Source organism: Cupriavidus sp. OTU4054, from assembly GCF_038440175.1.
GTDB lineage: Bacteria > Pseudomonadota > Gammaproteobacteria > Burkholderiales > Burkholderiaceae > Cupriavidus > Cupriavidus pauculus_D.
Window position 1 is genome coordinate 1 of the sequence record NZ_JASATF010000012.1, and the last position, 57,671, is coordinate 57,671.

Sequence of the window (57,671 nt, forward strand, 5' to 3'; positions counted from 1 at the left end):
CCTACAAACGCCGTGGCGTAAAGCCCGCGTTGAACGGGGAGCTTGGTGGCCGAGGGGCGCGGCGTAACCGCGGCCGCGCCCCTGAAGCCTCCGGACCGGTGTCGCTGAACTACGCGATGGAAGGAGGGGGCAGCGTGAAAATCCCGCGCGCCGTATCAACGGGCGCGCAGCGCGTCCACGATGTTCATGCGGGCGGCGCGCAGTGCCGGAAGGAAGCCGCCGATCAGGCCCATGGCCATCGAGAACAGCAGTGTGCGCACGACGACGGATGGGGTCAGCAGAAAGCGGAACGACAGGTCGGCAAAGGTCTGGAAGTTGGTCGTGGAGAACGACGCGAACTGCATCAGCGCCGCGCCCATCAGGCCCGCGATGCCGCCAACGAGCCCCAGCAGGATCGCCTCGATCAGGAATGCCACCAGCACGTTCGCGCGCTTGAAGCCGAGTGCGCGCAGCGTGCCGATCTCGGCCACACGGTTGGCCACCGATGCATACATCGTGATCATGGCGCCGATCATCGCGGCGATCGAAAAGATGGTGGTCAGCGTGACGCCGAGGATATTGATGAACGTGGAGAGCGCACGCGACTGGTCGCTGTAGAACGTTTGCTCGCGCTTGGCCTCGTTGGCGAGGCGCGGATCGACGTCCACATCGGCGCGAAAGCGTTCGAACTGGTCGCCGCGCGCAAGGCGCACGATCATCGCCGAATAGTTGGTCCGCCGGAACGACTGCATCAGCTGATCCACATCGCCCCACACCTCGGAATCGAAGCCGCTGCCTCCCGCATCGAAGTGGCCGACGACGGTCCAGTCGCGCTGGGCAAAGTGCAGGTGCTCGCCGATCTGCATGCCGCTGAAGCCCTTGGCGATCCCGCTGCCGACGACGATCTCGGACGAGCCCGGCCGGAACATCCTGCCGGCCGAGAGGCGGATCTGCGGACGCAGTTCCAGGCCTCTCGGCGACACGCCGCGGATGACGACGTTGGACGCCTTGTCCGAGCCGATCTTGTTCAGCGAGATCAGGACGATGGCTTCCTTCGACGACATCGGCCGGCCGTCCCCGCCGAGCGCCACGGCGGGATGCATCTCCATGATGCTGGCCTGATCGCGATAGATCGCGCTCTGGATCTCGGTCTCGGCGCCCTTGCGGATGACGACGACGTTGTCCGGTTCGCCCGTGGTGACGAGCGTCTGCTTGAGTCCGGCATCGAGCATCAGCATCGTGGCATAGACGAAGACCACGAGCGCGAGCCCGCCCGCCGTCAGCGCGGTGGTCAGCCGGCGCGCCCACAGGTTGCGTGCGATATAGCTGAAGGGAATCGCCATTGCCGTCGCCTTCGCCTCCGCCTTACCCGATGGCCCGCAGGCCCTCGACGATGCGCACGCGCGCGGCCTGTATCGCCGGCACGATGCCCGCGACGATCCCGACGACGAGTGCGCACAGCGCCTGCATCTGCATCGTTTCGCGCGATACGCTGAACACCGGCAGCACGCCTCCGACGGCCTGCTTGAACGCGGCCGCCAGCGGCGGTGTGGCCAGCATGCCGATGGCGCCGCCGACGATGCCCATCAGGATGGACTCGCCGAACACGATCAACGCGAGAAAGCCCGGGCCGAACCCCAGTGCCTTGAGCGTGGCGTACTCCACCGTGCGCTCGCGCGCGCTCATGGCCATCGCGTTGGCCATCACGGCCATGATGATGACGATGACCACATACGACACGAGCCGGATGGCCGCGATGATCTGGTTGGACATCGCGACGAAGCCGAGCTGGAAGGCCTGCTCGGTCTCCGTGAGCGTTTCGGCCAGCGAGTTCTTGAATACGGCGTCCACGTTGCGCGAGATCGTCGCGGCGTTGTCCGGATCGGCCACGCCGAGCACGAAGACACCGACCTGATCGACCTGGCGCGAGGCGCGCTTGCGTACGGTTTCGTTCAGGTAGTCCCAGTGGAAGAGCATCGTGCGCGTGATGGTGCTGGCGTCGCGCCCGTCGAAGATGCCGCGCACGATGAACTCCCATGTGCCGGGATAGATCGTGCCCTTGATCGGAATCACGTCGCCGACCTTGAAACCGAACTGGTCCGCGAGCTGGCGCCCCACGAGCGCGCCCTTGCGGTCGCGGTTGTAGTCGGTGCGTTGCGCCTCGGGCAGGATGAACTCGGGATACAGGTCGAGGTAGTTGTCCGATACCGCGAACTGCGCAAAGAAATTCTTGGGCTCGCGGTAGGTGCCGCCGAACCAGCTGGACCGCGCGATCAGCGTCACGCCGTCCACGCCGCGGATGCGGTTCTCGTAGCTCAGCGGCAGCGGAAAGACGAGCGAGATGGCGTTGCGCGTGATCAGGCGCGCGTTGGAGGCCGCGGAAGCCCCGGCATACCACGCGTCCACGACGGTCTGCAGCAGGCCGAACGCCAGCACCGCGATGACGAGCCCGAGCAGCGTCAGCGAGGTGCGCAGCTTGTGGCGCAGCAGATTCCGGGAGATCAGCTTGAGCACGTACATGTCGATGCCCGCCTAGCGGTGCCCCTCGCGATCGAGCTCGCCTCGACTCAACTCGCCTTTTTCCAGATGCACGAGCGATTTCGCGGCATTGGCCGCATGCGCGTCGTGCGTGACCATGATGATGGTCTTGCCGAGTTCGCCGTTCAGGCGCTGCATCATGGCCAGGATCTCGGTGGCGGATGCGCGGTCGAGGTCGCCCGTGGGCTCGTCCGCGACGATCAGCATCGGATCGGTGATCAGCGCGCGCGCGATCGCCACGCGCTGCTGCTGTCCACCCGACAGCTCGGACGGATAGTGGTCCATGCGATCGGCCAGGTTGACCATGCCCAGTACCATTTCCACGCGTTCCCGCCGCTCCGCGCGCGAAAGGCGCGTCATCATCAGCGGCAGCTCGACGTTCTCGAACGCGTTGAGCACCGGCATCAGGTTGTAGAACTGGAAGATAAAGCCCACATGGCCGGCGCGCCATTCGGCCAGCGCGGCTTCCGGCAGCTGCGAGATATCGAGCCCGGCCACGAGCAACTCGCCGCTATCGGGGCGATCGATGCCCGCGATCAGATTCAGCAGCGTGCTCTTGCCGGAGCCCGAAGGCCCCATCAGCGAGATGAAATCGCCCTCGGCGATCTCCAGCGTGATGTCGGTCAGCACGGGCACCGTCTGCGCGCCGCGCCGGTACGACTTGGCGACGTGGCGGATATCGACGAGCGGGGTGGCGGCGGGCGTGTTCATGAACCCTTCTTGGCCACGCTTACCCTGGCGCCGTCACCGAGCTTTTCGCCCGGAGCCAGCACCACGACATCGCCGGCCTTGACGCCCTGCACCGACACCAGATCGCCGATCTTCGCGCCGGCGGTGACCGGTACCTCGGCCGCCTTGCCGTCGCGGACCACGAACACCACCTGCCTGCCGTCGCGCGAAACCACGGCGCCGGGCTGCACGGCCGTCACGGGCTTGCGGTCCTCCGCGGGCGCGGCCTTCGACAGGAAGGCGATCTTGGCACTCATGTCGGGCAGCACGCGGGCGTCGCGATCGACGAAGCGCACCTTGACCAGCACCGTGGCCTTCGAGCGGTCCACGGTCGGCACGATGCGCGACACCTGTCCGGCAAAGCGCGTGTCGGGCAGCGCGTCGAGCAGCAGCTCGCACGGCTGGTTCAGCACGATCTTGGCGATATTGGATTCGGCCACGTCGGCCTCGACTTCGAGCGTATCCATGTCGGCGAGGGTGACCACCGCGCCCTTGGTGTCCGAGGCCTGCGAGAACGGCGTGATGTTGTCGCCGACGTTGGCCTGCTTGGTCAGCACCACGCCGTCGAACGGCGCGCGGATCACAGTCTGGTCGACGGCGACCTGCGCGGCCTGCGCGTTGGCTTCGGCGGAGGCGATCGATGCCACCGCGCTGCTCACGGAGGCCTTGGCCTTGTTGTAGCGTGCGAGGTCGGCATCGTACTGGGCCTGTGGGATGGCCTTCGGCTCCAGCAGCGTCTGCGACCGGCGCAGGCTGATCTCGGCATCGCGCAGCTCGGCCTGCTGCAGTTCGAGGTTGGCGCGCGCCACCTTGACCTGTGCCGCGGCTTGCGCCAGCGAGGCCGACACGTCCCGGCTTTCCAGCCGCGCGATGATCTCGTCCCGCTTGACGCGCGAGCCTTCCAGCACGCCGAGCCATTCGAGGCGCCCCTGCGCCTTGGAGGCGACCGCGGCCTTGCGTTGCGGCACGACATAGCCGGTGGCGTTGAGCAGCGTGTAGTTCTGCGTCGGATAGGCGGTGGTGACCGTCGCGGTCTCCACGGCCTGCGGGCCTGCCAGCCGCATGGCGACGCCCGCGAGCACCAGCAGCACGACGAGAATGGCCCCATAGCGGAACCACGGGCGCCTGCGGCGGGGCGCCGCGGCGGGTGCGCGGCGGTCGATTTTCAGTTTGGAGAGATCTTGATCAGCCAATTTCCGGGACCTGTTGCCGTTGCGGACGCGATCGGAGCGCGCGATCGGAAGCGATGGCGCGACGCCAAGTATAGCGTCCGCCGCATAAGGGCTCGGAGCGTCCGCCGCATGACGGCTCCGGCGCGCCCCCGCGCACGGCGGTCCACAGTCGACGACGCCGCGGATGACCGCGCAGCGCGGCGGCTGGCATACGCGCTTATTCGACGAGGCGATAGCCCATGCGATGCTTGATCGCGACGGAGGGTGCCGTCACCGCGTAGGCGCGCACCGCGGTCATGCCGAGCGAGGCGGCGCGTTGCACGAACGCATGGGACACGGCGGAACCGGCGCCATGCACGGCGCCCTCGGTATGGCGGTCCAGGACGCTGCGCGGCGCGCTGACAAGGAATCGGCTTTCCGCCACGCGTTCCCCGCTGGTCGGAATCGTGCCGAACAGTACCGCCACGGGCGAGCCCCGGAACGACGCGACAACGAATTGCGAACTCGCATCGGCTTCGCGCGTGGCCTCCTCGATGCCGTTGGCGATCGACGCGCCCGACATCGCCAGCACGAGGTTGGCCTGCGGGGTGGCCGCGGAGCAGGCTTGCGTGGCGGGCTCGCCGAGCGGCGCCACGCCGGCGCCGGCCGCATCGGTGACGGGCACCCCCGTCGCACCTTCCGCCGAGGCGGAGAACTCCCGCAGGTAGGCATCGCTCCAGTTCTGCATGAGCGCCCGGATGGACACCAGCAGTTCCGTGTCCTCCGCTCCCGCATGCATGAACGTAAACGGCTCGGGCGTGTCCTGGAACGCGCCCTGATGCCAGATGCGCGGATGGACCGTACGGGGCGTGTAGCCCGTCAGATCCAGCCAATAATCGCCCATCATCCCGCGCTGGGCGCGCGTGATGGCATCGGCGGAACCCGCGAGCGCGGCGCAACCGGGCGGCGCCGAGGTACCCGGCTGTTCGAGCGCGGCGAGCATGTCCATATTCCGGGCGAGCGAGTAGGCATGGAGCACATTGGCCTGATGGAAGGCCGCGATGGCGTCCCGGTACCGGCGATCCACATCGCCCGTCTGCTCCCGGACGGCGTGCACGAATTGCGCCGCGGGCGGTGTGCCCGCCACGCTGGCGGGCATCCGTCCATGATCGAGCGCGTCCCGGACGATGTTGCTGAATCGCTCGAGGTTCCAGCCATCGGGGAACAGGGTCTGGTAAAGCGAGACGATCAGCGTGGTGCGGCTCACGCAGGCGGACCAGTTCGGAATGCCCCGCATGGGCCGGGCGTTGAAGATCTGATACAGCGAGACGCGGCACACTCGCGCCGCGGCGCCCATCGCGAGCGGGTTGCCGGCATCGGCGAATGTGCGTACGAGCGTTGCCTCGGGGGCGCGCGCGGCGGGCGGCGCGGGGATCTGTGCCGGGCCATCGGTGCCTGCAGCGGTCGTGCGCGCGGGCTCGCAACCCCGCAGGAACGCGTTGCCGACGGCAAGGACCGGCACGCGCTGGCAGGTGGCGTCGCGTATCACGCGGTTGAGGGGATCCACGGCGTTGACCGTCAGATCCGCGCGTATCAGCGCGCGGGCACGATGCGCATTGCGAATCGACACCACTTCATCGCGCTCCGTGGGCCACGGCAGCGAGTGGATGAGCGTGGCGTCGAGATAGCCCCGGTCCGCACCGCTGCGGATCAACTGCACATCGAAGCCCTGGCCAGGACGGAATTCCATGGCCACGGTCAGGTAGCGTGCGCGGTGGTCGCTCGACAGCGCCGCCAGCTGGCGATACGGCCAGAACGTCGTGATGATGGCGCCCGTATGCATCAGTTGCAGGTAAAGACCGTTGCCGAACTCGACGACCGCCCTGGCCTCGGGATCGATACGGAATGTCATGCCAAGCTGTGGATGGCCATGCGAGATATCGGACCACATCCGGCCGAATTGCGCCGGCAGATCGTACGCATCGGCGTCGGGAATCGGGCAATCCGTACGGCACCGGATACTGACGCGAGCGACTTGCGCGGAGCGGATGGCATCGTCGATACCGAGTTTGCGAAGGCCCGCCTGATCGATGCTTCGGCGCAGCGTGGCGCTGCGACCTCTGGCGCCGGCCTCCGCATACACGCGCGCGCCAAGTCCCGGAGGCAGGCGGATCGACGAGGTCTTGCCGTCGAGCCGGGCAAACGACGGTTCCATCTCGCCCGGCGCGACGCACGACTGCTCCCCCTGAAAGCGGTCGTCGGCGTGAAAGCAGGCGACGGGCGCCAGCGCTGCGGACACGATCGACTGGGGCGCGATGCCCTCGGCAATCAGGGCGGCCTTGTCCATCGACTGTCCGACGCGCCAGAGGCGGCCCGTCAGGCGAGGGCGATCGGACAGGTACAGGGCATCGCCCGGACCCAGCGTAATGTGTTCGAAGGGGTAGAACGTACCCTGGAAGGCGCGTGCGTAGGTATGGAAGTCGATCTCGTCGTCGCTGCCAAGGCAGAGCTTCGGTGACGCGCCCGCCGTCATCGCAAAGAAGCACGCGCGCGCGCCGGCATCGGCAGAGATAGCCCCCGCCAGCAGGGCAAACAGCACAGCGACGCAGCGACGCGGGATTGGGCATGGCAAGGTCATTGCGAGGTTTTCGTCCCATCCGGTCAATCGATGGATCGGTCAATGGGTGGATCGGTCAATGGGTGGATCGGTCAATGGGTGGATCGATCAACGGTCAGTCGAGCAGGCGAAAGCCCACGCGTTGCTTGATGGCGACCGATGGTTCGGTGACGGCCAGCGCGCGCACCGCCGTCATGCTCCGGCTCAGCGCAAACTGAATGAACGCATGCGTCGCCGCGGAGCCCGCCCCGCGCACGGCGCCATCGGCATAGCGGTCGAGCACGTTCTGCGGCGCGCTCACGACGTAACGGCTTTCTGCCGTTTGAGAGCCGTCGGCCGGGATCTCTCCCAGCAGCACCGCCACCGGCTCGCCGCGGAACGACACCACGATGAAATGGTCCGACGGGCCGGGAGACAACGTCGCTTCCGCAATCCCCATGGCGATGGAGTTTCCGGACATCGCCAGTAGCCGGATGGATTCGGGGTCCGCCAGCGGACAGAGGGCCGGTGGCGGCGCCGGAAGCGGGGCGGCGCCAGCCACGTCGCGCGGCGGACCGCTGCCGGGATTGGCATCGGCCAGCAGCGTAGTGGCGGCCTCGAACGCGTACAGATAGGAGTTCCCCCAGCCATGCATCAGATAGCGGATGGACTCCATCAGCCCCGGCGTGTTCACGCCGCCCGCCTCGTAGGTGAACGACTCATGCGAGTTCTGGAACGCGCCGTTCCGCCAGACGCGCGGAATAACGGTGCGCGGCACATAGTCGCCAATCGCCACCTGATACCACCCCATCATGCCGTGCCGCATCGCGGAGATGGACGCGTCGAGGGCGACGCCCTGGGGACAGCCGTGTGGGCCGCCGCGCTCGGCCCGTTCGATCGCGAGTTCCATGTCCTGCGTCCGCGCGCGCGAGTAGGCGTGGATGACGTTGGCCTGATGAAACGCGGCAATGGCGTCATCGAGACGCCGGTCCGTGCCGCCTGTCTGTTCCTGCACCGCGGTCACGAACTGCTTTGCCAGTTCGGTGTCCTTGACCCCGGGCGTGATGCCTTGATGGAGCGCGTCCGTCACGATGTTGGTGAAGTCCCGGAGATTCCATCGGTCGCCGAACAGGGTCTGATATAGCGTGATGATCAACGTAGTGCGGCTGACACAGGCGGACCAGTCGGCAATGACCCGCATGGGGCGTCTGGCGTACAGCCGCTCCGGCATGACCTGGCAGACCCGTGACGCAGCGCCCATCGCCATGGGGTTTCCCGCGCCTGCGAATGTGCGGACGAGCACGGATTCGGACAGGCTTGGGAAACGGTTCGGCGGACTGGACAGCGGCGGCGCCGGCAGATGATCGAGCGGGCTGGCACATCCGAACAGGAACGCATGTCCGACGCCGAGCATGGGCTCGGTCCGGCAATGCGCGTCGCGCGCGACGCGGGCGTCGGACGCTGCCGTCTGCATGGAGATCAGCGTCTGCACGAGCGCCTTTGCGGGTGCGGCGTTGCGGATCGACAGCATCTCCGCGCGCCGGGATGGCCATGGGAGGGTGAGGATGGCCGAGGCATCGATAAAGCGCCGTTCCGCATCGCTGCGAATGACCTGAACATCGAAGGCGTGCGGGGCGCGGAACTCGAAGGCGATGGTGAGGTGCCGCACATCCTGACGGGTCGGCAGCAGCGCATGCCGCCGATAGGGCCAGAACGTGGTGACCATTGCTTCCGATTGCATGACTTGCAGGTAGAGCGAATCGCCGAACTCGACCAGTGCGCGGGCATCGGCGTCGACCCGCAGCGTCACCGCGAACTGCGGATTGCCCCGCGACAGGTTCCACCACCCGTCGCCGAACAGCGTCGGCAGATCGTAGGCATCCGTCTCGGGGATCGGGCACTCGGCATGACAGCGGATACTGGTGCGCGCCACCTGGGCGGCCCGGATCGTGCCCGCCATGCCCAGCCGTTGCAGCGCGGCAAGATCCTGATTGCGGCGCACGAAGGCGTTGCGCCCGCGGCCCCCCGACTCGGCATAGACGCGAACGCCGAGGCCCGAGGGCACACGGATGGAAGCCACCTTCCCATCCAGCTTGCCAAGCGTCGGCAGAATTTCTCCGGGCTGGGCGCAGGATTTCTCTCCGGCCAGGCTGTTGTCGCCAAAGAAGCAGGCCACCGGCGCAAGGCGAGCGGATGCCGTGGAGTATGGCGCGATGCCCAGCGCGGAGATCTCCGACAGGTCGAGCGATCGGTCGATTCTCCAGATGCGTCCCGCGAGCCGGGGCTTATCGGAGAGATAGAGCACGTCCCCGCGTGCCATCAGCAGGCGATCCACGGGGTAGAACTTGAGGCTGCGCGCCTGTGCGTAGGCGCGCAGGTCGATCTCGTCGTCGTCCTGCATGCAGAGATGGCTGGGCAGGAACGACGCATCGGTGAAGAGACACGTCTTGGCATGGGCAACGCACGGCAAGCCGAGCAACGTGGCGACAGACGCCGCGGCTAGCGAGCGTGCGGGGTGCCTGCGGGATCCGGAGAGGCGCGACAAGACGACTCCTGTGAGTGCCGCGGTGCGACATGCACCGTTGGTGTGCAACCACAGTAGGCATCGCCGTCGGGATCGGACATGGCCAACTTACGAAATATTGGCCCAAGACTTGCTGCACAATGCGGTTTCCCAAGACATCGTGCATGTCCCATACAGGAGAGTTTCGACGATGAGCGCAGCAACCCCCGTCTTCCATATGCTGGCCGGCGCGCCGGATCCCGTGGCGCCGTTCAGCCATGCCGTGGAGGCCAATGGCTTCGTGTTCGTGACGGGCCAGATGCCCTTCCTCGGCACGGGCCTGGATTCCGGTTACCCCGAAGGCATCGAGGCGCAGACCCATCAGGTCATGAAGAACCTGACCACGGTGCTCGAGGGTTGCAAGCTCGGCCTCGAAAACGTGGTACAGGTGCGCGTGTACCTGACCGATTTCGATCGCGACTACGACACCATGAACAGGACGTACGCGAGCTACTGGCCCGTCGGCCGCCGTCCCGCGCGCACGTGCATCGGCGTGACGGGCCTGGCCAAGGGCGCGCTGATCGAGATCGACATGGTAGCGGTGCGCCCGACGGGCGCCTGATCGTTCGTCCGCCGCCGTCCTTACTTGCGCGGTGCCGGCGCGTTCTCGACGAACGCCTCGATGCCGCGCAGCTTGCCGACCACCTCGGCGATGTTCGGCCATAGCGACAGCGGCAGTCCCGCACGCTCCGCATTGATTGCCTGCGGGAACAGGAACAGGTCACCGACGGTCGGCGTATCGCCTGCTACGAACGCTCCTGCATGCGATCCCGAACGGCGCGACGCCAGCAACGATTCCACGGCACCGAAGCCTTCCCGGATCCAGTGCCGGTTCCAGTCGCCGATCGCGTTCGCATCCAGACCCAGCGCGCCGAGCTGCGCAGCCACGCGCGGCGGCACCAGCGCGTGGATCTCCGCGGCGATCGCCAGCGCCACCGAGCGGGTGAACGCGCGCGCTTCCGCGTCGGCGGGCAGCAGCGGCGGTTGCGGGAACCGCTCGTCCAGATACTCGATGATCGACATCGACTGCGTGATCAGCGTGCCGTTCTCGGTCAGCAGCGCGGGTACCAGACCCTGCGGATTCAGCGCGAGGTAGTCGCGCTGGCGATTCTCGGCATCGGGGCCGAGGATCGACACGGGGAGGATCTGCGGCACGATGCCCTTGAGCGCCAGTGCGATGCGCACGCGCGACGTGGCCGAGGAAATTTCGTTGCTGTACAGCTTCATGACGTGCTCCGTTGTTGGGGGATGGGTCTGGGTCGTCCGATCGCAATTAGCCGAACGTGAACACGTAGGCCTGCGCGCCGGGGTCGAGGAATCGGATCTCGAACGTGTGCTCGCCGACATTGCCGGCCTGGCGCACGAGCTGGTACAGGCGCGTCGCCGTGACGGCGCCATTGCCGGCCGCGTCGGTATCGGCGCCATGGCTCGCGCCCGGCGCCTTGCCATCGACCGTGACGAGGAAGCGCACCGCCTTGCCGTCGGCAGCGGGCCCGAGCACGAGGTGCAGGTCGCGCGCGCGGAAGCGGAACACGACGCTGCCGTCGGCGCGGTTCACCGTCGCCTTGTCCGCGCTCACGGTCCAGTTGCCGTTCAGGCCCCAGTGGTTCAGGCGCGGGGTGTCCGCCTTGTAGTCGCGCGGCGCATCGGGCAGCAGCCGCCCGCCGAAGCCGCTTGCCTCGAAGTTCGACGCCTGCTGGTAGCCGAGGTAGGTCTCGCCGGAGCCGATGTTCCGCAGATCCGGTGCGGCCTGGGCGCCGCTGGCCTCCGGCGCGACCATGTCCGTCGGCACGTCGCGATTGCCGGCTTCCTTGAGCAGCGCCTGGATGACCTGTTCCGAGCGCGCGTAGTCGCCCTCGCCGAACTGGTGATGGCGGATCTGCCCCGCGGCATCCACGAAATAGGCGGCCGGCCAGTAGTTGTTGTCGAACGCGCGCCAGATGTTGTAGTCGCTATCGACCGCCACCGGGAACTGGATGCGGAAGTCCGCGAGCGCGCGGCGGATGTTCGCGGACTTCTTCTCGAACGCGAACTCGGGCGTGTGCACGGCGACGATCTGCAGGCCCGGATATTTCGCGGCCCAGGCGCGCAGGTACGGCAGTGTGCGGATGCAGTTGATGCACGAGTACGTCCAGAAATAGACCAGCGTGGGTTTGCCGCGCAGTTGTTCGCGCGTAAGCGGCGGCGAGTTCAGCCATTCGGTCGCCCCGTCGAGCGCGGGCATGCGGCCCTCGACCGGCAGGCCACTGCGGTAGTTCATGTTGCCGATGCCATCGCGCACCGTGCTGCCAGTGTCGTTGGCGGCGAGCAGCCTGCCCGGGGCCTCGCTGCGGGCGCCCGCGTGCAGGCCGTCGATCAGTGCCTGCTCCAGCCGGCTCGTGTTGTCGCCGCCCAGCCGGGCCAGCAGCCCCGTGTCCGCGCCGAAGCCGATGGCGATCACACCGGCAAGCACGCCCACCCCGAGCCCGCGGCGCAGGCCTTGCGCGGCACCGAGGGAGTTGCGCATCGCGGCGAACGCGCGGCCGCCGATGCCGAGCGCGACCGCGAGCGACGTGACCGCGCCGGCGGCGTAGGCCGCAAGCAGCAGCGTGGACTGGACGCTGGCACCGCGCAGTGCCGCACCGGTCAGCACGAGGCCGAGGATCGGACCCGCGCACGGCGCCCACAGCATGCCCGTGGCGACGCCGAGCACCAGCGAGCCGCCGACCGCGCGAGCGGTGGACGATGGCGTGGCGGCGGCATGGCGTTCGGCCAGCCGGTTGCCGAGCGCGACGAGCGGCGCGCTCAGCGCGTCCGCGAGCTTCGGCAGCAGCAGCGACAGCCCGAACACGGCGAGCACCACGAGCGCCGCGATGCGTCCATACTCGTTGAGGTGAACCACCCAGCCGCCGGCGACGGAGGCGAGCGACGCGACCGCCGCGAACGTGAGGGCCATGCCCGCGAGCATGGGCAGCGTGCCGGTGGCGAACGGCCGGCCGGCGCGGGAAAACACGAACGGCAGCACCGGCAGGATGCAAGGGCTCAGGATCGTCAGCGCGCCGCCGACGAAGGCAAGTATCAGCAAGGTCATGATCGGGACTCATCAGGCTGGGTATGCCGTCATGAGACCGCGCGGGGTTGTCTCCGATGTGTCGTCGCCGCGGGGCTACGTAAGGGACTGTGCGGAAAGCGCCTCCAGATACATTGCGATACACAACAATGACGATACAAACGAATACAATGCTGCACATGCAGGCGGGACGTGCTTCGCCGCGTTCTTTTATTGATTCCGCAAGGCAGAACCTATGGATGCGCATATCGACCACGTCCTGATCGTCGATGACGATCGGGAAATCCGGGAATTGGTCTCGACGTACCTCACCAAGAACGGACTGCGCGTCACGGTGGCGCCCGATGGCCGGCATATGCGGCAGTTTCTGGATACCAATGCCGTCGACATGATCGTGCTCGACGTCATGCTGCCCGGGGACGACGGGCTCGTCCTTTGCCGGGAGCTGCGCGCAGGCAAGCACAAGTCCACGCCGATCCTGATGCTGACCGCGCGCGACGACGAGACCGATCGCATCATCGGGCTGGAGATGGGCGCGGACGATTACCTCGCCAAGCCGTTTGCCGCACGCGAGCTGCTGGCGCGCATCAAGGCCGTGCTGCGCCGCACACGCATGCTGCCGCCCAACCTGCAAATCACCGAGGCCGGGCAACTGCTGGCATTCGGCGACTGGGAGCTCGATACCACCGCGCGCCATCTGATCGACAAGGAAGGCACGATCGTCGCGCTGAGCGGCGGCGAGTACCGGCTGCTGCGCGTATTCGTCGATCATCCGCAGCGCGTGCTCAATCGCGATCAGCTGCTGAACCTCACGCAGGGCCGCGAAGCCGAACTGTTCGAACGTTCGGTAGACCTGCTGGTCAGCCGGCTGCGCCAGCGCCTCAACGACGACGCGCGCGAACCGATGTATATCAAGACCGTCCGCAACGAGGGCTATGTGTTCTCGGTGCCCGTCGAGATCAAAGAAGCCCGTCAATGAGCCGCCCCATGAGCGCGCCGGCCACGGCAGCCGCCGGCAACCAGGCATCGCCACCCCGCAGGTGGCCGTGGCCGCGCTCGCTGGGCTCGCGGCTGTTCCTGATCCTGCTGGCCGGCCTGATCATCGCGCACGGCATGTCGTTCGCGGTGCTGTTCTACGAGCGGTACATGTCCGCGCGGCAGGTGATGCTCGGCACGCTGGAAACCGATATCGCCACCTCGCTGACCGTGTTCGACCGGCTGCCCGCGGCGGAACGGCCGCAATGGCTGCCGATCGTGAATCGCGGCAATTACCAATACATCCTCGGCCCCGGCCTTCCTGGCGTGCCCGCGCACGACCAGCGCAGCGCGGACATCGCGGCACGCATCACCGAGGCCAGTGGCGGCCGCTTTCCGGTCAAGGTGGAGTCGATCCCCAATGACGGCAAGCGCGTGCAGGCGCACCTGACGCTGAGCGACGGCAGCCCGCTGACGATCGACGTGCATCCGCGCATGACCCCGGTCGCGCAATGGCTGCCCTACGTGCTGGTGGCGCAGCTGGTATTGCTGATCCTGTGCTGCTGGTATGCGGTACGGCAGTCCATTCGCCCGCTCGTCGCGCTGGCCGATGCGGCCGATGCGCTCGATCCCAATGCCAAGGGGCCGCCGCTCAGCGAGCGCGGGCCCACGGAGGTGGCGCATGCGGCCACGGCATTCAACGCGATGCGTACCCGTATCGCCCGTTTCGTCGAGGAGCGCGTGCAGATTCTCGCCGCCATCTCTCACGACCTGCAAACGCCCATCACGCGCATGAAGCTGCGTGCCGAAATGGCCGAGGACTCGATCGAGAAGACCAAGCTCGTGCACGATCTGGCGGAGATCGAGCGGCTCGTGCAGGAAGGGCTCGCCTATGCGCGCACGACGCAGGGCGATGGGGAGAAAGCGTCGCGTATCGATATCGGCGCGTTCGTCGAGAGCCTGACCTACGATTACCAGGACACCGGCAAGGATGTGACCATCGTCGGCAACGTGGGCGGCGCGGTGGTCACGCGGCCGCACGCGCTGCGGCGCGTGATGACCAACCTGATCGACAATGCACTCAAGTTCGGCGGTGCCGCGGAACTGCTGGTGGCGCGCGACGGCGATGTGGTGACGATCCAGGTCATGGACCGTGGCAGCGGCATTCCCGAGGACAAGCTCGAGGCGGTCCTGCAGCCGTTCGTGCGGCTCGAGAATTCCCGCAGCCGCGAGACCGGCGGCACCGGCCTGGGCCTGGCGATCGCGCATCAGCTCGCGATTGCCATCGGCGGTTCGCTGCGCCTGCGCAACCGCGAGGGCGGCGGGCTCACCGCGGAGATCCGGCTGGCCTGAGATCCAGGCCGTATCCCGGCGGCGATGTATCGCATCTGTTTCATCGCCGCACGGATTTGAAAAGTTTCTTGTCGCGCGAACGCGCAGATACACAGTGATACATGGGCCCCTCCGGCCCCTCACATAATCCGGTTACCGCGCTGGATGGCGCATGATTGCCGCGCTGCGGAGCCGTGTTATGACCTTGCCCGACCATATCCTGATCGTCGACGACGATCGCGAGATCCGCGAACTCGTGGGGACCTACCTCGAGAACCAGGGCATGCGCGTCTCGCTCGCGGCCAATGGCCAGCAGATGCGCGCGGTGCTGGACAAGGCCGCCGTGGACCTCGTCGTGCTCGACCTGATGCTGCCCGGCGAGGACGGCCTGCAGCTGTGCCGTGACATGCGCGCCGGGGAGAAGCGGCATACCCCGATCCTGATGCTGACCGCGCGCAACGAGGAGACCGACCGCATCCTCGGGCTCGAGATGGGCGCGGACGACTACCTCGTCAAGCCGTTTGCCGCGCGCGAGCTCCTGGCGCGCATCCGCTCGGTGCTGCGCCGCACGCGCATGCTGCCGCCGAACCTGCAGGTGACGGAAGCGGCCACGGTGCTGTCGTTCGGCAACTGGCGGCTCGATACCACCGCGCGGCACCTGCTCGACGATACGGACGTGATCGTCTCGCTGAGCGGCGCCGAGTACCGGCTGCTGCGCACGTTCCTCGATCATCCGCAGCGTGTGCTCAACCGCGATCAGTTGCTCAACCTGACGCAGGGCCGCGACGCCGAACTGTTCGAGCGCTCGATCGACCTGATGGTCAGCCGTCTGCGGCAACGCCTGCGTGACGATGCGCGCGAGCCGCGCTATATCAAGACCGTCCGCAACGAAGGCTACGTGTTCTCTTCCGCGGTCGAAATCCGTGAGGCCCGCTCATGAACCTTGCTGCCCGTGCAGGCAAGCTGTGGCCGCGCACGCTGTTCGCGCGCCTGATGGTGATCCTCGTGGTCGGTCTCACGCTGGCGCAGGGCCTGTCCTTCGGGGTCGTGCTGATCGAGCGCATGCAGGCGGCCAACAAGCTCATGCTCGGCAACCTCGAGCTCGACGTAGCGGGATCGGTGGCCATTCTCGACCGCCTTCCGCCGGCGGAGCGGCCGATGTGGGTAGAACGGCTCAACCGCGGCAGCTATACGTACCTGCTCGATGCCGGCACCGCCGGCCCCGCGCTCGCGTCGCCAATGTCGCAGCGCGCGGCCACGGCGATCGTCGGCGTGCTCGAGCCGCGCTACAGGACCGCCGTCAACGCGGTGCCCGGCCCAGGCGAACATTTCCAGGTGCATCTGACGCTCGCCGACGGCAGCCCGCTGACGGTCGATGTCAAGCCGAGCGGCATCGTGCTATCGACGTGGCTGCCTGTGCTGTTCTGCGTGCAGCTCGCGATGATCGGTGCCTGCGCGTGGCTCGCGGTCCGTCTGGTCACACGGCCGCTCAAGCAACTGGCGGCGGCGGCGGAAAACCTTGGCCCCGATCTCAAGGGTGACCGGATTCCCGAGCAGGGGCCGGACGAAGTCGTGCACGCGGCCACGGCGTTCAACGCGATGCAGGCGCGCATTGCGGGATATCTGTCCGAGCGCATCCAGATTCTCGCGGCGATCTCGCACGACCTGCAGACGCCGATCACGCGCATGCGGCTGCGGCTGGATCTGATGGAGAACTGCGAAACGCGCGCGAAGCTGCATGGCGACCTGCGGGAGATGGAGCATCTGGTGCGCGAGGGCGTGACCTACGCGCGCACGCTGCATGGTGGCGCGGAAACGCCGGTACGCATCGATCCCGATGCATTGCTGGACAGCATCGCCTGCGATTATCGCGATGGCGGGCAGCCGATCGCCATCGACGGGCACCTCGACGCACCCGTCGTCACGCGGCCGCAGGCCTTGCGGCGCATCCTGACCAATCTGATCGACAACGCGCTGAAGTTCGGCAGCGACGTAAGCGTGGCTGTCGATCGCACGCAGGACGGGCAGCTCTCGATCGCCGTGCGCGATCGCGGACCCGGTATCCCCGACGCGGAGCTCGAGCGCGTGCTGCAGCCGTTCTATCGGCTCGAAGCGTCGCGCAACCGTGGCACGGGCGGCACGGGGCTCGGTCTTGCGATCGCGCAGCAGCTTGCGAATGCACTGGGCGGCAAGCTCGCGCTGGCCAACCGCACGGAAGGCGGCCTGGAGGCGCGGCTCACGCTGCCGGCCTGAGTTTGTACACGGATGTATCAGGCGATTCCGCTGATACGTCGGCTCACGAAATCGCCGCGATGTCGATACGGGCGCGATACGTCGGTGTCATTAAATAGCTTCCATGGCGACGACGCACTGACCGAGTCGCCGGACCCATCGACCGAATATCAAGGATACGCATCATGAACGCCAATTTCGCCAAGCAAGTTGTTCTCGCCGTCGCGCTCGCCGCTTCCGCCGTCGCCGCCCAGGCAGCCGTCTCCGGCACGCGCGACCCGTACACCGACGGTGCCCGCTCGGTCACGGAACAGCGCAGCCCGTACTACGACGGCGCCCGCACCGTGAGCGAGCCGCGCAGCCCGTACTCGGACGGCGCGCGCAACGTGGATCCGTACTACGACGGCGCCCGCGCCGCATCGGTCGGACTCGTCGCCGGCCAGGACCACACCGGCGTGTCCGCGCCCCCGGCACGCAGCGTCGATCCGTATCTCGACGGCGCCTACGCCTGAGCTTCAACCTTTTCCAATACAACGAGGAGCACATCATGACCCGCATCGACAAAGTTCTTTACACCGCCAAGGTCCACACCACGTCGGGTGGCCGCGATGGCGAAGCACGTAGCGACGATGGCCGTCTGGATATCAAGCTGTCGTCGCCGGGCACGTCCGGCGCCGGCACCAACCCCGAGCAGCTGTTTGCCGCGGGCTGGTCCGCCTGCTTTATCGGCGCGATCGGACTGGCCGCCGCGAAGCAGAAGATCAAGCTGCCCGAGGACCTGAACGTGCATACGGAAGTGGATCTGGGCAAGAACGGTGACGCCTATCTGCTGCAGGCCCGCCTGAACGTGCATATTCCGGGCGTGGAGCGGGAAGTCGCGCGCCTGCTCGTGGATACCGCGCACCAGACCTGCCCGTATTCGAAGGCCACGGCCGGCAATATCCACGTCGAGATCAATCTGGTCTGAGACGACCCGAGGCCTCGATGAACAACGCCCCCTTGCGGGGGCGTTGTCGTTTCATGAGCGCCGGGGTTTGCCGGAGATGCCTTCCCCCGCCTCCGGCGACAGCGTCGCGAACATCGGCAGCGAGGCGAGGACCACCACCGCGATGGCGAGGAATGCGCATGCGAAGTCGAAGCGGGTCGCATGCGTGCGCCCGCCCCACAGCATCGTGATCTGTAGCGATCCGGCGGAGATCGCCACGCCGACGGCCTTCATCATCTGCTGCGCGGTGCCCTGAAACGAGGTGGCGGCCGAGAGGCGCGGCTGTGGCACGTCGGCAAATGCCAGCGCCCCCATCGAGGCAAAGCTTAGCGAGCGCGACAGACCGCCCACGAGCAGCAGCACGAAGATCGCGGCGGCCGGCCATGCTGGCGACAGCGTCGTGCAGGCGAGCAGTACCGCACCAAACGACACGCTGCCGGCCATCAGCACGGTGCGCATCGACAGCCGTGCGAGCGCGAACCGCGTCATCGGGCGCATGCAGAACGAGCCCAGCGCGCTGGCCAGCGAAATCATGCCGCTGACCGAGGCACTGAGACCGAAGCCGATCTGCAGCGTCAGCGGCACGAGGAAGGGCAGCGCGCCGGCGCCCGCGCGGAACAGGCTGCCTGCGACGGTGGCGGCATGGAATGTCGGAATGCGCAGCAGCGAGAAATCGATGGCCGGATCGTCGCGGCGCTGGCAATGCCGGACCGTGAGCCAGAACAGCAGCAGGCCGACCACGATGGCGGCCACGGGCAGGACGTCGGGGAGCAGGCCGCGGCCGATCGTTTCCACGCCCAGCATCAGCGTGGTCAGCGACGCGCCGATCAGCGTCATGCCGACGAGATCGGGCGCGGGCGGATGCTCGGGCGCGGATGGCGGGATCAGCCATGCCGTCAATGCGAGGCCCACGATGCCAACCGGCACGTTGATCCAGAACACCGCGCGCCACGACAGCGCGTCGGTCAGGAAGCCGCCGACGGGCGGCCCCAGCACGGGACCCAGCAGCGCTGGCATCGTCAGCCAGGTGGTGGCCGTCAGCAAATCTTCGCGCCTGACGCCGCGGAACAGGATCAGCCGGCCCACCGGCACCATCATCGCGCCGCCGATGCCTTGCAGGATACGCGCGGCGATCAGCGTGGGCAGGCCATTCGCGAGCGCGCACAGCACCGAAGCGATCGTGAAGGTGGCGATGGCCACCATGAACACGCGGCGCGCGCCGAAGCGGTCGGCAATCCAGCCGCTGACCGGAATGAACGCGGTCAGGGCGATCAGGTAGGACGTAATGGCGCTGCTCAGGTGCACGGCGCTGACCTGCAGATCGCGTGCCATGCTGGGCAGCGCGGTGGCGACGACCGTGCTGTCGAGGTTCTGCATGAACAGCGCGCTGGCGACGACAGCGGCGGTGACGCGGAAATTGGTGGCGGTCGGCATCGCGAAATTATATCGGCCGACATTGCGTAATCCCCGCGCATGGGTTCCAATGTGCGCTCACCAGATGGAATTCCCCCGCAACGCATGGCACCCGAGTCTCCCGCATCCCGTCCGCCGATCCGCGCCCTGACACCGATCGAGGGCCGCGTGGTGGCCGTCTTGCTCGAGAAGCAGTACACGGTACCCGACACGTATCCGCTGACGCTGAATGCGTTGACGGCCGGCTGTAACCAGAAGACCGCGCGCTCGCCGGTGATGAGCGTCAGCGAGGACGAAGTGCTGACCGCGATCGATGGCCTGAAGTCGCTCAGCCTCGTGTTCGAAGGCAGCAGCAGCCGCGTGCCGCGCTTCGAGCAGAACCTCGGCCGCGTCATCGGCGTACCGAGCCAGTCGGCGGCTCTGCTCGTGACCATGCTGCTGCGCGGCCCGCAGACCGCGGCCGAATTGCGGCTCAACTCCGCGCGGCTCCATTCGTTTGCCGATATCTCGTCGGTAGAGGCCTTTCTCGACGAGCTCGCGGCCCACGAGCCGCCGTTCGTCGTCCGGTTGCCCCGCGCGCCGGGGGAGCGCGAAAGCCGCTGGATGCATCTGCTGTGCGGCGAGGTGGCGATTCCCGAGCAGGCTGCGGCCATGACGGGCGGGGCCGGTTCGTCGTCCGTCCCCCCGTCGGAGTTCGAGGCCCTGCGCATCAGCCACCTGGCGCTCACCGACAAGGTGGCCCGGCTCCAGGCGCTGGTGGAGGAAATGGCGGGTCAGCTTGGCATCGCCGTGCCGAAGGACGGCGAGTAGTCGGCGGCGGCGCGCGCCGGCGGGACGTTCGAGTACCGTAATCGGCATATTTTCCGTCCCTCCCTAAAGCTTCCTCTTCCCCGCACCGTTAACCCTCGCGCCCGCTCATTCCCCAAACAGGCGCGGATTTCCCTCCCTTTTCCTCCTAATGCCCGCCCCGCCGGGATTTGATAATTCACGCTAACGAAGGGCCGTCCGCGCGCTTCGTGTCTGACGTCGTAGGAGCGTGAGTGTCCGAGGAAAGCGATCTCGAGAAAACCGAACCCGCCACAGCCCGGCGCCTTGAAAAGGCGCGCGAAGAGGGCCAGGTGGTGCGTTCGCGCGAGCTCGGCACGTTCATGATGCTCATGACCGGCGTGGCCACGCTGTACCTGTTCGGCGGCACGCTCGGCCGTCAGCTCAACATGGCGATGCACGCCGGACTGGCGTTCGAGCCGGCAACCGCGTTCGATACCCATCGCATGCTCTCCCAGTTCGCCGTGATGGTCTGGGACTGCCTGCTCGTGTTCCTGCCGATCCTGCTGATTTTCGGCGCGGCCGCTCTCGTCGGGCCGCTGGCGCTGGGCGGCTGGCTGTTCTCGACCAAGTCTCTGGCTCCCGATTTCTCGCGCCTGTCGCCGCTCAAGGGCATCGGCCGCATGTTCTCGTCACAGTCGCTCGTGGAGCTCGCCAAGGCCATCGCCAAGTCGCTGCTGGTCGGCGGCGTGGCGTCGTGGATGCTGTGGCGCCGCCTGCCGGAGGCCATCGCGCTGATGAGCGCGCCGGTCAACGAGGCCCTGCTCCACATGGCCGAGCTCGTGCTCTACGTGTGCGCCGTGGTGGCCGGCTCGCTGCTGCTGGTCGCGGCCATCGACGTGCCCTGGCAGTTGTGGACCTTCTACAAGAAGCTGCGCATGACCAAGGAAGAGGTCAAGCAGGAAATGAAGGAAAGCGATGGCGACCCGCATATCAAGGCGCGTATTCGCCAGCAGCAACGCGCGATCGCGCGCCGCCGGATGATGGCCGAGGTGCCGAAGGCGGACGTGGTTGTGACCAACCCGACGCACTTTGCCGTGGCGCTCAAGTACGAGGAAGGCCGCATGAGCGCGCCTCGTGTCGTGGCAAAGGGCGCAGACGAAGTGGCTGCTCGCATTCGAGAGCTGGCCGCCGAGCATCGCGTGCCGATTCTGTCCGCGCCGCCGCTGGCGCGCGCGCTGCATCGGCATGTGGACATCGGCCGGGAAATCCCCTCGGGCCTTTACACCGCCGTGGCCGAGGTCCTGGCCTGGGTCTTTCAACTCAAGAACTGGCACTACACCAACGGTCCGCAGCCGGGCGGCCCGACGGAACTGTTTGTGCCCGATGAACTCGCCGTACCGGAAGCCCGCGCATGAACGCACTGACCAACTTATTCAACATGCCTGGCGTCCGATCGGGCGCGCAGATGAAGGCGCTGGCCGGACCGCTGCTGATCGTCATGATCCTCGGCATGATGATCCTGCCGCTGCCGGCCGTCGTGCTCGACCTGCTGTTCACCTTCAATATCGCGCTGTCGATCATGGTGCTGCTGGTGGGCATGTACACCCAGAAGGCGCTCGACTTTGCCGCGTTCCCGGCCGTGCTGCTGTTCACGACGCTGCTGCGCCTGTCGCTGAACGTCGCGTCCACGCGCGTGGTGCTGCTCGAGGGCCATACCGGGCCCGACGCGGCGGGCAAGGTCATCGAGGCGTTCGGCCACTTCCTGGTCGGTGGCAACTTCGCGGTCGGTATCGTGGTGTTCGCGATCCTCGTGGTGATCAACTTCATGGTGATTACCAAGGGTGCGGGCCGTATTGCCGAGGTGGGCGCGCGCTTCATGCTCGATGCGATGCCCGGCAAGCAGATGGCCATCGACGCCGACCTGAACGCGGGCCTGATCAACGAGGAAGGCGCGAAGAAGCGACGCGCCGAAGTGGCGCAGGAATCGGACTTCTACGGCGCGATGGACGGTGCCAGCAAGTTCGTGCGCGGCGATGCCGTGGCGGGCCTGCTGATCATGTTCATCAACATCGCCGCGGGCATGGTGGTGGGCATGGTGCAGCACGACCTGGACTTCTCCACCGCCGTGCGCAATTACACGCTGCTGACGATCGGTGACGGTCTGGTGGCGCAGATTCCGGCGCTGATCATCTCGACCGCGGCCGGTGTGATCGTGTCGCGCGTGTCGAACGAGCAGGACGTGGGCCAGCAGCTCACGGGCCAGCTGTTCTCGAACCCGCGCGTGATGTTCCTGACGGCCGGCATCATCGGCATGATGGGCATCATCCCGGGCATGCCGCATTTCGCCTTCCTGCTGCTGGCCGGTTCGCTCGCCTGGTTCGGGCGCTATACGATGCGCCGCGACGCCGCGGCCGCGCAGACGCAGATGAAGCGCGACGAGCGCGCGCCGACCGTCGCCCCGGAGACGACCGAAGCCACGTGGGACGACGTGACCCTGGTCGACCCGCTCGGCATGGAAGTGGGTTACCGCCTCATCACGCTGGTCGATCGCGCGCAGAACGGCGAACTGCTCGGCCGCATCAAGAGTATCCGCAAGAAGATCGCGCAGGACATCGGCTTCCTCGTGCCGGTGGTCCACATCCGCGACAACCTCGAACTCAAGCCGAACGCGTACCGCATCACGCTCAAGGGCGTGGAGATCGGCCAGGGCGAAGCCACGCCGGGCCAGTGGATGGCGATCAATCCGGGCCAGGTCACGGGCACGCTGCCCGGCGCCGCCACGCGGGACCCCGCGTTCGGCCTGCCGGCCGTGTGGATCGATGCCGGCCTGAAGGAACAGGCACAGGCCTACGGCTACACGGTGGTCGATGCCAGTACGGTCGTGGCCACGCACCTGAACCACCTGATCCAGCTCCACGCGTCCGAACTGCTCGGCCGCCAGGAAGTGCAGTCGCTGCTGGACCGCATCGCGAAGGACTCGCCGAAGCTGACCGAAGACCTCGTGCCGAAGACGATCTCGCTGACGGGCCTGCAGAAGGTGCTGCAGAACCTGCTGGACGAAGGGGTGCCGATTCGCGATATGCGCACGATTCTCGACGTGATTGCCGAACATGCGCCGAAGATCAGCGATCCGACCGAACTGACCGCGCTCGTGCGCATGGCACTGGGCCGCGCGATCACGCAACAGCTGTTCCCGAACAACGCCGACCTGCAGGTGATCAGCCTCGACGCGGGTCTCGAGCGTGTGCTGACGCAGGCGTTGTCGAACGGCGGCGGCATCGAGCCGGGACTGGCCGATGCGCTGCTGCAGCAGGCGCAGGGCGCCGTGATGCGCCAGGAGCAACTGGGGCTGGATCCGGTGCTGCTGGTGCCGTCGCCGCTGCGTCCGCTGATGGCGCGCTTCCTGCGCCGGACGCTGCCGCAACTGAAGGTGCTGTCGCATGCCGAAGTACCGGACAACCGCAATATCCGCATCACCGCGATGATCGGCGGCGCTGCCTGAGGAACCTACGAACATGAGCGTGGCAAAGTTTGTGGCGGCGAATGGCCGCGAAGCGATGCGCAAGGTGCGCGAGGCCATGGGCCCTGACGCCGTGGTGCTGTCCAACCGCACCGTCGAGGGCGGCGTGGAGATCGTCGCCATGCGCGATGCCGATCTCGGCGCGGTCTCCGCAACCGCCATCCAGTACGTCGATCCGACGCCGGTCGTGGCGCAGCCCGCCGCATCGCTGCTCGCCACCGCGCCGCAGGACGGCGCCGAGCTTGGCGATCTGCGTGGCGAGCTGGCGTCGATGCGCGCGATGCTCGAGCGTCAGTTCGCGGGTTTGTCGGGCGGCGCCCCGGGCGTATCAGGCGTATCCGCGGGCGATCCGCTGCGCGAATCGCTCTTCGAATGGCTGGTCAACGCGGGCTTCTCCGGCCAGCTGTCGCGCACGCTGCTCAGCAAGCTGCCCGTCGGCTACGATCGCCCGGCCGCGATGGGATGGATCCGCCAGGAACTCGCGCGCAAGGTACCGGTGCTGTCCGACGAGGACACGCTGTTCGCGCAGGGCGGCGTGCTTGCGCTGATCGGCCCGACCGGCGTCGGCAAGACCACGACGACGGCCAAGCTGGCCGCGCGCTTCGTGCTGCGCCATGGCCCCGAGCAGCTCGCGCTGCTGACCACCGATAGCTTCCGGATCGGCGCGCACGAGCAGCTGCGCATCTATGGCGACATTCTCGGCGTGCCCGTGCACGCGGTGAAGGATGCGGCCGACCTGCGCTTCGCGCTCAATGCGATGAAGGACAAGCACCTCGTGATCATCGACACGGTGGGCATGAGCCAGCGCGACCGCAGCCTGTCGGACCAGATCGCGATGCTGGCTGGCGTACAGGCCCCCCTCCAGCGCGTGCTGGTGCTCAACGGCGCGAGCCATGGCGACACGCTCAACGAGGTCGTGCACGCCTATCGTCACGATACCGCCCCGAACGCGGGTGCCGGCCTGGACGGCTGCATCATCAGCAAGCTCGACGAGGCCACGCACCTGGGCTCCGTACTCGACGTCGTGATTCGCCATCGCCTGCCGGTGTTCTATGCGTCGACGGGCCAGCGCGTGCCCGAGCACCTGGAACTCGCGCAGGGTGCGGCGCTCGTCGAGCGCGCGTTCCTGACGCCGCGCCGCGGCTCGCTGTTCGCGGATGCCGATGCCGCGCGCCGTCAGGCCGCCGCAGCCGTGGATGAAGCGCGCGCGCCCGCCGCCCCGCAGGGCGGTGCCGACGACATGCTGCGTTCTCTGACCGACAGCGCCAACGCGGTCGGCGTCTGCGTCGAGGAACTGAACGCCGCGCAATACGGATTCGAACTCGCGCGCTCGCTGTGGCAGCAGCGCGCGGTCGGTGGCCCGGCCCTGCGCCAGGCCGCGCAGCAGGTCCGCCTGACGATGTGCCGCGACGCCGCGCGCGCGTGCGAACGCTATGTGCTCGCCGTGACCGGCACCGCCACGCTGCCCACGCAGGGCCGCCGCGCGCCGCAACTGCTGCAGCAGACGCTGTGGCTCGCCGACCGTGACGGCATGCCGCTGGCCACCACGCTCGTGCCGTCGTCGCGTACGCGCCAGTCGCTTGCCGAGGCGGAAGCCGAAGCCGAAGCCGCCACCGTGCGCGCGACGCTGGCCGCCGCACGGACGGTCGTCAACCTGCATGCGTCGCTGCCGACGACGACCACGCTCGCGCGCTGGCAGCAGACCGGCGAACGCTGGGTGGCCGGCATGCGCAAGACCACGCGCGTGATCGCCAACGGCGTGGCCAACAAGCTCGACACCATCGCCGACACGCTGACGTTCCATGCGATTGGCGAACAGCCGTGGCGCGACCGCGATGCCGTGCAATGGCTGGGCCACTGCATGGTGCGCGTGCCGGAAGGCCAGGTACGTACCGCCGCGCGTGTGCGTACCGACGGTTCGGAAGCCGGCATCGAGGCCTGCCTCGTGGTGTCGCGTCTGGTCGATCGCGCTACCGGCGAGATGCTCGCCACCGAATATATGCTCTGCGACGCCGCACTGGCCGGTGACGCGGCGCGGGTCGCGCGCTGGTCGCGCTGGGCCGATGCGGCCGAGGAGCAGTTCCGTACGTTGCGCCACGCGGTGGAACATTTCGCGCAGGAAGCGGGCCAGGGTGGCGACGCCGCCGACGGCTCCGCATCCGATGCATCGACCTATGGTCACCTCGTTTCGATCCAGCTGGGCCTGACCACGCTGCGTCTGCAGCATACGCCGAGCCCGACCGCGCCCGCATTCCTGTCGCGTCTTGCCGGCCGCGCGCTCGCGCGCGTCAATGCCCCCGTGCAGGGTTCCGTGCTGAACGAAGGCATGGGCCGTCTGCTCGCGCTGCTCGACGTGCTGGAGAACTATCCGGGCCGTTCGATGGCGGCGACCGGCGCGCCCGCGAGCGAGCCTGTCGCGCAGTCGACTGCACTGGCCGCAACGCAGTTCGCCCGTTCGATGGATGCCGAATCGGCAGATGCCATGCAAATGGCATCGATGGGAGAGTAAGCCTTGTCCATCCTCGGTTCCGATCAGGCCGAAAGCCTGCGCCGCATGCTGGCACCGCGCGTGACGCGGCGCATCGCGGTCGTGGCCAGCGAACCCGGCGCGGGTGCGACAACGGTCGCGCTCGGCTTGTCGAACGCGCTCTCGCTCCAGGGCGAGCGTGTGCTGCTCGTCGATGAAGACCGGCACGGCGCGCGCGCCACGCGGCTGGCCGGGGCCACGCCCAACGCGTCGCTCGCCGACGTGCTTGCCGGACGTACGGCGCTGGCCGAAGCGCTGGGCACACGCCCCGCGAGCGGACTGGCCGTGTTGCCGGCGGGCAGCGTGGCGGCCGGCGTCGGGTTCGATGGCCGGGCACTGCCCGACGTGCGCACGGTAGTCATCGACGCGCGCGCCATGCAGGACGGTTCGCTGTCGCCGCTGGCGGGCGCGGCCCATAACTTCGTGATCGTGATGCGGCCCGATGCCACGTCGATCACGGCCGCTTATGCGTGCATCAAGCGGCTGCACCATCTTTACGCGTGCCGGCGCTTCCATCTGGTCGTCAACATGGCGACCAGCGAAGCAGCCGTCGCGGCAATCACCGGGAACCTGGCGCGCACGGCGGGCCAGTACCTCGGTGTGGAAGCGAGCAGTGCGGGCGCGTTGCCAGTCGATCCGCTGGTCATGCGCGGCCTGCACCTCGGACGCTGCGTGGTGGAGGCCTTTCCGGCCGCCGCGGCCACCACGGCGTTGCGTCGCATGGCCGGCGCCGTCAATGGCTGGCCCCTGCGCGCGGACGCGGCAGCATCGCGAAGCATGGCTGCCGCCATGCCCGCGTAAGTACGACAGCAGTCAACAAGCAGTCAACAAGCAGTCAAGAAAGAAGTCGACAAGAACAAGACCGACCAAAAGCCAGCCGGTACTTCGAACAACGAGGCGCCGGCAGAGTAACCAGCATTAACCGAGAGTTCCACCATGTACACGATTCAGGGAAAGCTCGAACAGGCAGACGTGGTCAAGACACATGCGCCTCTGGTGCGACGCATCGCGTTGCAACTGGCGGCCAAGCTTCCGGCCAGCGTTCAGATCGACGACCTGATCCAGGCCGGCATGATCGGCCTGCTCGATGCGGCCAAGCGCTACGAAGACAACCATGGCGCGCGTTTCGAAACCTACGCGAGCCAGCGCATTCGTGGCGCGATGCTCGACGAGGTGCGCGCGAACGACTGGCAGTCGCGCAGCCTGCGGCAGTTCACGCGCCGCATCGAACGCACGCAGCGAAGCCTCGAGCAGAAGCTCGGCCGCACGCCCGTGGATTCCGAAGTGGCTGCCGAAATGGAATTGCCGCTCGAGGAATATCAGCAACTGCTCAACGAGGTGTACGGCTGCCAGCTGCTGCACTACGAAGACTTCGAGCGATCGGGCGAGGAAGATTTTCTCGACCGGCATCTCGGCGTGACCGACGATGCGAATCCGCTCACGGTGCTGATGGAAAGCGGCATGCGCGAGGCGCTCATTCGCGCGATCGAGAAGCTGCCGGAGCGCGAGAAGCTCGTGCTGTCGCTGTGCTACGACCAGGAACTGAACCTGCGCGAGATCGGCGCCGTGCTCGAGGTGACCGAGTCGCGCGTCTGCCAGATCCGCAGCCAGGCCATTACGCGCCTGCGCAACCAGCTGCGCGGATTGCTGTGATGCGGCGGCCGGCTCCTGCTCCCGCGCTTCTTTGCGCGGCCGTGCTGGCCGCGGCAGCCTCGGCTGGCGCGCTTGCCGCCCCGCCCGACGGCATGACCCGCACCACGCTTGAACTCGGATCGCGCCACGCGTGGAATGCGTCCGTCGTCGGCCCGACCATCACCGGCCGCGGACAGCGCACGCTGTCGGCGCCGATCCAGCCCAGTGGCATGATGCCGCAATCGGAGGGCGTGATCACGTCGGTGCGATGGCGCTACAGCTTCGTGCGTGTGCCGCCGGTCGATCTGCAGGCGTATCTCTGCAATGCCGAGCGATGCGTGCTGCTGTCTTCGCCCGAAGGGAAGACCGATGCATTCCGCGGCGACGATGCGGCGAAAGGGTTCGTGTTTGCCTTTCGCGTCCCCGGACAGGGCATCCTGCCGGCGCTGCAGGGGCGCAGCAACGAGGTCACGGTCAACTACCGCTGATCCAGCGTCATTCGAGCTGTCCTAACGGCAGCGTCAGTCGTGCCTCGAGACCGCCGGCGTGGCGGTTCTCGAGTTGCAGGTCGCCACGCATCGCCAGCGCCAGTCTGCGCGCGATCGCGAGGCCCAGCCCCGTGCCCGGCACGCGTGTGGCCGTCGCCGGCGCGCGATACCACGCGGCAAACACCGCCTCCATTTCCGCGGGCGCGATGCCCGGCCCCGAATCCTGGACGGCAAACTCCAGGCCTCGCGCGTTCACGCGCACGCACAGCCTTACATGACTGCCGTAGTGCAGCGCGTTGTCGATGAGGTTCACGAGCACACGCCGCAGCGCGTGCGGGCACGTGATCACGGGTTTGCCGACGCGGCCATGCAGTTCGACGACGCGGCCCGTATCGCGATAGTCCTCGACGAGGCGGACGATCAGGCCGTCGGCGTCCACGCGGCGCATCGGTTCGGTGGTGCTGCGGCGCAGCCGCGCGCAGGCGAGGCTGGCCTCCACGAGGTCGCGCATCTCGATCAGATCGCGCGTCATCGCGCGGTGCATGTCCTCGTCATCGAGCAGATCGCAGCGCAGCCGCATGCGCTGAAGCGGGGTACGCAGGTCATGCGCGTAAGCGGCCAGCACCTCGAGCAGTTCGGTCTCGCGCTGCGCATTGCGCGTGCGGCAGCCGTTGATCGCGCGCGCGAGCCTCGCCACGGCGGTCACGCCCGTATCGGGCAGCACGGGCGGGCTGCCCTCGCCGCCGTGCGCTTCGATGGCCTTGGCGAGCCGCACGATCGCCATGTGCTGGACGAATGCATGCATCGCGGCGAGCGCGCCCAGGCCAGCCAGCGCGGCCAGGATCATGCCCGGCAGGTCCGGATGGAATGTCATGATGGTCTCCTCGTGCCGTAAACGGATCAATCGGATGGATCAATCGGCACGGTAGCGATGACACCACGGGACGCGGCGACGCACCAGCAAACGAGGGTTCGGAGACCCCTTACCAAAGTGTGAGGGCGCTAGGCGGGAGGTCGGAACCCCAGACCGAGCAACTGCATCTTGTGCATGAGATCGGCCACCGAGCAGGCGTCCATCTTGCGCATGGCTTGCCCGCGATGAAGCTTGGCCGTAATCAGCGCGATGCCCATGACGTCGGCAATCTGCTTGTTCATCAGTCCCTTCGCCACGAGTTCCAGCACCTCGCGCTCGCGCGGGGTCAGCGATTCCCAGCCCGCGCGCAGGTCCTTGAGCGAGCGCTCGACCTCGAGGCGCGCCGCATCGCGTTCGATCGCCGATACCACGGCATCGATCATGTCCTGGTCGCGGAAGGGCTTGGCCAGGAAGTCCACGGCCCCGGCCTTCATCGCCTTGACGCTCATCGCGATGTCGCCGTGGGCGGTCATGAAGACGATCGGCATATGCGATTCGCCGCTGTCGGCCAGTGACTTCTGAAATGCAAGTCCACTTTGTCCGCGCAGCCGCACGTCGAGCACGAGGCAGGATGGCGCGTCCGGATGGCGCGGCGCGGCCAGGAACTCCTCGACGGAGCCGTACGCGCGCACTTCCAGGTGGATCGATCGCAGCAGGCTGCTTAGCGCGCCGCGCACGAGCTCGTCGTCATCGACGATATAGGCTACCCGGGCCTCCGCCTTTTCAGGCGTACCGGCCGCGCCGCCCGTGCGGCGGGTGATGCTCCCCGCGGGGCGGGGCGACGGTGCGTGGGTCATGGTGAGAGGAATCAATGCGTGAGGGTGTGAGTGGCAACGGTATCAGAAAGCGCGCCCGGCGGTCACGTCAGGTGTGCGGGCCGTTGCCTGGGCAGCGAGACCGTCGCGCGCGTGCCGCCGTGCTCGCGCGGCACGAAGGCGAGCAGGCCGCCGTGCGCATCGACGATCGAGTTGACGATGGCGAGTCCCATGCCCATGCCATTCTGCTTGGTCGTGAACAACGGCTCGAGCAGGCGGTCCGCGATGGCCGGGTCGATGCCGCACCCGCTGTCCTCCACGATGATGCGCACGACCGCGTCGCCGCGGGCATCGGTGCCGGACACGCAGGTGAGCGAGAGCCGCCGGGCATCGCGGGGGATGCCGGCCATCGATTCGGCGCCGTTCATCAGGAGGTTGATGGCCACCTGCTGGAGCTGGATGCGGTCGCCATGCACGGTCAGCGGCGGCTCCGGGATATGCAGGCTCAGCAGGACACCGAGCGCTTCGAGCGGGCGCGCGACGAAGGTGATGGCCTCATGCAGGGCGTCGCCGAGGTCGATGGGCTCGAAATGGGGCGCCGTCGTGCGCGATTTCGCGCGCAGGTTCTGGAAGACGGCGTTGGCGCGTGTCGCGCTCGCACCGATATGCGCGAGCATCTGGCGCGTCTCGACGATATCGGGTGGATCGTGGTCGAGCCACCGCAGCGCCGCGCTGGCGGAGGTGCTCACGGCGGCCAGCGGCTGTCCCACCTCGTGCACGATGGATGCCACGAGTTCGCCCATCGCGCGGAGCCGGCTGGCGCGCTCGAGCTCGTCGAGCGCCGTGCGCAACTGCGCCTCGGCCCGCGTGCGTTGCGCGTTCTGCTCGAACAGGGCCTCGTAGAGCCGCGCGTTCTCGAGCGCGAATGCCGCCTGCGACGCAATGACCTCGAGCACGCCAGCCTTGGCCGCGGTGAAGACGTTGGCCGCGAGGTTGTTCTCCAGATACAGCACGCCGACGAGCGTCGCGTAGCGCATCAGCGGCACGCACAGGATCGAGCGGGGCTGATGGCGGCGGAGGTACGCGTCCTGCGCATACGTGGACGCATGCGCGTTGGCATCGCGCACGTCGTCGATGACGAGGCGTTCGTGGGTCCGCGCGACGGCCTGCACGATCGATACCGGCAGCACGTCGAACCCCAGCACGGCGGGTTCCTGCGTGACGACGATCGCGCCATCGACCACTTGCGCGCGCGCGGGAACCTGCCACACGCCGTCGCGCACGAGCACGAGCACGCCCTGTTCGGCACCCGCGCTTTCCAGTGCCGTCTGCATCAGCGTATCGACGAGCCGCGCGGGAACGATATTGCTCGCCAGCGCGGTGGAGATGCGCAGCACCGCCTGGACGTCGAGTTCGCGCAGGCGGCCCGCGCCCGGCGTGCCCGCGTCGGTATCGAACAGCCCCGGATGGCGCATCTCCAGCTGACGTACCTTCGCTGTGGCGCCCCAGCGCTCCCATGCGCCGCGCGCGTGGCGCAGATAGGCGTGCGCGGCAATCTCGTCGCCACGGTGCGCATGAAAGTCCGCGGCGAGTTCCGCCGCCAGCGCCTCCACTTGCGTGAAGCCGTGCCGGCGCGCGTGCTGCACGGCGCGCGCATAGGCGTCGCTGGCATCGCCGGGCCGGCCCTGCAGACGCGAGAGCTGCGCGCTGACGAGCTCCTTGCGCGCGGTGAAATTGTCCGGGCATGCGTGCGCCCAGCGGGACAGGTCGGCGATATGGCGCTCCAGCGCCGCTTCCTGATCCGGATGGCGGAAAGGCAATGCGAGCAACGCCAGCGCGCCATAGAAGGGCAGGTCGCCCGTCTCGACGAACGCACGCGCGGCGTCGCCGCACGCTTCCGCGCGGATGCGTGCAGCAAGGGCGTCATCGAGGTCGCCGAACAGCAGGCCGACCTGTAGCCGATGGACCCAGTACGCGCAGTCGACGAGCGTGGCGGGCTGGTCCATGGGCGGTTCGGGCGGCAGCGGTTCCTCGTTCGTGACCGCGTCCTGCAAGCGGCCGAGGAGGGCCCATTGCGCGAGCAGCGAGTTCACCACGAGCTGGAAGTTCGCGTCGCGCGCGATTGCGAGTCCGCGCACGACCGTCGCGCGGACGTCGTCGAGCGCATCGCCCGCGAACAGCATGACGCTGGCCTCGTTGCGCGTGCAGTACACCGCGAACGTATGGTCGCCGCTCTCCACGGTGATGTCGTACGCGCGGCGGATGTAATGACATCCGGCGCGGGCGGGCATGATCCACGGCACGACGAGCGCGCCGAATGCCATGTACACGCGGCCGCGATAGCGTTCGAGGCGGCGCTCGTCGACCAGGTGCAGCGCAAGTTCGCCGAATGCGCGCGAGGCTGCGTAGTCGTCGTAGCGCATGCCGACGATCATGTTCATGCAGACGTAGACGTACGCCGATCCGTCGCAGTGTCCGTAGGCGATGGCGAGGTTGACGCCACGCAGCAGCAACAGGTCGAACATGCGCTGGTCCGTGAACAACGCGGCGGGAACCAGGTCGGCGACGATATCGGTCAGCGCATGCCGTAGCGGGTCGGTGGCCACAGGCAGCGCGCGCAGTCCATGGATGCCGTGCCGGTCGAGCCAGCCGCGCAACTGGGCATGTTCGCGCGCGACGTCGTCGTCGGCAGCCTGCGGCGGCAGGTGAATGCCGGCGCGCGCGAGAAACGCCTGGCCGACGCACAGGGCCATCTCGTACGCGCCGAGCGTCGTGTACAGCGCCACGCGCAGGCGCGCGAGGCCGGCGCCGAATACGCCGTCGCCGGCCGCGGCTTCGAGCGCGGACAACCGTGCCTCCGCGGCCGCGAGCGCACCGGTCATGAATTCCGCTTCGCCGCACAGCATGCGCGCGGTCAGGCCGTCCTCGCTCGCGTCGTCTTCGCCCAGAAAGGCGAGTGCCGTGCGGAAGAATGCGAGCGCCGAATGGTGGGCCGTGGCGGCTTTCGCGTGCAGGCCCGCATCGATGTTGAGCCGCGCGAATGCGCGGCGTTCGTCGGGATCGTCCACGACCGATCGTGCGAGACCGACCTGCGTCGCCATCGAGAAGACGTCGGCCTGCGAGACGGGATGGGCGAGCAGCCGTCGCGCGATGCGCAGATGCCAGGGCGCGCGGGCCTCGAGCGGGATCGAGGCGTAGGCCGCTTCGCGGATACGGTCGTGCGCGAAGACCCAGTCGCTGCCATCGCGGTGGATCGCGCCGGCCTCGGCCGCGATGCGCATCGCGCGCTGCGTGGCGGCGGCATCCAAATTCGCGGCGATGGCGATCGTCTCCGTCGATGCGCGATCGCCCAGGCAGGCCAGCAGACGCAGCATGCCCTGCGCGCTGGTCGGCATTTGCTCGAGCCGATGCGCGAGCAGTTCCAGGACGGTGCCGATGCCTGGGTGCGTGACGATCCGATCGAGCTGCCAGCGCCAGCTGGCCGATGCCTCGTCGAACGTCAGCAGTCCGTCGTCGGCCAGCAGGCGCAGCAGCTGCAGCACGTAGAACGGATTGTGTTCGGTCTTGCGGCCGATCTCCTCGCTCAGCGATGCCAGATTGCCGGCATCGTCCATCGCATCTTCCGTTGCGTCACGCGCGTCATACCGCAACGCGCTCGCAAGCCACGCGAGCAGCGCGGGTGGATGCAGCGGGCCGAGCGCGACGCGCACACCGTAGTTGGCCAGCACGCCATTGCGCAACAGATGCTCGGCGCCGACCTCCCGCGCTCGGAAGGCGCCGACAAGCAGCAGCGGCATGGCCGTGGGATGCTGCACGAGCCGTTCGAGTACCTGCAGCGTGCCCACGTCGGCCCATTGCAGGTCGTCGAGCAGCAGGACCAGCGGCCGCGCGCGCGTGGCAAAGCAAGCGAGGAGCCGGGCGATACCCTGCTGCACGCGTTCGCGCTCGATCAGCGGCGATCCGTCCGGCGCGTCGAGCGCATCGGGCATCGGGCCCAGCACGACGGTCAGCGCGGGCAGCAGGGTAGCCAGCGTACGGCCGACCGGCGCCGTGGCCTGGCGAATGCGTTCGCGCCACGCGGCATATTCGTCGTCGGGACAGCCGAGCACGAACTGGAGCAATGGTTCGAGGGCTCGCACGAGGAGGCCGTAGGGCGCACCCCGCCGGCCTTCTTCGCTCTTAACGCTGGCAAGCAGCGGTGTGTAGATGCGGCGCAGGCGCGTGGCGGTCTCGTTGAGCAACGCGGATTTGCCGATGCCCGCGTCGCCGGACATCCAGACCACACGCATACGCCCATGTGCCGCGACATCCGCGTAGGCGTCCATCAGTGTCGCCGCTTCCTGCTCGCGGCCGAAGACGCGTTCGGCGTGGCGCAGCCGTTTCAGCGCGGCCTGGCGATCGAACGTGACCGGCGGAATATCGCCGTGCCGGCGTCGCAGCGTGTCGCACTGGCGCAGGTCCGAGAGCAGCTCCATGGCGTTCGCATAGCGCTGGTCGGGGGCCTTCTCGAGCAGCTTCATGACGATGCGCGATAGCGGCTCGGGGACATGCGGGGCAATCGCATGGAGCGGCGCGGGCCGTTGCGTCGCGTGTGCATGCACACATGCGGCGGTATCGGGGTAATCGAAGGGCGGGGTGCCGACGAACAGTTCATGGAGGATGCATCCAAGGGCGTAGAGATCCGCCCGCGCATCGATGCGGATGTTCATGCGGCCCGACAGCTCCGGCGCCATGTAGCGCAGCGCCCGATCGTCCCATTCCTCTTCCGGCTTCGCTTCCGCCTTCCCGTCGCCATTCGCCTGCACGCCGCGGCCACCATCGCCATCGTGGCGGACGGCTGCCCCGAAGCCCGTCACGCGTACCGGCGCATCGGCGTCGCCACCATCGGCCAGGAACCGCCCGGGCGTGAGCGCGCAATGCACGAGCCCCGCCGCATGCATGGCGGCGATGCACGTCACGAGTCGAATCGCAAGGGAGAGTTGATCCGGCAGTAGCCGCGCGGCCGCAAGGGCCAGCGGCTCACCACCGGGGTCCGCGAGCACCAGCACCGTGGTGTCGCCATAAGGCACGAGCGCGCGCGGCAGCACGGCCCAGCGCTCGTCGAGCTGATCGCGCAACGCATACTCGCGCTGCAATGCGTCCAGCGCCCGGTCGCCACGTCCCGCCACCAGCAGGGACGGCGCCCGCGCAGCCGCGGCGCGCTCGAGGCGCGGCGTGCCGCGATACAACTCGATGAAGCTTCGGCTGGAAAGATCGATCATGGGCGCAGGCCGCGTGCAGTCTGCGCATTATAGCCGCGCCACCTACGACACCCGCGCGCTCCCGTCCGGAGCGGACAGCCGAGAGACGGCTTAACCCGCCGCGAGCTGTACGCCCGCGGCCGCGTTCTGCGACTTGCCGTCGCGGCCGTACATCTCGTTGGGATCGGCGCCGCCGTTGCGCAGGACCTGGATGGCTTCCTGCGTGAACTCGAGGTGCGCGTTGACGATCGCGCCGTTGACCTCGTTCGATTCCTTCGCCTTGTGCGCGAAGAACACGATCTTGCGCCATGCGTCGGTCACGGCCGGATCGACCGGGCGGCCGATCAGCAGGCCGCCGGGACCCACGCGCAGACCCAGCGCGATCATCTGCGCCTCACGCGCGGCAGTCTCGCGCGTGAGTGCCTGAGCCAGTTCCACTTTCCGGCTGAGCAGTTCGCTCAGTGCCTGGAAATCATTACGCTTCAGTGCGTCCCGCTCTTCGGCGAGGGCACGGCCAAATGCCAGGATGGCATTGGATTCACGCTTCAGTGTCTGGATCAGGGCTTCTTGGGTCATGTCAGCTAGGTTGTTGAGTATCGCCCTGGGCGAGCTCACGCAGAGACGCGAGCAACCCGTCGGCGATCTTGCTGGGATCGATCTTGATCCGGCCTTCGGCGATGGCCTGGCGGATCTCCTCGACCTTGGCGGTATCGATATCGTCGTCGGTGTCGTTGACCAGGCGATTGCCGATCTCGCGCACTTGCGCGGCCAGCGGGCTCACGCGCACGCCGCTCAGCGCGGCCGGATCCTGCGGGGTTGCCGCGGCGGCCGCCGGACGGGCAGCATCGCCGGCAGCGTTGTCCGCCGGCCTGGTCGTGGTGGATTGATTGATCTTCACGGGGTGTTCCTTGCTGGTTTCCTCTGACTTAACGGACGGCCGATCCCCAAACTTTAGGGGTTCGATGTGCCTGAACGTACGCTTTCCCACACTTTTTGGGGGAGAGGTCCCGGCATTCTCGCACGCCCCTCCAACGCCGTCCCAACATCGGGGATCCCAACAGCTACTTCAGCCTTCTTCGTACAAATTCGTTAGAACGGTCACTGCTGCAAAACGACCGTATCCGCGTTGCGGACCATCCCGCTCACGACCTGACCGTTGCGCAGGCGCACCTGTACAGACGTGCCCGGCGCGGCATCCGCCAGCACCTTGCCTTCGCTCGTGAGCTGGAACGCATCGCCTTCCACCGCCACGGTCACGGTCTGGCCGGAGCGGACCGCAATCGCCTTCTTCATCAGATCGGTCCGCATCGGCGAACCCGCGGCGATACGGTTGGCCGCCACGGCGCCCGCTACCTGCGACGGATCGGTGACCACCGCGCGCGGCAGCGCGGCCAGATCGCCCTGGCGCAGTTCGAGGTCCGCCACATCGATGGGCTCGCCCGGCGCCATCGCGCGCGCGGCCACGTAGTAATCAGTCAGCACGGACACCCGTGCCTGGATATAGCGCGTCCATGGACGGTCGCCGCCGCAGCGCACGCCGACATTGACGCGGCCCCACGGCGCGGAGCCCGCGGGCAGGAACGGGTCCGGCGCCACGCAGTCGGGCGCACGGCCGCCCGATGGCGGAATCACCTGCACGCTGACCTTGCCGGGCAGGCCGATGGCCTGGCGCAGCAGGAACTGCTCGACCGCGGCGCGGACGGGATCTTCCGGAAAAGGGTTGACGGCCGGTGCAACCTGAACCGGCGTGACCTGCGCCGGCGCGGCCTGCGCGGGCGGGAGGAACGACAAGGCAAGCCCGGCCAGTGCTAGCAGCCGGGCGGCCTGTTGGAAACGAGTCATGAGCGACATCCAGCAAGGATGGGAAAAAACAACTCGACATGGCAACGGTTGCGCGGGCGGGCCGTGCGGCGCCCCGTGAAAGCGCCGTGCGGCCTGATGGCGGGCGCGAACGGCATGCCAGTCAGTGGAGCCCATTGTAGGCAGCCTCGCGCGAGAGCGCGGCGCGAATTGCGCGGATTTCCCATCCCTATTCGGACGATTGGCTCGACAACCCGGCACCTAAGATGGCAACCCTGAAGAAGCCCCATTAGCAGGAAAGGCAGACAGACATGATCGACAGACTCGATGCGGCGTTGCGCTTCCAGCAGGATGCGCTGAGCCTCCGTAGCCAGCGGCAATCGGTGATTGCTTCCAACATCGCCCACGCGGATACGCCGGGCTACAAGGCTCGCGACTTTGACTTCGCGAGCAAGCTGAGCGAATCCGTGGAACGCGGCAAGCGCAACGAAGGCCTGTCGCTGTCGACCACGCAGACGCGTCATCTGCCTGCACAGGCGGCCGCGTCGAACGACGACGACCTGCAGTACCGCATTCCGCTGCAGTCGAGCATCGACGGCAACACCGTGGAAATGGATACCGAGCGCGTGGCGTTCGCGGACAACACCGTGCACTACGAGATGGGCCTCACGGTGGTCAGCGGCAAGATCAAGACGATGCTTGCGGCAATCCAGAGCTAAAGACGAAGCCAAGGAGCCAGACCATGCCTTCGATGAGCATTTTCGACGTATCGGGTTCCGCGATGGCGGCCCAGTCGCAACGCATGAACGTGACGGCGTCCAACCTCGCCAACGCGGACAGTGCCGTTGCACCGAACGGCCAGCCGTACCGCGCCAAGCAGGTCATCTTCGGCATGGCGCCGACGCCGGGGCAGACCGACGTGGGCGGCGTGCAGGTGGAGGGCGTGATGGAAGATCCATCGCCGGCGCGGAAGGTCCACAACCCCGCGCATCCGCTGGCTGACGCCAACGGATACGTGACGATGCCGAACGTGAACCCGGTGGAAGAGATGGTGAACATGATCTCCGCCTCGCGTTCGTATCAGGCCAACGTCGAAGTGCTCAACACCGCGAAGACCATGATGCTCAAGACACTGACCATCGGTCAGTGATGTGAACGAAATTCTCTCCAGGACTAGCCGGAAACCACAATGACTTCGACCTCGAGCGTCAGCAACGACAACTCCGCCCTGAACAGCGCCCTCGCGGGGGGCAGTGCAAGCGCGTCCGACATCCAGAACAACTTTCTGAAGATGCTGGTCACGCAGCTGAACAACCAGGACCCGCTCAACCCGATGGACAACTCGCAGCTGACTTCGCAGCTCGCGCAGATCTCCACCGTGAGCGGTCTCCAGAACGTGAACTCCACGCTGAACGCGCTGCTGTCGCAGACCGCGGCCAGCCGCGCGATGGACTCCGCGAACCTGATCGGCCGTACCGTGCTGGTTCCGGGCAGCGCCGTGTCGGTGGACGCGGGCGTGCCGGGCAAGATCGCCATGGACATCCCGAGCACGGCCGATGCGGTGCAGGTGCAGGTGCTGGACGCGAACGGCAACGTCGTTCGCACGATCGACATGAAGGGCCAGACCGCGGGCGTGCACGACATCGCCTGGGACGGCAAGAACGACCAGGGCGGCGCGGTGCCCGATGGCGACTACAAGTTCAAGGTCACGGCCACGGCCGCGGGCAAGGACGTCGGTCCCGTCGCGCTCGTTACCGGCAAGGTGCAGGGCATCAGTGGCGACAGCACCGGCGTGCTGGTCAACCTCGAAGACGGTACCACGGCCAACGTCGACGACGTGCGCCGCATCTCGTAAGTCGGATTCGAATTCTTCACCCGGTCCGCATACGAGTGCGGGCAAATATCGAAAGACAGCCTTAAAAGGGGAAAGTCATGGGTTTTGGTCAAGGGGTAAGCGGTCTGAACGCCGCGGCGTCCAACCTGGACGTGATCGGTAACAACATCGCCAACGCGAACACCGTTGGCTTCAAGGCTTCCACGGCGCAGTTCGCCGACGTCTACGCAGGCTCGAAGATCGGCCTGGGCGTGCGCGTGAACTCGGTGGTGCAGTCGTTCGGTAACGGCAACATCGCCGCATCGGGGCGGAACCTCGACACGGCCATCAGCAACGGCAACGGCTTCTTCCGCCTCGTCAACGAACAAGGTCAGGTGTATTACTCGCGCAACGGCCAGCTGCAGCAGCTGCCGGACGGCCGTCTGGTCAACGCGAGCGGCCTGCAGGTGACGGGTTACGCCGCCGGCCAGACCACGGGCGTACCGCAGCCGATCACGATCAGCAACGCCCAGCTGCCGCCGCAGGCCACCACGCAGATCACCGCGCAGTTCCAGCTGGACTCGCGCAGCACCGTGCCGACCACCGCGTTCGCCACGACGCCGGCCGCGCCGCCCGCACCGGCCGTGCTGCCGACCAAATCCATGTACAACTACACCACGCCGATCACCGCGTACGACTCGCTCGGCAACAAGGTGCAGCTGACCGCCTACTTCTCGAAGTCGGGCGCGGCCCCGACGGTCGCCGGCGGTACCGACTGGACCATGCGCGTGCTGGACGCCAACGGCAATATCGTGGGCGGCACGCCCGTGACGCTGTCGTTCGACAACGCCGGCGTGATGCAGTCCACGACGCCCGCGAACCCGGCGCTGACGCTGCCGGCCGGCAATGGCGCCGCCGCGATGAACATGACGCTGAACCTGACCGGCACCACGCAGTTCGGCGCCGACAACGATCCGAAGTCGATCGTGCAGAACGGTTTCGCATCGGGCTCGCTGCTCGGCTTCAGCGTGCAGGAAGACGGCACGATCCTCGGTTCGTACTCGAACGAGCAGACCCGTTCGCTGGGCACCATCGCGCTGGCCGCATTCGCCAACGCCGAAGGCCTGAAGCCGGAAGGCAACAACGTGTGGTCCTCGACCGGCGCGTCGGGTCCGGAACTGCTCGGCTCGGCCGGCGGTTCGATGGGCACGCTGCAGTCGAACGCGGTGGAGCAATCCAACGTGGACCTTTCGGGCGAACTGGTGAACCTGATCGTCGCGCAACGTAACTACCAGGCGAACGCACAGACCATCAAGGCGCAGGACACGGTCCTGCAGACCCTGGTGAACATCTGACGCGCGCTGACGGACCGCCATGGACCGCCTGATCTATACCGCCCTGTCGGGCGCCAAGCAGATACTCGACCAGCAGGCCGCGGTATCGAACAACCTGGCCAACGCTTCCACGCCGGCCTTCCGCGCGCAGATCAACATGTATCGCGCGGTGCCGGTGGTGGGGCAGGAAACGCAGACCCGTTCGTTCACGCTGGCGTCCACGCCGGGCGCGGACATGAAGGCGGGCCCGCTGACCTACACGGGCCGCGACCTGGACCTCGCGTTCACCGGCAACGGCTGGCTGGCAGTGCAACTGCCGGACGGCACCGAAGCCTATACGCGTGCCGGTTCGCTGCAGGTGTCGGCCGACGGCCAGCTGCAGACCTCCACGGGCCTGCAGGTGCTCGGCGAAGGCGGTCCGATGGCGGTACCGCAGAACGCACAGCTGACCATCGGCAACGATGGCAGCGTGGTGGCGCGTGGCCCGGGCGACCAGCCCAACGGCCTCGCGCAGCTTGGCCGCATTCGTGTGGTCAATGCGCCCCCAGATTCGCTCGCGCGTGGCGACGACGGCCTGTTCCGTCTGCGCCAGGGCGCGGAGCCGCTGCAGGCTGACCCGAGCGTGAAAGTCATTTCGGGCGCGCTGGAAGGCAGCAACGTGAATCCCGTGGAAGCGATGGTGGACATGATCGCCAACGCCCGCCGTTTCGAGATGCAGATGAAGATGATCTCCGGCGTGGATTCGAACGACCAGCGCGCGAACGCGTTGCTGGGCAACAACTGAAGCGCGCAGCACCCGTCACGCTCACAGCAGATACAGAAGGAACAACATGATCCGCTCTCTTTGGATTGCCAAGACCGGTCTCGATGCGCAGCAGACGCAGATGGACGTGATCTCGAACAACCTGGCCAACGTGTCGACCACGGGCTTCAAGCGCAGCCGCGCGGTGTTCGAGGAACTGATGTACCAGACGATCCGCCAGCCCGGCGCGCTGTCGTCCGACCAGACCGTGCTGCCTTCGGGCCTGCAACTCGGTACCGGTGTGCGTCCCGTTGCCACGGAGCGCATCCACACGCAGGGCAACCCGCAACAAACCGGCAACTCGCGCGACGTCGCGATCATCGGCCAGGGCTTCTTCCAGGTGACGATGCCCGACGGCACCACGTCGTACACGCGTGACGGTTCGTTCCAGGTGGACCCGAACGGCCAGCTGACCACGTCGAGCGGCTTCGTGCTGAACCCGGCCATCACGCTGCCGGCCAACTACACGTCGCTGTCCATCGCACGCGACGGCACGGTGACCGTGACCACGCCGGGCCAGACCAACGCCGTCAACGTCGGCCAGATCCAGCTCGCCACGTTCCCGAACCCGACCGGCCTCGAAAGCCTGGGCGAGAACCTGTACGCGCAGACCGACGCCTCGGGCGCGCCCAACACGTCCGTGCCCGGCCTGAATGGCGCCGGCACGCTGCAGGGCGGCTACGTGGAATCGTCCAACGTGAACGTGGTGGAAGAACTGGTCAGCATGATCCAGACCCAGCGCGCTTACGAGATCAACAGCAAGGCCGTGCAGACGTCTGACCAGATGCTGCAGCGCCTGACCCAGATGGGATGACAGTGATGAGTCAAGCCACCCAGGTGTCCCGCATGGGCACGATCGCGCTGTATTGCCTGACCGGCATCGCCGTGCTGGCCACCGGTGGCTGCGCGCTGATTCCCAAGGAGCCGCTCGTCCAGCTGCCGACCACCGCGCGCGCGGAACAGCGCAACGTGATCTCGCCGTCCGGCTCCATCTTCCAGGCGTCGTACGCGGGCAACCCGCTGTTCGAGGATCGCCGTCCGCGCAACGTCGGCGACATCCTGACGATCGTGATCAACGAGAACGTCAACGCCACCAAGGCATCGGGAACCAACGCAAGCCGTACCGGCAACACCAATCTTGCCTTCAACGCGGTGCCCAGGGCGTTCGGCGGGCTGTTCAGCTCGTCCCAGAACGCGGACATCAGCGGCGCCAACGGGATGAAGGCCAGTGGCGGTGCATCGGCCGCGAACACGTTCAACGGCACCATTACCGTGACCGTGCTGGAAGTGCTGCCGAACGGCAACCTGGTGGTATCCGGCGAGAAGCAGATGGCCATCAACCAGGGCGCGGAATTCATCCGGTTCTCGGGCGTGGTGAATCCGCGCACGATTACCGGCGACAACGCCGTACCGTCCACGCAGGTGGCCGATGCGCGCATCGAGTACACCGCCAAGGGGTACATCGACGAAGTGCAGAACATGGGCTGGCTCCAGCGCTTCTTCCTCAATGTCTTACCGTACTGATCCCGCCATGCTTTCGCCTTCGAATACTCATCCGAACGTTCGGGCGTCTCTCGTAGCTTCGCTCATCAGCGTGCTGATCTTCGCGCTGATGGTCGCGCTCGTGCTCGGCGCCACCGTGGGCAGCGCACGCGCGGAGCGCCTGAAGAACCTGGTCAACTTCCAGGGCGTGCGAGACAACCCGCTCGTGGGCTATGGCCTCGTGGTGGGCCTCGACAACACGGGCGACCAGACCACCCAGACGCCGTTCACGACGCAGAGCTTGACCAACATGCTCTCGCAGCTCGGCGTGACGCTGCCCGCCGGCCGCAACATGCAGCTCAAGAACGTGGCCGCGGTGATGGTGACCGCCACGCTGCCGCCGTTCGCGCAGCCGGGCAGCCAGCTCGACGTCGTGGTGTCGTCGATGGGTAACGCCAAGAGCCTGCGCGGCGGCACGCTGCTCATGACGCCGCTCAAGGGCGCCGACGGCCAGGTCTACGCGATCGCACAGGGCAACCTGCTCGTGGGCGGCGCCGGCGCCTCGGCCAATGGCAGCAAGGTGCAGATCAACCAGCTCGCGGTCGGCCGCATCGCCAACGGCGGCGTGGTCGAGCGCGCGGTGCCGTCGTTCCAGCCGGAAGGCGGCTACCTGAACCTCGAACTCAAGGACACCGATTTCGGCACGGCCGAGCGCGTGATCGAGGCCATCAACCGCACGATGGGCCCCGGCGTGGCACAGGCCGTCGATGGCCGCGTGGTGCAGCTGCGCACGCCGCAGACGCCGACCGAGCGGGTCAACTTCCTCGCGCGCATCGAGAACATCGACGTGACGCGCGCACGGGGTCCCGCCAAGGTCATCCTCAACGCGCGGACCGGTTCCATCGTGATGAACCAGGCGGTGACGGTGGAAGACTGCGCGATCGCGCATGGCAACCTCTCCGTGGTCATCAACACGCAGCCGGTGATCAGCCAGCCCGCGCCGTTCAGCGGCGGCCAGACCGTCGTGGCGCCGGTGTCGCAGATCGACCTCAAGCAAGGTGGCGGTTCGCTGCAGATCGTCAAGGCGGGCGCTTCGCTCGCGGCCGTGGTCAAGGGCCTGAACGCGCTCGGCGCGACGCCCGCGGACCTGCAGACGATTCTGGAAGCGATGCGCGCATCGGGCGCGCTGCGCGCGGAACTGGAGATCATCTGATGGCGCTGGACACCTCCGCTGGCGACATTTCGCAGCGCTTCGCGCTCGACACGCAGGGCTTCGAGGCGCTGAAGAACCAGGCGCGTGCCGGCAACAACGAGCAGACACTCAAGAATGCGGCCAAGCAGTTCGAAGCCGTGTTCACGCAGATGGTGCTCAAGAGCATGCGCGATGCCACGCCGCAGGATGGCATGTTCGACAGCCAGCAGACCAAGCTGTACATGTCGATGATGGACCAGCAGCTCTCGCAGCAGATGTCCTCGCGTGGCATCGGCCTCGCCGACGTGATGTACCGCCAGCTCGCGCGCGCCGCGGGTGTGCAGGTGCCGCAGGCGATGCCCGGCGTGACGGGCGCGCAGGCCGCCGCCAGCGCGCAGAACGCGCAACTGGCCGCGATGCTCGACAGCCGTGGCGCCACCGACGCCGATGGACCGCCGCCCGTCGGCACGGTCGTGCAGGGCGGTTCGTGGAGCCCGGGCACGGGCGTGCGCCAGTATCAATCCGCCAGCGAGTGGCAGGGCGGACAGACCGCGCTCGGCCAGCTGCCCGAGGACTCGCCGGCCCATATCAGCGAATTCGTGAACCGCATGGCCGCGCCGGCCATGGCGGCGTCCCGCGCCACCGGCGTGCCGGCCAAGCTCATCGTCGGCCAGGCCGCGCTCGAGTCAGGCTGGGGCCGCCGCGAGATTACGAACGCCGACGGCAGCACCACATTCAACGTGTTCGGCATCAAGGCCGGCGCGAACTGGCGCGGCCCGGTGGCCGAAGTCATGACGACGGAATACGTCGATGGCCAGCCGCAAAAAGTTCGCGCTCGCTTCCGTGCGTACGGTTCCTACGACGAGGCGTGCGCCGACTACGCGCGCCTGCTGACGACCAATCCGCGCTATGCGGGCGTGGTCGCCGCCAACAACGCCGACGAGGCGGCGCATGGCCTGCAGCGCGCGGGCTACGCCACCGATCCGGCGTATGGCGAGAAGCTTGTGCGGATCATGAAGAAGGTATCGACGTAGTTTCGGCGGCCTGCGGCCCCCGCGTCGATGGCGTGCCGCCCGTCCCTCGCTCCGCGCGGGGCGGGGTTCAACACGTCCGTATCTTCGGTGAACGCGTCTCGAACCTGTAATAAAACCCAATAAAAGCCCAGTAAAGCCGAACGAAGCGGGATGGAATGCGAAGCTAAAGTCCCGCCGGGTTTCTGCCGTTATCTAGCACATTCACCGCCCTCGGCCGTGTGCCGAAGGTAGCCAACTGATCCGGGGTCAGAGCAAATGTCTCTCTTCAATATCGGTCTTTCGGGGCTCAACGTCGCGCAGAACGCGCTCTCGACGGCTGGCCACAACTTCGCGAACGCCGCTACGTCCGGCTATACGCGCCAGAACACGATCATCGCGTCGGCCGGTGGCCAGATGCGCGGCTCCGGCTTCTATGGCCAGGGCGCCAATACGCTGTCCGTGCAGCGCGTCTACGATTCGTTCCTGACCAACCAGCTGCGTGGCGCCACGTCCGCCAGCGCGCAGCTGTCCACGTACTCGGACCAGATTTCCCAGATCGACGATCTGCTCGCCGACCAGAAGGGCGGTCTCGCGCCACTGATGCAGAAGTTCTTCGCTTCGGTGCAGGCGGTGTCGGACACGCCGTCCGATCCGGCAACGCGTCAGGGCATGCTGTCGGCCGCGCAGGCGCTGGCTGGCCAGATCAAGTCCGCCAGCAGCTATTTCAAGCAACTGCAGGACGGTGTGAACCAGCAGATCTCGACCACGGTCGATCAGGTCAATACGTACACCGCGCAGATCGCAAAGCTGAACACCGAGATCACGCGCATGAGCGCGCAGGCCGGCGGTCAGCCGCCCAACGACCTGCTGGACCAGCGCGACCAGATCGTCCAGCAGCTCAACGGCCTCATCGGCGCCAAGGTCGTGGTGCAGGACGGCGGTACCTCGTACAACATCCTCACCGCCAACGGCCAGCCGCTGGTGATGGGTTCCGATTCGTACAACCTCAAGGCCGTGCAGTCCGCTTCCGACGGCAGCCGTACGGAAATCGCCTTCACGCTGCCTAATGGCTCCGTGCAGGAAGCCGATGAAGGCGCGATCAACGGCGGTTCGCTCGGCGGCCTGCTCCAGTTCCGCAGCGATTCGCTGGACGGCGCGCAGAACGCGATCGGCCGCATCTCGATCGCGCTGGGCCAGACGTTCAACGACCAGCACAAGCTCGGTCTCGACCTGAACGGTGCCGTGGGCACCGACATGTTCGCGATCGGCGGCCCGACCGTCTACGGCAAGCAGGGCAATACGGGCACCGCGACGGTGTCCGCGCAGATCACGAACGCGGGCGCGCTGACGACCAGCGACTACACGCTGAAGTTCGACGGCACCAACTACTCGCTGCTGCGCAAGTCGGACAACAAGGTCGTGGCGACCGCGGGCGGTCCCGCGCCGATGACGCTCACCGCGGACGGCGTCAGCATCAACGTGGGCGCCGGCATGGCCGCCAACGACTCGTTCGAGATCCAGCCGACGCGCAACGCGGGCTCGAGCTTCGACGTGCTGATCAGCGACCCGGCCAAGGTTGCCGCCGCGTCGCCGGCGCGTGCCGATGCCACCACGACCAACGTGGGCAACGCGGCTGCCAAGCTGACCAACGTCGCGCAAGGCTTCACGCCGTTCGCCGGCAAGATCACGGCCACGTGGAGCAGCGCGACGTCGAGCTACACGTTCACCGATGCCGCCGGTACGCCGCTGGCGCCGCAGCCGACCCCGACGCCCAACGGCGCGAACGTCGACTACACGATCAACGGCATGACGTTCAGCTTCAGCGGCACGCCGAGCAACGGCGACAAGATCACGCTGTCGAACAACTCGGGCGCGGTGTCCGACAACGGCAACATGCTCGCGCTGGCCAAGCTGCAGACGGCCAAGACGATCAACGGCGTGGCGAGCTTCAACGATGCCTACGCGCAGCTCGTGAACGACGTCGGAAGCAAGGCGCAGTCGGTCAAGATCCAGTCCACGTCGCAAGACAGCGTGACCACGCAGATCTACAACGCGCAGCAATCGGTGTCCGGCGTGAACATGGACGAAGAAACGGTCAACATGCTGCAGTTCCAGCAGCTGTACCAGGCCAATGCGCGCGTGATCCAGACGGCCAGCACGATCTTCGACACGCTCATCAGCATTGCCTGACGACAGAACCCAAGGAACTGAAGGAAACTCGCCATGATTACCCGCGTAGCCACTTCCACCCTGTACACCCAGGGCGTGTCGTCGATGAACAACCAGCAGTCGTCGCTGCTGCACGTGCAGCAGCAGCTGGGTACCGGCCGCCGCGTGCTGAACCCGTCGGACGATCCGGTTGCGGCCACCCGCATCCTGGGCATCAAGCAGGCCACTTCCGTCAACGCGCAGTACACCACCACGCGCAGGCAGGCGGACTCGACGCTCGGCCTGGCGGAGAACTCGCTCAAGACGATCACCACGACCATCCAGAACATTCAGACGCTGCTCGTGAACGCGGGTAACGGCACGATGTCGGACACCGATCGCGCGTCGCTGGCCACGGCCCTGCAAGGCCAGTACGACCAGTTGCTCGGTCTGGCCAATGCCGACGACGGCAATGGCAACTACCTGTTCGCGGGCCTGCAGTCCAGCACCGCGCCGTTCACGAAGAACGCCTCGGGCGGCGTGGTGTATCAGGGCGACACCGGTCACCAGCTGCTGCAGGTCGACGTCGCGCGCCAGATGCAGGCCACCAACAATGGCGCCGAGATCTTCCAGAGCGTGACGGCCAACGCTGGCTACGTGCTGCAGGGCAACGCGGGCAATACGGGCAATGCCACGTACAGCGCGATCTCGGCATCGGATCCGACGAACGCCGCTTATGGCCACTCGTTCACGCTGAACTTCGCGCCGGACGGCACGGGCCGCATGCAGTATTCGATTACCGACAACAGCCTGCCGACGCCGGCGGTGGTGGTCGGCCCGGTCAACTACAACGAGAACGAAGCGATCTCGGTGGGCGGCGTGACGTTCTCCGTCAAGGGCACCCCGGCCAACGGCGACACGATGACGATCAAGCCCGCGCAGCAGGCCGGCGCGGACATGTTCGCCAACCTGCAGAACGTGATCGACACGCTCAAGCAGCCGCTCAGCAGCGATAGCGCCAACGCCAACCTGCAGAACGTGCTGGCCACGGGCATCCGCCAGTTCTCGAACTCGCTCGACAACGTCCTGACGGTCCGCTCGTCGGTCGGCTCGCGCATGCAGGAACTGGATGCGCTGGACACCATCGGCACCAACCGCGACCTGAGCAACGAAGCCGTCCGCTCGAACCTCGAAGACCTCGACTACGCGTCGGCCATCGCCGAGTACTATCAGCGCTCGACGGCGCTGCAGGGCGCGCAGCAGTCGTTCATCCAGATCCAGGGCATGAACCTGTTCAAGTTCCTGTGACGGTATGCGGGCCTGCGGGCCCGCCTTGCTGTGCCGCTGAGCAATTAAGTGCGTCAATCTCCCACAATAAAGCGAGGCAGGCTGAACATCGAGCTGACGGCGGGTCCTTGCCTAGCGAGGATCTGCCTCAGTTTATTGTCGGTGCCGACGTGTCAGCAATATCTCCACAGAAAGACCGCTGAGTCTTGAAAACTGTTGGATTCGTTTAAAAAATCCCTTCTCGACGGTTGTTCTAACTGTCAAAACACACCTACTCTGCTACCTCACACAAATGCGATGCCACGCGCTCGACTTGAGCGTAAATCGCATGGCAGCAACAGCAGTCGAAGGCCGCGAGCAAGGGGACGTTCATTCCACTGCGCTTCGCCGAAGGCGAAGCGTTCTGCAACGAGGTGTCTGCTTCGTATTCCGTCCGCCGATCGGCAAGAGGGGCATGTACGCGGAGTACGGTCACATCGGTCAACGCGGCGATCGCGAGTACAGCAACCTGGAGCGCGTCACCAGCGTATTTGCCGGCGACTCGAGATCTCCAGATAGCGGCGAGTGCCGCGAAGGGTTAGCTCCCGCGAGAATTCAGGCCTGCAAAAACCATCCGGGTAAACTGCTCGCCGTTGAAGACGAAATTTCCCCATTTGTCATCGAAGGCAGCTGTCGGTCGAGCAGCAACGATTTCGTCGATGTTCTTGCCCTGATGTTTTAGCGCTGCCACATTTGCGCGGACGGTGACGAGCATATCGCGGAATGCGATCAACTGAGCGCGAGTACCCACCGCGCCGTGACCGGGTACCACGATCGTGTGGTCCGTCGTCCGAGCGACGGCTTCGCTGGCCCATTTGATGGCGCCGTCGATGCTGCCACCGTCCTCGTTATCGATGTACGGATAGAAGCCGTTCCAGAAGGTATCGCCAAGCGCCAGAACATCGGCATCCTTGAAATAGACCCACAAGTCGCCGTCGGTATGGCCGTATCCGAAGTTCTCGACATCAATCGTGGTGCCTGCGAAGTCGAACTCCTTTCTGTCGTCAATCAATACGGTCGGGCGTGCCGCCGCGGGGACGGGATCGAAGGTCCAATTCCACGCGTTCACATGCGTCGTCTCGGTCAAGTGCCGCGCTGTATTCTCTTGGGCAACAATAGTGGCCCCGGCTTCATGCATCCACGCATTGCCGTCGGTGTGGTCCCAATGCCAATGCGTGTTGACCACGTAACGGATCGGTGCGTCTCCTAGCCGATCGAGCGCGGCCCGAACCTTCTCATGCTTCTTGCTGATGCCAGCGTCAACGAGGAACTTGCCGTCTTTGCCCGTCAGGACGGTAATGTTGCCGCCGGAACCCATCAGGACGGTCACACCGCCGCGCAGCGGCTTCGCGACGATGTCTTCATCGGCACGGCGCAGATATCTGGCGCCGGCTCCGGTATGGAAGTAATCATCCGGTGCGGCGCCCGCGTACGCATGTGAAGCGCCAAATGCAAGCAGCAGCAGTGCCCGTGCGGCGGATAGCTTCAATTCGGACATTTTGGTGGTATTGAGACGAGACATGAGGCACTTCCTTGCGGGAATGATGAATAGCAGTGAGCATAAGGATCTCCGGGCTGCGTGGATATTCCCCAGATCCGCAATCCATCCCTGCGAAAATGCACAGATGATCGATTGGGAAAGCATGCGTTACTTTCTGGCCGTCGCTCGCCTGGGAACGATGTCAGGTGCGGCACGCTACCTCCAGGTTGATCACGCCACGATCAGCCGTCGTCTCGGCGTGCTGGAGGCGAAGATCCAGGCCCGTCTGATCGAACGGCTGCCCAGGGCGTGCAGGCTCACGCCGCTGGGCCAGCGCATATACGAACTCGCGCAGGCGATGGAAGAGGGCGCCTACGCTATCGAGCGACTACTGGATGCCAGCCGTAGTCCGCCCAGCGGCAAGGTAACGGTGAGCGCGCCGCCCGCGCTGATAGCCAGTCTCCTGTTAAAGCACCTCGCAGCTTTTCGGCGCTCAAATCCCGGCATTCAGCTATCCATTTGCGGCGAGGCGCGGCAGGTGTCTCTGAGCCGTCGGGAAGCGGATGTCGTCCTGAGAATGACGCGTCCGGAGGAGCCCGCTAGCGTTGTGCGAAAGCTGGGGCGCGTGTCGTTTGGCTTGTACGCGAGCAAGGACTATCCACATTTGCACGACCCATCCGCGTGGGAGTTCATCGGCTACGACGCGGGATTCACTGGCGTGCGGCAACGCGCTTGGCTGACGGGGGTTGCAGAGGGAAGACCCATAGCCTGCGAGATCAGCGATATCAACAACCACCTGGTAGCAGCGCGAGCAGGCGCTGGTGTGGCGGGTTTGCCTGACTTCCTGGCGGAGCGCGATGCGACGCTACAGCGCCTCTCGCACAATGGCGAAGCGTTCTTTCAGGACATCTGGATGGCGGTGCATCGCGACCTGCGCCATTCACCCCAGATACGCGTCGTTATGGATTTTCTGCTGCGCACCTTTGCCGATTATCCGGCTCTCACCTGGGAGCTCTCCAGTCAGAGAAACCCGGGGGAATCAGATCTCCCAGCGGGAACTTAGGATGACCCGGCAGAGATCGACGCGCTGGAAGCTGGGATCCTTGTGCGCCAGGAAGTCGTCGTTGAACGTGCCGAAGGTGCTGGCCGGACGGTGCGCCATGCCTGCGTAGAACGTATCGATCATGCGCGTGCCGAAGCCCTCGCCGCGCGGGTAGGCGGACACCACTGCATTGCGCTGTGCTTCGGTGAAGTCGTCGTAGCCGCGCCCGGCCACATCCATGCCGGCGCCGGCCTGAAGGAGGGCGATTTCGGGATGCAAATGCTCAGGAATGCCGGGCGTGGTGTGCAACGCAATGGCCAGCCATACCCTCTCGACGTCCGCCTCGGGAATGCCCTGGCTACGCAGGAAATCGCGTGCCGCGTGAGCACCATCGACTTCGAAGCGCAACTGGCTGTCGCGATAACGGGCGGTGAGGCCGACGTCATGGAACATAGCCGCGATGTAGAGCATCTCGGAGTCGAAGCTCAACGCGCGGCGCGAGCCGATCATGGCGCCCCACAGGTAGACGCGCACCGAATGAGCAAACAGCATCTCGCTCTCGGTATCGCGGATCAGCTGGTTGGCGGCCTTGGCAAGAGCGCTGTCGGGGATGTCAATGACGGGCATGATGGCAACAGCCTATCATCGGGCGCACAACGTGGGGCGTAATGCGGCACGTCGGAAACCGACATGCCGTACGGAATCGGACGCTCGCGCCTACTCTGCAACTAGCGCTCGGTACACAGCTCGATCGGCGCCACCGTCGCAAATGTGTCTAGGGCGGTCTCAGATGTCGGAGCCCGCAGCAGAATGTTGGCACGGACGTTGCCGCAGGGCGGTGGCGCCGGACAACAGCGGCCGAGTCCACGGGTAGGGCGGGGGGCGCACGCCGATTGGCTTCGTAGCACCGGCTTTGAGGGCGAGCTGGCCACGACCGGATCCTGGCCGGGAAACCTGGACGTCGGCGTTGCCCGCAGTCGCGACCGTCGCGGAACGATCCTGGGCAGCCACTCCCACTGTCCTCGGTGAATCTCCGAAATCTCGCTGGAGGCGCCGGTCACTTTTAACCGTCCGTTATGGCGTAGAAGCGATAGAAGTCCGAAATGGGTGCCTCGACTGCAAGCGCTTGTAACGGGAACGCGAGGTGCAAGTCTCTCGTGTCCGAAATACCAGCCAGTGCGCTTTCAAATTCATGCACGCCGTTTCGGCGGAGCATGCCACTGCGATCGAGAAACTGGCCCCAAAGCGATACATGTCGAAAGCGCGGCGACGTCAGTTGGGCGCTTGCGACGTAGGAGTCAGGAAAGCATCGCTGATAGGCGGGTAAGTTGTATAGCCACGACGTCCCGACCACTCGTGTTGCTCCAGGCGTGTTCCGCTTCACGTGCTCAAAGATTGACCGGAGCTCGGCGAGTCGCGCGTGTAGCTGCTCGGCACCTAATGGAGATGCGACGGAACCTTTGACGTTTCGAAAGTGAATCCGTACGCATTCGGCATTTTGCATTGCATGGGAGAAACATCCAGAGGCCGCCGCAGGCCGTGAGTCTTCTCCTTGAGCAACGTAGAAGCGATAGGTCCAATCGTAGAGGTCATCGGCGCGAACTAGTCCTTCGATGTAGCGGCGCCAGGTGGGATGGGCGTGTGAAAAGTCCCGGCCAAGCCCAAAACGGATATATAGGTTCGTATAGTCGAGAAGCGCCCGATCGAGCGGCAATCTCGCGAGCTTGGCCACGGTGCGTGCAAAATCAATCTGCAATGCGAAGAATTCCTTGCTGTAGATCACTAGTGTTCACCGCTTACGGCTTGATAGATTGAAGACCGCATTCTATTTCGACGACCGCTCCGAATGGGTGTCGGCTAGCGGAAGGCCAAGTTTCGACTGTCTCAAAATGGCTGATCTGAGACGCCCACGGGCGGGGTATGATCACGGGTCGACGCCGCTAGCCCACCGGCAGCAATCGACCCATCTGAGCCGTTGAAGACCCCCGCCATCTGTGTCAGCAATCTGACGCAATGCAATCTTCCGTGCCCAGCCGTAGGTCCATGAGCGAGGTGGATTTGCAGGATTCTATTGCTACGGGACACCCAGCACCCGAAGGAGCTGGAGCAGGAGAACAACAAGCGCAAGCGCGGTTGCTGGCAGGGTCAGTGCGCGACTTTTGTCAGGACGTCGTTGTCAGTGTGGACGAAAGGCTTTCCGTACACGAACAACGACGTTTCATATCTGTACTTCAGTGTGGAACCCGAGACGTCGAGCGTGACCTTGACCGAGTTGGTCGCGTCGTTTCGGATCATATATTGCGCCTGCGCGATCCCCTGGCTACGTGTTGTTAAAACCAGGGGCGAGGCCGGGCGTCCTTCCGCCACAAAGCACACGGACCTTGGTATGCAAGAGGTGTCATAGATAAGGTTGTTTGTCTTGTCGTAAGTGAGATAGCCGATCTGATCGTGAAACCAGTGATTGTTGCTCTTCCTGTAGATCGCCTGGTGGTAGGAAAGCGAGATAAGGGACTCCGAACTATTGTTGGTGTCGGGGATGTTGGGCCGGAACGTAATGATCTCGTAAAAGGGAGAGCTGGCCTTGCCGCCTTTCCCGACGGCAGACCCCGCCTGTCCGGGAGCGACATCCAGCCCCGCTCCGGGTACGGATTTCCAGGTGCCAATCAGCGGCGTGAGGGGGCCGTAGTCCTGGACCTTGCCATTGATCACGATCTTCGGTGACACACCGTGGGCAAATGCAGTCGTGCACACAGACAGCGCGAGAGCCGCGGTGACGAGGCCAGACAGGATCTTGAGTTGCGGTTCCATGAGTGCTGCGGCGCGCCGATGTTTGGATAACCTCCACTATCGAAGGCGCGCGACGTCCGAAGGGTTACCGGCTCATTACAAAGCTGTCAGCAAGTGTAGAGCGGCGCACCGCCAATCGCAGAAACCCGAACAAGCCTAAAGGTCCCGTATTCCCACACCGTAATAGTGGGTATCCGGCGGCTTTGCCACTCGGCATGCCGAGTCGGGCCATTGAAGAGGCTTACATCGTTGCAGAACAATCAACCTGTCACCAAACGCGAATTCGAACTGCCAGACAACGCGACGCTGATGTCGACGACGGACACGCGTAGCCACATCACCTACGCGAACAGCGCCTTCGTCGAGGTCAGCGGCTTCGGTGCCGACGAACTTCAGGGCAAGCCGCACAACATCGTGCGCCATCCCGACATGCCCGAAGAAGCTTTCGCCGACATGTGGTCCACCCTCAAGGGCGGGGAACCCTGGACCGCGCTCGTGAAAAACCGGCGCAAGAATGGTGATTATTACTGGGTGCGCGCCAACGCCGTTCCCGTCATTCGCGATGGCCAGCCAGTCGGTTATATGTCCGTACGAACCAAGGCGACGGCAGCAGAGATCGAGCAGGCCGACACGCTCTATCGCCGCTTTCGCGAAGGCAACGCGGGCCACATCCGCTTTCACAAGGGCCTGATCGTCAGGGCCGGCCCCACGCGATGGATGTCCGCACTCCAGACGATGAGCGTGCGCTGGCGGATCCGTTCTGCCCTCATGATCATGGTCCCTTCGATCGTCATCAGCGCGTGGGCACTTGGCATCGCCGGTGTCGCCCTCGGAGGCCTGGCCGCTGTGGTGACCTTCGTTGCGCTACTCGTTTCCATGTGGCTCGAAGCGCAAATCTCGCGGCCGCTCGAGCGGATGCGGGACCAGGCGCTGCGGGTCGCATCGGGGGAAAGCCAGCAGGTCGATCCCCTCGATCGCGTCGACGAGATTGGCATGACGCTGCGGACCATCAGTCAGCTGGGTCTGATGTTCCGCTGGCTGATTGACGACGTCAGCGGACAAGTCTTCAACGTTCAGTCGGGCAGCAACGAGATCGCACAGGGTAACAACGATCTCAGGTCGCGCACCGAGCAGGCGGCGACGAACGTGCAGGACACCGCATCGTCCATGACGGAGATGACTGCGACCGTTCAGAGCAATGCGGAAACCGCGATCCAGGCAACGCAGCTGTCGGAGGCGGCGAGCGTGGCCGCAGCCAGGGGCGGGCAGGCGATGTCCGAGGTCGTGACCACGATGCACGAGATCACGGCCAGTTCGCAAAAGATTGCCGACATCGTCGCCATCATCGATGAAATCGCCTTCCAGACGAACATCCTCGCGCTGAATGCCGCGGTGGAGGCAGCGCGTGCCGGTGAGCAAGGACGAGGCTTCGCGGTGGTCGCCGGAGAAGTTCGCGCGCTGGCGCAGCGTAGCGCCGGGGCGGCGAAGGAGATCGCTGCGCTGATCAGCAAAAGCGTCGGAAAGGTCGACTCCGGTGCAAAGCTGGTGGATGAGGCCGGCAAGACGATGGACGATATCGTTGTTCAAGTGAAGCGCGTCTCCGATCTGATCGCCGATATCAGCGCGGCTACCAACGAACAAAGCAGCGGTATTACGCAGGTCGGTCAAGCCGTCAGCGAACTGGACCACATCACGCAGCAGAACGCGGCGCTGGTCGAGGAAAGTGCCGCCGCGGCGGAAAGCCTCAGGCAACAGGCAACTCGGCTGGTGGAAGCCGTCAGCGTTTTCCGCTGAAGAACTTGCCCTCTCGTGCTATCCCGAGCTAACTCGAGGTAGCACGCGGAGCACCCATCGCAGCGATCGAACGCCGGTATCCCTCCGGGAGATTGCCCGGCAAAGCATTCGGCGCAAACAGGCCGACGCGCTTGTGTTCGCTGCTTAGAACGGGTTCAAAAGCCCCCTGGAGTACGCAGGAGTAGGTCGCGATAAAGACGTGCCTGCCGGGGATCACCTCGAAGAGATAGGTATCGACAACGCCGCCAACGACTACCTGCAGACCCAGTTCTTCACTGATCTCGCGCGCGAGGCAGTCCACTGAAGTTTCCCCGACTTCGATGCGTCCGCCAGGCAGTTCCCACTCGTCGCGTTCGTTCATCAAGAGAACGACTTCGCCCGTAGCGGTCGAGATCACGCCTTTCACTGAAACTGGATACATCGGATTCCTGGATGGACTAGAGAAAGCGGCCGAGTCTATACCGGAGCTGTGACTGCCGCGAAGTATAGGAATAGGACGCCAGCAAATCAGTCATCGGTGCCAATCGAACCATGATCATTGCCCAGTGGTCCTAACTGGAAACCGAACGCGATCTCAGCAGCAAGCCGTGAGCAAGGTTTCCTCGACCGTGAGAGGATACTGGTCTTCATCACCAACCAAGGGACCACGAAATGACCACCAGACAGGAAAGGGCGATCCTCGCAGGCGGCTGCTTTTGGGGCATGCAGGACTTGATTCGCCGTTACCCGGGCGTGATCTCGACGCGCGTGGGCTATAGCGGTGGCGATGTTCCGAACGCGACCTACCGTAATCACGGCACGCATGCCGAGGCGATCGAGATTCTGTTCGACCCGGACAAGATCAGCTTCCGTCAGATCCTGGAGTTCTTTTTCCAGATCCACGATCCGAGCACGCTGAATCGCCAGGGCAACGATCGCGGCCTGAGCTACCGATCGGCAATCTTCTATACGAGCGACGAGCAGAAGAAGGTCGCCGAACAAACCATCGTGGACGTCGATGCGTCAGGTCTGTGGCCGGGCAAAGTGGTGACCGAACTCGCGCCCGCTGGCCCGTTCTGGGAAGCCGAGCCCGAGCACCAGGATTATCTGGAACGGATCCCCGATGGCTATACCTGCCACTTCGTGCGCAAGGATTGGCAGTTGCCTACCGCCGTCAAGCCGGTTGCGTGAGGGGCTCGTTGTCACCGCCTGGAGAAGCGCTTTCTCCCTTACTTGCCGTGGCACTTCTTGAACTTCTTGCCGCTGCCGCAAGGGCACGGGTCGTTGCGGCCGGGCTGGTCGCCTGACACCACGGCCTCCACGCGCGGGCCCAGGCTCTTCCAGATCTGGCGCAGGTCGTAGATCGCCCAGATCGCCTCTCCGAAGGTTTCCACGCGCGCCATGCTCGTGCTGGGCGGGCCGTCCTCGCTGTACATGCAGACCTCGGGCTCGCCGGTATCGTCCTCGGCGAGGGCGACGATGCTCTCGAGCGCCTCGTCCAACCACCGGGCGACCTCCTTGTCGCGCGGGGCGGCCCACTCCTCGGGCCAGTTCTCCACCACGAACATGAAGCCTAGCGCCCACACCTGGCCGAACGACGGGATTTCCCGCCCGTCCATCTCGGCGCGCTCCTCCTGAGGCAGGCTCAAGATGGCGCCGCGCATGTCCATGGCCTCGGGATGGAAGGTGCGTTCGTCTTCCAGCGTCTCCACGGGCTGGTCGAGCTGGTGCTCCACCTCGTTCCATCGGCGCTCCCACAGCTCCATAAAGCGGGCCTGCTGGGCCGCGTCACGGAACGCGGGCAGCAACGGCAGCGGGCTGCCCTCGGCCACCTCGAGCGCCGCGCCGTCGCCCAGCAGCATGGGCAGATAGTCGGCAGCGGGGATGCGACGGCGCGTGCAGACGAGGGCCGTGAGAAAGCCGTCGCAGAATTCCCATTGGGGGATTTCGTCCGCGCGCTGGCGGAGGTCGTCCAGCAGGTCGTCAAGCTCGTGGAGTTCGTCGGGGGTCAGTTCGGTGGCTTCAGTCATGCTGCGGGTTCTCGTGGTGCGGGGTGGGGATGCGCTGCACGCATCGCCGCGAAGTATAACGCTAGGAAAGATAGCGCCAGGAAGGATAGCGCCACCCCTGGCAGCGGTACGAAAGGGTGAATTTCTCCGCGAACAAGAGTGAAACGCTCTCTACCGTTCGGTTTCGAAAGAACGGCTCGAAGTCACTTTCTATACTCGGGCTTCGCTTCGGGGATGCCGAAGCACCGACGAAGGTGACAACGTTTGAACGATCTCTCGCAAGAA

The 57,671-nt window shown here is 66.1% G+C and carries 50 protein-coding genes (1 of these 50 running past the window's edge); 29 read left to right on the forward strand and 21 right to left on the reverse strand.

Annotated features, from left to right (window positions below; translation table 11 throughout):
- Positions 1 to 155: 155 nt before the first annotated feature.
- The 6 genes from AAHB16_RS15500 to AAHB16_RS15525 form a co-directional block, all read right to left on the reverse strand.
- Positions 156 to 1,322: an ABC transporter permease gene (locus AAHB16_RS15500; RefSeq protein WP_342051390.1), complete on the reverse strand. Its 1,167-nt coding sequence runs from the start codon at positions 1,320 to 1,322 to the stop codon at positions 156 to 158.
- A gap of 22 nt (positions 1,323 to 1,344) precedes the next feature.
- On the reverse strand, positions 1,345 to 2,499 hold the full coding sequence (locus tag AAHB16_RS15505; protein ID WP_150375631.1) for an ABC transporter permease: 1,155 nt from the start codon (positions 2,497 to 2,499) through the stop codon (positions 1,345 to 1,347).
- A 12-nt stretch (positions 2,500 to 2,511) separates the two neighbouring features.
- Positions 2,512 to 3,228 carry an ABC transporter ATP-binding protein gene (locus AAHB16_RS15510; RefSeq protein WP_150375629.1) on the reverse strand — a complete coding sequence of 239 codons (717 nt, stop codon included), beginning with the start codon at positions 3,226 to 3,228 and terminating at the stop codon, positions 2,512 to 2,514.
- Positions 3,225 to 4,439, reverse strand: coding sequence for an efflux RND transporter periplasmic adaptor subunit (locus AAHB16_RS15515; RefSeq protein WP_150375627.1), 1,215 nt, complete (start codon positions 4,437 to 4,439; stop codon positions 3,225 to 3,227). The genes AAHB16_RS15510 and AAHB16_RS15515 overlap by 4 nt, the downstream gene beginning before the upstream one ends.
- A 196-nt stretch (positions 4,440 to 4,635) precedes the next feature.
- Positions 4,636 to 6,996, reverse strand: a complete 2,361-nt coding sequence (locus tag AAHB16_RS15520) for a hypothetical protein (RefSeq protein ID WP_342051391.1) — start codon at positions 6,994 to 6,996, stop codon at positions 4,636 to 4,638.
- A 133-nt stretch (positions 6,997 to 7,129) separates the two neighbouring features.
- On the reverse strand, positions 7,130 to 9,538 hold the full coding sequence (locus AAHB16_RS15525; RefSeq protein ID WP_342051392.1) for a hypothetical protein: 2,409 nt from the start codon (positions 9,536 to 9,538) through the stop codon (positions 7,130 to 7,132).
- 169 nt (positions 9,539 to 9,707) lie between these two features.
- On the opposite strand from AAHB16_RS15525, the gene AAHB16_RS15530 reads away from it, so the two are divergent.
- A complete protein-coding gene (locus tag AAHB16_RS15530; RefSeq protein WP_223851575.1) occupies positions 9,708 to 10,118 on the forward strand; it encodes a RidA family protein in 411 nt (136 codons plus the stop codon).
- 20 nt (positions 10,119 to 10,138) lie between these two features.
- On the opposite strand, the gene maiA is transcribed toward AAHB16_RS15530, so the two are convergent.
- Together maiA and AAHB16_RS15540 are read right to left on the reverse strand one after the other, a co-directional pair.
- Positions 10,139 to 10,783 carry a maleylacetoacetate isomerase gene (gene maiA, locus AAHB16_RS15535; protein WP_342051393.1) on the reverse strand — a complete coding sequence of 215 codons (645 nt, stop codon included), beginning with the start codon at positions 10,781 to 10,783 and terminating at the stop codon, positions 10,139 to 10,141.
- Positions 10,784 to 10,829: 46 nt separating this feature from the next.
- Positions 10,830 to 12,626, reverse strand: a complete 1,797-nt coding sequence (locus AAHB16_RS15540) for a redoxin domain-containing protein (RefSeq protein ID WP_342051394.1) — start codon at positions 12,624 to 12,626, stop codon at positions 10,830 to 10,832.
- Between the two features lie 214 nt (positions 12,627 to 12,840).
- On the opposite strand from AAHB16_RS15540, the gene AAHB16_RS15545 reads away from it, so the two are divergent.
- The 6 genes from AAHB16_RS15545 to AAHB16_RS15570 all read left to right on the forward strand — a co-directional run bounded on the left by AAHB16_RS15545 (position 12,841) and on the right by AAHB16_RS15570 (position 18,111).
- Entirely contained in the window at positions 12,841 to 13,584 is a 744-nt protein-coding gene (locus tag AAHB16_RS15545) for a response regulator (RefSeq protein WP_150375615.1), read from the forward strand.
- Between the two features lie 8 nt (positions 13,585 to 13,592).
- The gene (locus tag AAHB16_RS15550; RefSeq protein ID WP_342051474.1) at positions 13,593 to 14,933 is read left to right on the forward strand and encodes a sensor histidine kinase; all 1,341 of its coding nucleotides are present in this window, start codon (positions 13,593 to 13,595) and stop codon (positions 14,931 to 14,933) included.
- A 178-nt stretch (positions 14,934 to 15,111) separates the two neighbouring features.
- Positions 15,112 to 15,852: a response regulator gene (locus AAHB16_RS15555; RefSeq protein ID WP_150375613.1), complete on the forward strand. Its 741-nt coding sequence runs from the start codon at positions 15,112 to 15,114 to the stop codon at positions 15,850 to 15,852.
- Positions 15,849 to 17,165 (forward strand): ATP-binding protein, encoded by a 1,317-nt coding sequence (locus tag AAHB16_RS15560; protein ID WP_342051395.1) that lies wholly within the window; start codon positions 15,849 to 15,851, stop codon positions 17,163 to 17,165. The genes AAHB16_RS15555 and AAHB16_RS15560 overlap by 4 nt, the downstream gene beginning before the upstream one ends.
- Positions 17,166 to 17,329: 164 nt before the next feature.
- Positions 17,330 to 17,656 (forward strand): hydroxyquinol 1,2-dioxygenase, encoded by a 327-nt coding sequence (locus AAHB16_RS15565; RefSeq protein WP_150375609.1) that lies wholly within the window; start codon positions 17,330 to 17,332, stop codon positions 17,654 to 17,656.
- A 35-nt stretch (positions 17,657 to 17,691) separates the two neighbouring features.
- Positions 17,692 to 18,111 carry an organic hydroperoxide resistance protein gene (locus tag AAHB16_RS15570; protein ID WP_150375607.1) on the forward strand — a complete coding sequence of 140 codons (420 nt, stop codon included), beginning with the start codon at positions 17,692 to 17,694 and terminating at the stop codon, positions 18,109 to 18,111.
- A gap of 51 nt (positions 18,112 to 18,162) precedes the next feature.
- Here AAHB16_RS15570 and AAHB16_RS15575 read toward each other — a convergent pair whose 3' ends face one another.
- Positions 18,163 to 19,563, reverse strand: coding sequence for an MFS transporter (locus AAHB16_RS15575; RefSeq protein ID WP_342051396.1), 1,401 nt, complete (start codon positions 19,561 to 19,563; stop codon positions 18,163 to 18,165).
- Between the two features lie 84 nt (positions 19,564 to 19,647).
- On the opposite strand from AAHB16_RS15575, the gene AAHB16_RS15580 reads away from it, so the two are divergent.
- The 7 genes from AAHB16_RS15580 to AAHB16_RS15610 all read left to right on the forward strand — a co-directional run bounded on the left by AAHB16_RS15580 (position 19,648) and on the right by AAHB16_RS15610 (position 28,477).
- A complete protein-coding gene (locus tag AAHB16_RS15580) occupies positions 19,648 to 20,352 on the forward strand; it encodes a YceH family protein (protein ID WP_342051397.1) in 705 nt (234 codons plus the stop codon).
- A 230-nt stretch (positions 20,353 to 20,582) separates the two neighbouring features.
- Entirely contained in the window at positions 20,583 to 21,725 is a 1,143-nt protein-coding gene (gene flhB / locus AAHB16_RS15585; RefSeq protein ID WP_150375600.1) for a flagellar biosynthesis protein FlhB, read from the forward strand.
- The gene (gene flhA / locus AAHB16_RS15590) at positions 21,722 to 23,812 is read left to right on the forward strand and encodes a flagellar biosynthesis protein FlhA (protein ID WP_150375598.1); all 2,091 of its coding nucleotides are present in this window, start codon (positions 21,722 to 21,724) and stop codon (positions 23,810 to 23,812) included. Before flhB ends, flhA begins: the two co-directional genes overlap by 4 nt.
- A gap of 13 nt (positions 23,813 to 23,825) precedes the next feature.
- Positions 23,826 to 26,339, forward strand: coding sequence for a flagellar biosynthesis protein FlhF (gene flhF / locus AAHB16_RS15595; RefSeq protein ID WP_342051398.1), 2,514 nt, complete (start codon positions 23,826 to 23,828; stop codon positions 26,337 to 26,339).
- Between the two features lie 3 nt (positions 26,340 to 26,342).
- A complete protein-coding gene (locus tag AAHB16_RS15600; RefSeq protein ID WP_342051399.1) occupies positions 26,343 to 27,158 on the forward strand; it encodes a MinD/ParA family ATP-binding protein in 816 nt (271 codons plus the stop codon).
- Between the two features lie 135 nt (positions 27,159 to 27,293).
- Positions 27,294 to 28,010 carry an RNA polymerase sigma factor FliA gene (locus AAHB16_RS15605; RefSeq protein ID WP_150375594.1) on the forward strand — a complete coding sequence of 239 codons (717 nt, stop codon included), beginning with the start codon at positions 27,294 to 27,296 and terminating at the stop codon, positions 28,008 to 28,010.
- A complete protein-coding gene (locus tag AAHB16_RS15610; RefSeq protein ID WP_446718099.1) occupies positions 28,010 to 28,477 on the forward strand; it encodes a flagellar protein FlhE in 468 nt (155 codons plus the stop codon). The genes AAHB16_RS15605 and AAHB16_RS15610 overlap by 1 nt, the downstream gene beginning before the upstream one ends.
- A gap of 7 nt (positions 28,478 to 28,484) precedes the next feature.
- On the opposite strand, the gene AAHB16_RS15615 is transcribed toward AAHB16_RS15610, so the two are convergent.
- From AAHB16_RS15615 to flgA, 6 genes are all read right to left on the reverse strand, one after another.
- Positions 28,485 to 29,351, reverse strand: coding sequence for a sensor histidine kinase (locus AAHB16_RS15615; protein WP_342051400.1), 867 nt, complete (start codon positions 29,349 to 29,351; stop codon positions 28,485 to 28,487).
- Between the two features lie 128 nt (positions 29,352 to 29,479).
- Positions 29,480 to 30,187 (reverse strand): response regulator transcription factor, encoded by a 708-nt coding sequence (locus tag AAHB16_RS15620; RefSeq protein ID WP_150375590.1) that lies wholly within the window; start codon positions 30,185 to 30,187, stop codon positions 29,480 to 29,482.
- Positions 30,188 to 30,249: 62 nt separating this feature from the next.
- Positions 30,250 to 35,406 (reverse strand): trifunctional serine/threonine-protein kinase/ATP-binding protein/sensor histidine kinase, encoded by a 5,157-nt coding sequence (locus AAHB16_RS15625; protein ID WP_342051401.1) that lies wholly within the window; start codon positions 35,404 to 35,406, stop codon positions 30,250 to 30,252.
- 90 nt (positions 35,407 to 35,496) lie between these two features.
- Positions 35,497 to 35,961, reverse strand: a complete 465-nt coding sequence (locus tag AAHB16_RS15630) for a flagella synthesis protein FlgN (RefSeq protein WP_150375586.1) — start codon at positions 35,959 to 35,961, stop codon at positions 35,497 to 35,499.
- Between the two features lies 1 nt (position 35,962).
- Complete coding sequence (gene flgM, locus AAHB16_RS15635) at positions 35,963 to 36,283, reverse strand: flagellar biosynthesis anti-sigma factor FlgM (RefSeq protein WP_109585449.1); 321 nt, start codon at positions 36,281 to 36,283, stop codon at positions 35,963 to 35,965.
- 200 nt (positions 36,284 to 36,483) lie between these two features.
- A complete protein-coding gene (gene flgA / locus AAHB16_RS15640) occupies positions 36,484 to 37,227 on the reverse strand; it encodes a flagellar basal body P-ring formation chaperone FlgA (RefSeq protein WP_150375584.1) in 744 nt (247 codons plus the stop codon).
- Positions 37,228 to 37,496: 269 nt separating this feature from the next.
- Between flgA and flgB the strand changes: the two genes are divergently transcribed.
- From flgB to flgL, 11 genes are all read left to right on the forward strand, one after another.
- Positions 37,497 to 37,904 carry a flagellar basal body rod protein FlgB gene (gene flgB, locus AAHB16_RS15645; protein ID WP_150375582.1) on the forward strand — a complete coding sequence of 136 codons (408 nt, stop codon included), beginning with the start codon at positions 37,497 to 37,499 and terminating at the stop codon, positions 37,902 to 37,904.
- A gap of 23 nt (positions 37,905 to 37,927) precedes the next feature.
- Positions 37,928 to 38,335, forward strand: a complete 408-nt coding sequence (gene flgC / locus AAHB16_RS15650; protein ID WP_109585452.1) for a flagellar basal body rod protein FlgC — start codon at positions 37,928 to 37,930, stop codon at positions 38,333 to 38,335.
- 39 nt (positions 38,336 to 38,374) lie between these two features.
- Positions 38,375 to 39,040, forward strand: a complete 666-nt coding sequence (locus AAHB16_RS15655) for a flagellar hook assembly protein FlgD (RefSeq protein ID WP_150375580.1) — start codon at positions 38,375 to 38,377, stop codon at positions 39,038 to 39,040.
- 77 nt (positions 39,041 to 39,117) lie between these two features.
- Positions 39,118 to 40,353, forward strand: a complete 1,236-nt coding sequence (flgE, locus tag AAHB16_RS15660) for a flagellar hook protein FlgE (protein ID WP_150375578.1) — start codon at positions 39,118 to 39,120, stop codon at positions 40,351 to 40,353.
- A gap of 19 nt (positions 40,354 to 40,372) precedes the next feature.
- Complete coding sequence (gene flgF, locus AAHB16_RS15665; protein ID WP_150375576.1) at positions 40,373 to 41,116, forward strand: flagellar basal-body rod protein FlgF; 744 nt, start codon at positions 40,373 to 40,375, stop codon at positions 41,114 to 41,116.
- 46 nt (positions 41,117 to 41,162) lie between these two features.
- A complete protein-coding gene (gene flgG / locus AAHB16_RS15670; RefSeq protein ID WP_109585456.1) occupies positions 41,163 to 41,948 on the forward strand; it encodes a flagellar basal-body rod protein FlgG in 786 nt (261 codons plus the stop codon).
- 5 nt (positions 41,949 to 41,953) lie between these two features.
- On the forward strand, positions 41,954 to 42,658 hold the full coding sequence (flgH, locus tag AAHB16_RS15675) for a flagellar basal body L-ring protein FlgH (protein ID WP_150375574.1): 705 nt from the start codon (positions 41,954 to 41,956) through the stop codon (positions 42,656 to 42,658).
- Between the two features lie 88 nt (positions 42,659 to 42,746).
- Positions 42,747 to 43,829 carry a flagellar basal body P-ring protein FlgI gene (locus AAHB16_RS15680; RefSeq protein ID WP_446718100.1) on the forward strand — a complete coding sequence of 361 codons (1,083 nt, stop codon included), beginning with the start codon at positions 42,747 to 42,749 and terminating at the stop codon, positions 43,827 to 43,829.
- A complete protein-coding gene (gene flgJ, locus AAHB16_RS15685) occupies positions 43,829 to 44,842 on the forward strand; it encodes a flagellar assembly peptidoglycan hydrolase FlgJ (protein WP_150375570.1) in 1,014 nt (337 codons plus the stop codon). The genes AAHB16_RS15680 and flgJ overlap by 1 nt, the downstream gene beginning before the upstream one ends.
- A 255-nt stretch (positions 44,843 to 45,097) precedes the next feature.
- Complete coding sequence (flgK, locus tag AAHB16_RS15690) at positions 45,098 to 47,011, forward strand: flagellar hook-associated protein FlgK (protein WP_342051403.1); 1,914 nt, start codon at positions 45,098 to 45,100, stop codon at positions 47,009 to 47,011.
- Positions 47,012 to 47,044: 33 nt separating this feature from the next.
- On the forward strand, positions 47,045 to 48,277 hold the full coding sequence (gene flgL, locus AAHB16_RS15695) for a flagellar hook-associated protein FlgL (protein ID WP_150375566.1): 1,233 nt from the start codon (positions 47,045 to 47,047) through the stop codon (positions 48,275 to 48,277).
- Between the two features lie 556 nt (positions 48,278 to 48,833).
- Here flgL and AAHB16_RS15700 read toward each other — a convergent pair.
- Positions 48,834 to 49,817: an MBL fold metallo-hydrolase gene (locus tag AAHB16_RS15700; RefSeq protein ID WP_342051404.1), complete on the reverse strand. Its 984-nt coding sequence runs from the start codon at positions 49,815 to 49,817 to the stop codon at positions 48,834 to 48,836.
- Between AAHB16_RS15700 and AAHB16_RS15705 the strand changes: the two genes are divergently transcribed.
- On the forward strand, positions 49,816 to 50,838 hold the full coding sequence (locus AAHB16_RS15705; protein WP_342051405.1) for a LysR family transcriptional regulator: 1,023 nt from the start codon (positions 49,816 to 49,818) through the stop codon (positions 50,836 to 50,838). The genes AAHB16_RS15700 and AAHB16_RS15705 overlap by 2 nt on opposite strands.
- On the opposite strand, the gene AAHB16_RS15710 is transcribed toward AAHB16_RS15705, so the two are convergent.
- From AAHB16_RS15710 to AAHB16_RS15720, 3 genes are all read right to left on the reverse strand, one after another.
- Positions 50,815 to 51,444, reverse strand: a complete 630-nt coding sequence (locus AAHB16_RS15710; RefSeq protein ID WP_342051406.1) for an HD domain-containing protein — start codon at positions 51,442 to 51,444, stop codon at positions 50,815 to 50,817. The two genes, AAHB16_RS15705 and AAHB16_RS15710, sit on opposite strands and share 24 nt — an antisense overlap.
- 436 nt (positions 51,445 to 51,880) lie before the next feature.
- Positions 51,881 to 52,600, reverse strand: a complete 720-nt coding sequence (locus AAHB16_RS15715) for a hypothetical protein (protein ID WP_150375560.1) — start codon at positions 52,598 to 52,600, stop codon at positions 51,881 to 51,883.
- 362 nt (positions 52,601 to 52,962) lie between these two features.
- Positions 52,963 to 53,625, reverse strand: coding sequence for a heme-binding beta-barrel domain-containing protein (locus tag AAHB16_RS15720; protein WP_342051407.1), 663 nt, complete (start codon positions 53,623 to 53,625; stop codon positions 52,963 to 52,965).
- Positions 53,626 to 53,853: 228 nt separating this feature from the next.
- On the opposite strand from AAHB16_RS15720, the gene AAHB16_RS15725 reads away from it, so the two are divergent.
- Positions 53,854 to 55,398 (forward strand): methyl-accepting chemotaxis protein, encoded by a 1,545-nt coding sequence (locus AAHB16_RS15725; RefSeq protein ID WP_342051408.1) that lies wholly within the window; start codon positions 53,854 to 53,856, stop codon positions 55,396 to 55,398.
- Between the two features lie 28 nt (positions 55,399 to 55,426).
- On the opposite strand, the gene AAHB16_RS15730 is transcribed toward AAHB16_RS15725, so the two are convergent.
- On the reverse strand, positions 55,427 to 55,819 hold the full coding sequence (locus AAHB16_RS15730) for an NUDIX hydrolase (protein WP_342051409.1): 393 nt from the start codon (positions 55,817 to 55,819) through the stop codon (positions 55,427 to 55,429).
- Positions 55,820 to 56,049: 230 nt separating this feature from the next.
- Between AAHB16_RS15730 and msrA the strand changes: the two genes are divergently transcribed.
- Positions 56,050 to 56,568, forward strand: a complete 519-nt coding sequence (msrA, locus tag AAHB16_RS15735) for a peptide-methionine (S)-S-oxide reductase MsrA (protein ID WP_150375556.1) — start codon at positions 56,050 to 56,052, stop codon at positions 56,566 to 56,568.
- A gap of 38 nt (positions 56,569 to 56,606) precedes the next feature.
- On the opposite strand, the gene AAHB16_RS15740 is transcribed toward msrA, so the two are convergent.
- Positions 56,607 to 57,407, reverse strand: coding sequence for a YecA/YgfB family protein (locus AAHB16_RS15740; RefSeq protein WP_342051410.1), 801 nt, complete (start codon positions 57,405 to 57,407; stop codon positions 56,607 to 56,609).
- 243 nt (positions 57,408 to 57,650) lie between these two features.
- On the opposite strand from AAHB16_RS15740, the gene AAHB16_RS15745 reads away from it, so the two are divergent.
- Positions 57,651 to 57,671 carry the start of an acyl-CoA dehydrogenase family protein gene (locus AAHB16_RS15745; protein ID WP_150375552.1) on the forward strand. It continues 1,125 nt past the right edge of the window, so only the first 21 of its 1,146 coding nucleotides appear in the window; it begins with the start codon at positions 57,651 to 57,653; its stop codon lies beyond the right edge, outside the window.

Coding starts and splice junctions, on each gene's coding strand:
- AAHB16_RS15500 (WP_342051390.1), bottom strand. CDS start 1,322: ATGGCGATTCCCTTCAGCTATATCGCACGCAACCTGTGGGCGCGCCGG.
- AAHB16_RS15505 (WP_150375631.1), bottom strand. CDS start 2,499: ATGTACGTGCTCAAGCTGATCTCCCGGAATCTGCTGCGCCACAAGCTG.
- AAHB16_RS15510 (WP_150375629.1), bottom strand. CDS start 3,228: ATGAACACGCCCGCCGCCACCCCGCTCGTCGATATCCGCCACGTCGCC.
- AAHB16_RS15530 (WP_223851575.1), top strand. CDS start 9,708: ATGAGCGCAGCAACCCCCGTCTTCCATATGCTGGCCGGCGCGCCGGAT.
- maiA (WP_342051393.1), bottom strand. CDS start 10,783: ATGAAGCTGTACAGCAACGAAATTTCCTCGGCCACGTCGCGCGTGCGC.
- AAHB16_RS15540 (WP_342051394.1), bottom strand. CDS start 12,626: ATGACCTTGCTGATACTTGCCTTCGTCGGCGGCGCGCTGACGATCCTG.
- AAHB16_RS15545 (WP_150375615.1), top strand. CDS start 12,841: ATGGATGCGCATATCGACCACGTCCTGATCGTCGATGACGATCGGGAA.
- AAHB16_RS15550 (WP_342051474.1), top strand. CDS start 13,593: ATGAGCGCGCCGGCCACGGCAGCCGCCGGCAACCAGGCATCGCCACCC.
- AAHB16_RS15555 (WP_150375613.1), top strand. CDS start 15,112: ATGACCTTGCCCGACCATATCCTGATCGTCGACGACGATCGCGAGATC.
- AAHB16_RS15560 (WP_342051395.1), top strand. CDS start 15,849: ATGAACCTTGCTGCCCGTGCAGGCAAGCTGTGGCCGCGCACGCTGTTC.
- AAHB16_RS15565 (WP_150375609.1), top strand. CDS start 17,330: ATGAACGCCAATTTCGCCAAGCAAGTTGTTCTCGCCGTCGCGCTCGCC.
- AAHB16_RS15570 (WP_150375607.1), top strand. CDS start 17,692: ATGACCCGCATCGACAAAGTTCTTTACACCGCCAAGGTCCACACCACG.
- AAHB16_RS15575 (WP_342051396.1), bottom strand. CDS start 19,563: ATGCCGACCGCCACCAATTTCCGCGTCACCGCCGCTGTCGTCGCCAGC.
- AAHB16_RS15580 (WP_342051397.1), top strand. CDS start 19,648: ATGGCACCCGAGTCTCCCGCATCCCGTCCGCCGATCCGCGCCCTGACA.
- flhA (WP_150375598.1), top strand. CDS start 21,722: ATGAACGCACTGACCAACTTATTCAACATGCCTGGCGTCCGATCGGGC.
- flhF (WP_342051398.1), top strand. CDS start 23,826: ATGAGCGTGGCAAAGTTTGTGGCGGCGAATGGCCGCGAAGCGATGCGC.
- AAHB16_RS15605 (WP_150375594.1), top strand. CDS start 27,294: ATGTACACGATTCAGGGAAAGCTCGAACAGGCAGACGTGGTCAAGACA.
- AAHB16_RS15610 (WP_446718099.1), top strand. CDS start 28,010: ATGCGGCGGCCGGCTCCTGCTCCCGCGCTTCTTTGCGCGGCCGTGCTG.
- AAHB16_RS15615 (WP_342051400.1), bottom strand. CDS start 29,351: ATGACATTCCATCCGGACCTGCCGGGCATGATCCTGGCCGCGCTGGCT.
- AAHB16_RS15620 (WP_150375590.1), bottom strand. CDS start 30,187: ATGACCCACGCACCGTCGCCCCGCCCCGCGGGGAGCATCACCCGCCGC.
- AAHB16_RS15625 (WP_342051401.1), bottom strand. CDS start 35,406: ATGATCGATCTTTCCAGCCGAAGCTTCATCGAGTTGTATCGCGGCACG.
- AAHB16_RS15630 (WP_150375586.1), bottom strand. CDS start 35,961: ATGACCCAAGAAGCCCTGATCCAGACACTGAAGCGTGAATCCAATGCC.
- flgA (WP_150375584.1), bottom strand. CDS start 37,227: ATGACTCGTTTCCAACAGGCCGCCCGGCTGCTAGCACTGGCCGGGCTT.
- flgB (WP_150375582.1), top strand. CDS start 37,497: ATGATCGACAGACTCGATGCGGCGTTGCGCTTCCAGCAGGATGCGCTG.
- flgC (WP_109585452.1), top strand. CDS start 37,928: ATGCCTTCGATGAGCATTTTCGACGTATCGGGTTCCGCGATGGCGGCC.
- AAHB16_RS15655 (WP_150375580.1), top strand. CDS start 38,375: ATGACTTCGACCTCGAGCGTCAGCAACGACAACTCCGCCCTGAACAGC.
- flgE (WP_150375578.1), top strand. CDS start 39,118: ATGGGTTTTGGTCAAGGGGTAAGCGGTCTGAACGCCGCGGCGTCCAAC.
- flgF (WP_150375576.1), top strand. CDS start 40,373: ATGGACCGCCTGATCTATACCGCCCTGTCGGGCGCCAAGCAGATACTC.
- flgG (WP_109585456.1), top strand. CDS start 41,163: ATGATCCGCTCTCTTTGGATTGCCAAGACCGGTCTCGATGCGCAGCAG.
- flgH (WP_150375574.1), top strand. CDS start 41,954: ATGAGTCAAGCCACCCAGGTGTCCCGCATGGGCACGATCGCGCTGTAT.
- AAHB16_RS15680 (WP_446718100.1), top strand. CDS start 42,747: ATGGTCGCGCTCGTGCTCGGCGCCACCGTGGGCAGCGCACGCGCGGAG.
- flgJ (WP_150375570.1), top strand. CDS start 43,829: ATGGCGCTGGACACCTCCGCTGGCGACATTTCGCAGCGCTTCGCGCTC.
- flgK (WP_342051403.1), top strand. CDS start 45,098: ATGTCTCTCTTCAATATCGGTCTTTCGGGGCTCAACGTCGCGCAGAAC.
- flgL (WP_150375566.1), top strand. CDS start 47,045: ATGATTACCCGCGTAGCCACTTCCACCCTGTACACCCAGGGCGTGTCG.
- AAHB16_RS15705 (WP_342051405.1), top strand. CDS start 49,816: ATGAGGCACTTCCTTGCGGGAATGATGAATAGCAGTGAGCATAAGGAT.
- AAHB16_RS15700 (WP_342051404.1), bottom strand. CDS start 49,817: ATGTCTCGTCTCAATACCACCAAAATGTCCGAATTGAAGCTATCCGCC.
- AAHB16_RS15710 (WP_342051406.1), bottom strand. CDS start 51,444: ATGCCCGTCATTGACATCCCCGACAGCGCTCTTGCCAAGGCCGCCAAC.
- AAHB16_RS15720 (WP_342051407.1), bottom strand. CDS start 53,625: ATGGAACCGCAACTCAAGATCCTGTCTGGCCTCGTCACCGCGGCTCTC.
- AAHB16_RS15730 (WP_342051409.1), bottom strand. CDS start 55,819: ATGTATCCAGTTTCAGTGAAAGGCGTGATCTCGACCGCTACGGGCGAA.
- msrA (WP_150375556.1), top strand. CDS start 56,050: ATGACCACCAGACAGGAAAGGGCGATCCTCGCAGGCGGCTGCTTTTGG.
- AAHB16_RS15740 (WP_342051410.1), bottom strand. CDS start 57,407: ATGACTGAAGCCACCGAACTGACCCCCGACGAACTCCACGAGCTTGAC.